This is a genomic window from Bacteroides fragilis NCTC 9343 (assembly GCF_000025985.1).
GTDB lineage: Bacteria > Bacteroidota > Bacteroidia > Bacteroidales > Bacteroidaceae > Bacteroides > Bacteroides fragilis.
This window is the reverse complement of the sequence record NC_003228.3, coordinates 346,030-403,700: the sequence shown is the minus strand read 5'-3', so window position 1 is coordinate 403,700 and position 57,671 is coordinate 346,030. Positions and strand designations below refer to the sequence as shown.

Genomic DNA, 57,671 nt, shown 5'->3' with positions numbered 1-57,671 from the left:
GACAGAAGGGCTCCCTTTTGTCCGGGAAATAAATCTAAATGCCACCCAAAATAACCTGACTGTTGAGTTTGCTTCTTCCAACTATGTGGATATACTGAATAATACTTGGTATGAGTATCAGTTAGAAGGTTTTGACAAGCAATGGTCACTCACCTCACAAACAAGCCTGAAATACACCAATCTGGATCCTGGAGACTACGTGTTACACGTACGGCAAAAAGGCAACTCCCTGAAAATGCGCAAAGCACAAGAGATCTTATTACAAATACATATCAATACCCCATGGTACCTTACTTGGTGGGCATGGCTCAGTTACATCACTATCAGCATTTCAGTGACCTATTTTATCTGGCGCGAAAAAAGTTCCAGAAGAACTTTGGCGATATTACGGCAAAGCCTCTCTTCTCTTACCTATCATCAGATTCTTTTTAATCCAGCTATTTAAATAGACCATGAGTCCATATTGATTAAATAGTCTTCTTTACGAGCATGAATTTACTTTCAGATGTTATTCCCCTTATCTGGTATCCGCCTTAGGTCATTTAAGATTTTCCTGTTTAGCTCCTTTGCGATATTCCATCGGAGTAACGTTATATTGATTTTTAAAACAACGGCTGAAATAGCGTGGAGAACCGAAACCTAATCTATCGGATATTTCTGCTACCTGTAAATAAGGTTCGTTCTTTAACATCAGCGATGCTATTTTCAACCGGTGATTTAGAATAAATTCATTGGGTGTCATCCCTGTCAATGCTTTAAATTTGGTGTGCAACAATGTTCGCCCCATTCCAAGTTCCTGACATAACATACCAATATCAAAATCCTCATTATCAATATGTTTATCTACCACCTTAATCACTCTATCCAAGAAACCTTTATCTATTGGATTAGCTGCCAACAGGTTGATTTCTAAAATCTGATCTTTGGCAAAACGGCTTTGCATCAACAAGCGGTTACGAATCAAATTATTGCAACGGGTTATTAAGATTTTTGCATTGAAAGGCTTGGTGATATAATCGTCTGCTCCACGGCGTAGCCCTTCTATATTTTGATCTACAGTGTCAAGTGCTGTCAACAACACAACCGGAATGTGACACAGGTTTATGTTATTCTTTATTTTCAGACACATCTCCGTTCCTGTCATTACCGGCATCATAACATCACTCACTATCAAATCGGGAACTTCTGCAAAAGCCTGTTTCAGTCCCTCCTCGCCATTAGCAGCCGTCACCACCTGATAAAGTGATGAAAATATTTCTTTGAGTACCTGCAAAAGCTCCACATTATCTTCTACCAATAATACTTTCCGTTTCCCTTCCCGTTCATCTATCAAGGGAGTTTCGAATGTAGAATCATCCTTTTTCATAAAATTCTCATCCGGTATGGTATTCTCTTGTACCATAGGTTCCTTTTCCGGAGATTCCAGAAAAACGACTTCAGTATCCTTTTCAAAACAATCACGGGTTTTAGGTAACTTCACAATAAAACAGCTTCCTTCATTTAACTCACTTTCTACCTCAATTGTACCATGATGTAGCTGAATGATACTTTTCGTTAATGCAAGTCCGATACCAGTGCCAACATGAATCGCTTTATTCCGATTGTCCGCCTGATAAAAACGATCAAATATCCGTTCCTGTTCTTCTTTACTAATGCCATTCCCGGAATCCTTAACTGCAATAACAACCTGATCCGGTGTGGTAGAGGTTAATATGCTTATTTCTCCTTTATCCGGAACATGTTTAAATGCGTTCGAAAGCAAATTAAACAAAACTTTTCGCATTTGCCAGTCATCTATCCAAATAGATATATCCTGCTCCAACAGCTTCAGATGGTAAGAAATGGACTTCTGAGAGGCATAAGCAGAAAAAGAAAGATAGACTTCTTCTAAAAATGTATTCAGACTTTGTTCCGATAGTTTTAATTGGATATAGTTCTGATCGAATTTCCGAAAGTCAAGCAATTCTGAAATTAGAAGTTTCATTTGTTGGGCATGCTTCCTTATCCTGAAAATACTATTATGCAAAGATGGAGGTATCGTATTCTTTTGTAACATAAGCTCTACCTGACTTATAATAAGAGTTAAAGGAGTGCGAAACTCATGGCTCACATTGGTAAAGAATCGTAGTTTAGCTTGGTTCATCTCTTCAATATGTTCCTTTTCAATACGTTCTTTCTCCAGCGACATCGCCAAAGTTCTTCTGGAACTTCTACTTAGTTAAGAACAATTAGTGCCTATATTGCGAACAAAAATAGCATAGAGGGGGCTCTTCCACGACATAGTTCAACCATGTTATTCATATTTTGTAAAGTTTAATAGTATACGGATAATGAAAAAGAACAAATTATGTCCAATATTTCTATCTAATTAAGTATCCTATCGCAAAATTTTGTACATAAAAGCCATATAGGAAATACGGATTAAGGCAGACTCCAAATTGACTATGAATAATTAGTGTCCTTATTGAGAATAAAAGTATCACATCGGATCAGATCAGTTACCGTAGTTTTGTGGTGTATTTAACACTTTTATTAACTCAATCTAAAGTATTATGAGAAAAAGCAAATTACATTTGCTACCCTTATCTTCTAAAAGGGTACTTGTAAGTACATCGTTAATAATGCTTTTAAGCGGTAGCGCTTGGGCTGTTTCTTCACAAGAGACAGTTGAAAACGGAGATGCGATCACAGCAGTCCCCCAACAGCGCAGAACGGTTAAAGGTATTGTAAAAGATGCAAATGGAGAACCGATTATCGGAGCCAACGTCATTGTGAAAGGTAATAAAACTATTGGCGTCATCACAAACCTGAACGGAGAATTTAGTCTCGAAGTACCGTCCAACGCAACACTGCAAATCTCTTACATCGGCTATCTTAATAAAGAGGTCAAAGTAAGTGGCAACCAGGTGTCTTTCAACATCCAATTGGAAGAAGACAGCAAAACACTCGATGAGGTAGTAGTAGTTGGATATGGCACACAGAAAAAGGCCAATTTAACAGGTGCCGTATCTTCTGTTGATTTTGAAGAACAAACTAAATCACGCCCCATTACGACAGTATCTTCGGCATTAGCCGGTCTAAGTCCAGGACTTCAAGCCAGTTCAGGCTCGGCAATGCCGGGAGAAGATAACACAACCTTACGGGTACGTGGTAACGGCACAATGAATAATGCCTCACCTTTGATTATCATAGATGGTATGGAAGGTTCATTGAATGCTATTAACCCTCAGGACATAGAAAATATCTCTATTCTAAAAGATGCAGCTTCCTGTGCTATTTATGGTGCCCGTGCTGCCAATGGAGTCATCTTAGTCACAACAAAAAGCGGTGATCGAGACAAAATACAGGTAAACTATAGTGGACGCATCTCTTTCAACAGCCCGACACGCATGATCGAAACGATGAGTAACTATGCGGATTATATGGAATTAATGAACGAATCTTGCGAAAATGTTGGCTCCGGTACTCTTTTTGACCAAAAGTATATCGATTTGTGGAGAGAGAAATCAAAAGATCCCAATGGAGTAAATGAAAACGGTGTTCCTAATTACATCGCATACCCAAATACCAACTGGCTGAAAGAATTATACTCAGGAGGTATGATACACGAACATAACCTTTCAGTCTCAGGAGGATCTAACAAAATTCGTTTCCTATTGTCAGCCCGCTATCAGGATAATGAAGGTATTGTAGACAATACAGCCAACAAGACCTATTCTGTACGTGCCAATATTGAAGCCAATCCAACTCAATGGTTGACTTTAGGTACGCGTACTTATGCTTCACAAATGGATCGTGAAGTGGGTGACTTTAGCAATGCCAATACTTTCCTCCGACAATCTACAGCCGGTACTTATCCCGAATGGAACGGAAGTTTCGGCTACCCGGAATGTCCGGACGAACGTGCAACAGCCAATAACCCACTATATAAACTGGCACGGAATGATGGCTTCAAACGCTACAACCGTTTCAACACGACCCTATTTAGCAAGGTCAAGTTCTTTAAAGATTTAAGCTGGGATTTCAATTTCAATTACAACCGTTACATCTACGAAACCCGCCAATGGGGAGTACCTGCTTATCAGACACGTTTCAGTGACGGGGTAATTGTCGATGGTATCACTCCTCCTTCTCAATTAAGTACAAGTTTCGGTTATGAGTCCAATTACTCTTATACATTGGAAAACCTGTTAAACTACCATCATACATTTGCTCAGAAACACGATGTATCCGCGCTGTTAGGCTATCAGGAATTCTATAAGAATTACTATACTGTAGATGCCGCAAAGAAAGGTTTGATCGACGAATCACTGAACCAGTTTGATGAAGCAACCGAAATGACAAGTACCAAAGGTGCAACCCAGGATTATGCCACACGTTCTGTATTTGGACGCGTGAACTATGCATATAATTCCCGGTATTTATTTGAGGCAAATTTCCGTTATGACGGCTCCTCACGTTTCCACAAAGATCATCGTTGGGGATTCTTCCCTTCCTTATCAGGTGCATGGCGCATCTCAGAAGAAAGCTTCATGGAAAATACCCGTATCTGGCTGGATAACCTGAAAGTCCGTGCATCCTGGGGTAAATTAGGTAACTCTGAAATTGGTAACTACGAATACATGTCGGTATACAGTACCACCAACGCAGTATTTGGAAATGCCTTAAATTCTGCATTGTATATGGGTGCCATCGCCAATAGCTTACTGAAATGGGAATCTACCACCTCTGTCAACTTTGGTATTGATGTTAATTTATTAAAGAACCGTCTGAGCATAAGTGCCGACCTGTATCAAAAGAAAACTGACGGTATCTTATACCGCCCGACTATTCCTTATGTATTCGGAACAATGACTGCCCCCCGTCAGAACCTCGCCAAAGTGAGCAATAAGGGAGTCGAGTTATCACTGGGATGGCGTGATAACATAGGAGGGGTAAGCTACTCCATTAACGGTAACTTCTCATACAACAAAAGCAATATCGATGCCTATAACGGCACTTATGAAAGAACATGGGTAGAAGATCCGAATAATAAACTGACCGGTGGTAAATGGGAAGATAATATCGGTAAAGTGTCCAGTGGTGGCACAACACCCATTGTTGAAGGCCGCATGATGAACGAATACTATTTACGGAACGTTTATCATGGCAATGGCTCTTACTACAATGCGGATGGCAGCGTAAACCCTCAAGGAGGACCTAAGACCGGTATGATCCGTACAGAAAAAGATATGGCATGGGTGAAAGATATGATCGCAGCCGGATATGAATTTCAACCGGGGAAAACGGTTGCTAAAAACAAGATCTGGTATGGTGATTACATCTATGCCGACTCCAATAATAATGGAGTATATGGCGATGATAATGACTATACTTTCCAAAAAACTTCCAATAAGCCTAAATACAATTTCGGTTTTCAGGCCTCTGCCGCATGGAAAGGATTCGACCTCTCTATGGTATGGGCAGGAGCTGCCGGATTCAGCATATATTGGGGGGCAACCACAGGATACAACGCCGCATCTACTGAATGGGGTAGTACTATCGCACAACGGGTTGCTGAAAATCATTATTTCTACAATCCCGAAAATCCGGATGATCCACGTACCAACATCAACGCAAAATATCCACGTATGGCTTATATAGACGGCTATGTACAAAATCGTCATGGCAATACAACCTTATGGCTGTACAAAGGTGATTACATTAAATTGAAGAACTTGTCTCTAGGCTATACTCTACCGAAAAACTGGGTTTCAAAAATTGCTATGCAAAATGCACGTGTTTATGTTTCAGCTGAAAATCTGCTGACAATTACCGGATTTGAAGGCCAAGACCCGGAATCTGCTACCGGTATGGGCTATTCTCCGTTTAGGACAATTGCAATAGGTGCCAATATAACATTCTAAATAAATCTTGAAATCTTATGAAACTATTAAATAAATTATTCATATTAACAGCCACAGCAATTGCTATAAGCAGTTGCCAAGGAGATTTACTGGACACAAAGCCATATGATAAAGCATCATCGGGCAGTATGTGGAGTAACGAAAACTTTTGTACTATGGGAGTAGCATCTATCTACGCTACCCTGCGCGAAGGTTATGTAGCAAAAGAGGCTTATCTAATGGAGGCATTCAGCGTGGGAGCAACCTGCCGTGACAACGATTATCCGCTACTGGCCGGTACAGCTTCCATCGGTTCCGGAATATTCTCAGACTATTGGAAACAACATTATGCAGGTATCTACCGTGCCAATGATGCCATTGTACATCTACCCGACGCACCGATAAGTGAAAGCGTAAAAGGTAAATTATTATCCGAAGCAAAAGTATTGCGTGCATTTTATTATTACAAACTGAATGCAGTTTTCAGGGGTGTTCCTTATTATAATACGCCTATGGAACTTGATCAGGCAGACAAACCACGTGAAAGCGAAGAGAATATATGGAATTTCTGCATACAAGATTTAACCGACGCAATAAATGATCCGAATTTTCCCGACCGTATCGCTACCGGTAAAGCAGAATGGGGTCATGTCACCAAATCAGTGGCTTATGCATTACGTGGCAAAATCTATCTATGGACCAAAGAATGGAGCAAAGCGGAAGCAGATTTCCGTAAAGTAGGTGAATTGGGACATTCATTATTTCAGGATGGTTACAAGCAACTCTTCAAAGAAGCTAATGAACAGAGTGATGAAGCTATCTTCTCTTTGCAGTGTATCGATAATAATGGTAGCACTTACGGAAATTCCATGAGCTTCCGTTATGGTGGTCGTACTACATTTGGTTCTTGCTGGAACACTATGTTAGCCAGTGTGGATTTTGTAGAAACCTACGAAAATATAGACGGCAGTAAATTTAACTGGGATGAATACATTCCTGGTTTCTCAAGCTTAGATATTAAGGATCGTGAAGTATTCTTCTTGCGTAATACCGATCCGGTAACAGTAAAAGCACAGTATCGCGAAATCGGCTTTGACGGCACGGAAGAGGCATTAGACGACATGGTAAAAAAAATAAAAGCCAAAGTAGACGGACGTCTGGAGAAGTTGAGTGACAAGGCAAAAGCATTATATCTCCCGGCAGGAAACGAGGCTCGTATCAAAGCTGCTTATGACAGCCGCGATCCTCGTTTAGCCCAAACTGTCATCACTCCATATGCTACATATGACGGTTCGGGAAACAGTGTAGACCACACCTTCACTTCACGCTGGCCCTACTATGGTGCTGACACCGATTATCCTTATGACTTACGTACTGACACTCAGAGCCATTTATACTATTTGTTCCGCAAATTTGTTGCTGAAGGTTCAAGTGAGATGACCAATCGTGAACAATCTCCGATTGACCTGCCAATTATCCGCTACGCAACTGTCGTCATAGGATTGGCAGAAGCATTGAATGAGCAGGGTAAAACCGATGAGGCCATCGAATGGCTGAATAAAGTACGCCAACGTGCCGGTGTTGCACTGTTGAACAGCAATACTGCCACTATGGTTCAGGGACAGGAAGATATGCGCGTTCGTATCCAGAATGAATTCCGCTGGGAAACAGCAGGTGAAGGAGTTGACTTTTACGAAGAACTCCGTTGGAAAACATGGAAAGAAAGTAAATTTAATAATGCTGATGGTACAGCCGGGATGAAAGATGTATGGGGGACTATCACCTATCCTTACACATGGGGAGGAGACCAATATTATGTATGGCCAATCCCAAAACATGAAACTGATATGAACAAATCCCTGACCCAGAATTCGGGCTGGAATTAAACAAATACGTTTAAGCTACTGATTCTTATAAACCAAAGGGCTGTGTCAAAAACTCTTTTCACCACAGATTACACGGATTATCACAGATTATCAACATGGATAATCAATGACTTAGAACTCATTTTGTGTTACTCAGTGTCCTCTGTGGTGAGTTTCGACACACGCCCTCTATTCCATCTGAAAAGAAAGTTCTAAACAGACTCTTTTATCATTTTTTCCTCTTTTGAAGGTTGATTCCCTCAAATATCCAACTAAAATAGAAAAATTATATAGCATTAAGAACCATTTAGTAAGATAAAATAGCAATAAATTGTGTTACTTTGCCTACGTTAAAATCTTAATTTTATTACGATGAAGAAATTATTAATATTCACTCTCTTGCTATGCTGTACTGTAAAAGCTCTCAGCTATACAGAACGGAACTATCTTCAAAAACAGGCCAACGTAAGCAGTTTGCAGGAAGTGCTTATATTAAATCAACAATGGGTCACTTATCCTGCTTATACCGACCGAACCGGATGGGACACTTTTTTAGGCTCTTTCAAGAATGAATGTATCCTTCGCGGAGAGAAGCAGTTGAATTATCAATGGCAGGTTGTGAAAGCTACTGATTATATGGAATTTGAACGCAGCGGCAACCGTAGCGTTATGGAAACTCCTTTCGCCAATAATAACAATGCCATAGCCGACCTGCTACTCGCTGAACTCGCAGAAGGGAAAGGACGATTTATCGATCAGCTGATCAACGGTGTATATCATTCCTGCGAGATGACTTCCTGGGCATTGGCCGCCCATTTGAATGCACAACAGTCTCACCGCTCATTACCCGATTTTAAAGAAAACATCATAGACCTGACAGCAGGTGACTTAGGCTCTTTACTCGCATGGACCTATTATTACATGCACAAAGAGTTTGACAAGCTCAATCCTGCTATATCCGAACGTTTACGGCATACGCTCCAACAGCGTATATTGGATCCTTACATGAATAACGATCACTTCTGGTGGATGGCAGTGAACTATAGACCGGGAATGTTGGTCAACAACTGGAATCCTTGGTGTAACAGCAACGCCTTAATGTGTTTTATGCTGCTTGAAAATGATAAAGAAATGTTAGCGAAGGCAATATACCGCAGTATGGTTTCGGTAGATAAATTCATCAACTATACCCATACCGACGGTGCATGTGAGGAAGGCCCCTCCTATTGGGGACATGCCGCCGGAAAAATGTTTGATTATCTGGAATTACTGTCAGCCGTTACCGGGGGAACTGTCTCCATCTTCGATAATCCCATGATAAAGAATATGGGCGAATATATATCACGTTCATACGTGGGCAAAGGATGGGTGGTTAATTTCGCTGATGCTTCGGCGAAAGGCAGTGGAGACGCTCCCTTGATATTCCGGTATGGCAAGGCTGTAAACAGTAACGAAATGAAAGGATTCGCTGCTATGATTAACACCAATAAACTCCCTTCCGGACGCGATATATACCGTACGCTTGCTGCTATAAAGATTGCGAACGAACTAAAAGAAACTCAAGCGGCACATCTGACTCCCCCATTCTCCTGGTATCCGGAAACCGAATTCTGCTATATAACTGACAATAAAGGAAACTTTCTGGCCGCTAAAGGAGGATATAACGACGAGAGCCATAATCATAATGACGCAGGTACCTTCTCTTTCTGGATAGACCAAACTCCTTTTCTTATTGATGCCGGAGTAGGGACCTATACACGCCAGACATTCAGCAAGGATCGCTACACCATTTGGACTATGCAGAGCAACTATCACAATCTCCCCCTGATTAATGGCGTCCCCCAGAGATACGGAGCAACATATAAAGCAACACAAGTACAAGCTGACAAGAGGAAAAACACATTCACAGCCAATATAGCAACAGCCTATCCGGCCGAAGCAGAAGTGGAATCATGGATACGTTCCTATTCACTTCAGAAAGGACAATTACGGATTTCAGATTCTTTCCGTCTGACAACAGCCAAACAGCCTAATCAAATCAATTTCATGACATGGGGGCAGGTGAATACGGAAATACCGGGAAAAATTCAATTGGAAGTAAAAGGAAAGAAAGCCGTCATAGAATATGATAAACAACTGTTCGATGTGAAAACAGAAATAATCCCATTAACAGATACCCGGCTATCCAATGTATGGGGTAAATCGATTTGTCGCATTACACTCACAGCAACAAACATCTATAAAACAGGAAATTATTCTTTTACCATAAAAAAACAATAAAACATGAACTTAAAACCCTTATTGGGAGCAGCCTGCGCAATGATATGTGTGGCTTGCTCAAACCACAAACCCACAGTACCGTCTTTTATAACAGAAAATGTAGAATTTGCCAAAGCACAACTCGGTTTGGCCATCGACACCATCGAAGCAAGCGGAAAATGTCTCAATCCTGTAACTCTCAATAGAGATGGATCTGTATATTACTGCGGATATGCCGATTGGCGCAGTGGATTTTTTCCCGGTAGCATCTGGTATCTGTACGAACTGACAGGTGACACCAGCTATCTTCCACTGGCCAGAAAATATACTGAAGCCATTCGCCCGGCCGAGCACCTGACCTGGCATCACGATATAGGATTCATCATTAATTGCAGTTTTGGTAACGGCCTAAGGCTCGCTCCCGATACAGCTGCATATAAAAACGTAATGATACAGGCAGCCAAATCACTCTGTACCCGTTTTCGCCCTAATGCCGGAGTCATTCAAAGCTGGGATGTAAAAGGCAATAGCTGGCAAAGTGAAAGAGGCTGGGAATGTCCGGTTATCATTGACAACATGATGAACCTGGAACTTCTGTTCGAAGCAACCAAACTGTCCGGTGATTCCACTTTCTATAAAGTAGCCGTAGCACACGCAGACCGTACTCTTTCCGAGCATTTCCGCCCTGATGGAAGTTGCTATCACGTAGTGGACTACAATATTTCGGACGGCTCCGTACGTCATAAACAGACAGCACAAGGATATGCTGATGAATCGGTTTGGTCACGCGGGCAGGCATGGGCTATCTATGGCTTCACTATTTGCTATCGTGAAACGAAAGACCGCAAATATCTGGACCAGGCACTGAAAACATTCAATAGGATGAAAAATGATCCGCACATGCCCGAAGATCTGATACCTTACTGGGACATGGATGCACCCAATATACCCAATGAACCCCGGGACGCTTCTTCTGCATCCTGCATCGCTTCTGCCCTGTATGAAATCAGCACATATGCAGTATCCGATGCCGCTTCTTACAAAGCATACGCAGACCGCATTATGCATAGTCTCGCCTCACCTGACTATCGGGCCGCATTGGGCACTAACGGCAATTTTATCCTGATGCATAGCGTAGGCAGTATTCCGCACAATAGTGAAATTGACGTACCTCTGAACTATGCAGACTACTACTTTCTGGAAGCCCTGAAGCGTAGAAAAGATTTAGATAAATAATTTTATAATAAAGAAGTATCATGAAAACACAACTGTTTAAATTTGCCTGTTTAATTATCTGCTTATTAACGATAGCTCCCAATTGCCATGCCGGCAGCAAGTGGAAAGCTAAACATGTAGTCTTAATTGGACTGGACGGCTGGGGTGCCTACAGTGTAGAGAAAGCTAATATTCCCCATATCAAACAATTAATGAATGATGGTTCTTACACACTGACCAAACGCTCTGTACTCCCTTCGTCCAGTGCAGTAAACTGGGCATCTATGTTCATGGGAGCAGGCCCGGAACTACACGGATACACAACCTGGAATTCAAGTACTCCGGATCTTCCTTCGAAAGAATTAAGTAAAAATGGCATTTTTCCAACTATATTCCAATTGCTCCGCGAAGCTGATCCGAAAGCTGAAATTGGCACCTTCTACGAATGGGTCGGCATCAAATATCTGGTGGATACGCTGGCAGTAAACAAATATAACCAAGGGATTAACTATGAAAAATATCCTACGGAACTATGCGAAAAAGCCGTGAAGTACATTAAAGAGAAAAAGCCGACTTTAACACTTATTGCCTGGGATAATCCGGATCATGTGGGACATAAGGAAGGTCATGATACACCAGCCTATTATCACAAACTCGAAGAAATAGACGGATACATCGGCAAAGTAATGAATGCGGTGAAAGAAGCCGGAATACTGGATGAAACGATTTTTATAATAACATCCGACCATGGCGGAATCAATAAAGGGCACGGAGGAAAGACAATGCAGGAGATGGAGACTCCGTTCATCATCTCGGGGAAAAATATCAAGAAAGGGCATGAAATTCAGGCCAGCATGATGCAGTTTGACGTAGCTGCTACCGTAGCTGCCATTTTCAAACTCAAGCAGCCACAAGTATGGATCGGAAGGCCCATAATGGAAGTATTTAAGTAAGAAAGAATGCTAACAAGTTAAAGACATAGGATGAAACGAACCAACAGAACATTATTCATTCATAATACAGCAAGAGGGAGAATAAAATTTCTTCTTCTTGCTCTATTTGCTTTTCAAGGCTTACAAGCACAAAAGCTATTCCCCGCTCCTTCTGCGATAGAGACACATAAAGGTACATTCTCTTATGACGAAGTTTCGGCTAAGTGTGTACGAACTACTATCTCTAAGTCTCTACCTGCTATCGGCATAGAATACTCGGATGAAGCATATCAACTGGAAATTACACCGGATTCTATCTTCATTGATGCCACTTCTGCGAAAGGAGCATTTTATGCCCGCCAAGCCATTAAACAACTGGCACGGCACGAACGGGGCAAAATCCGCTGTTGCCGGATTTACAGTTCGCCACGCTACGCATGGCGCGGATTTATGCTCGATGAAAGCCGCCACTTCTTCGGCAAAGAGAAAGTTAAACAATACCTCGACTTAATGGCTTTACTCCATCTCAATGTATTCCACTGGCATCTGACAGACGAACCGGGATGGCGAATTGAAATCAAAAAATACCCTAAGCTGACGGAAATAGGGGCCGTTGGCAATTGGCATGATGCCCAAGCAGCTCCGCAGTTCTATACACAGGACGATATACGAGAGATTGTGGCTTATGCGGCCGAACGCCAGATTATGGTGGTTCCTGAATTCGATATGCCCGGACATGCCACAGCGGTTTGCCGCGCTTATCCCGAAGTATCGGGCGGAGGAGAAGGACGCTGGAAGCATTTCACATTCCATCCTTGCAAAGAAGAAACTTATCGTTTTATCAGCGATGTACTCGATGAAATAGTAGCCCTCTTCCCGGCTCCCTATATCCATATTGGAGGTGATGAAGTGCACTACGGCAATCAGAACTGGTTCACAGATCCTGAAATCCAGAACTTCATAAAGGAAAAAGGGCTGATCAATGAAACCGGACTGGAGCATTACTTCATCCGCCGTGCTGCCGATCTGGTAGCGGCCAAAGGTAAAAAAATGATTGGTTGGGACGAAATAGTGGACGCTGGTATCTCCCCCTCCAAAGCGTTGGTTATGTGGTGGCGCCACGACCGTAAGTACCAGTTGCTGAAAGCGCTTGAGCAAGGCTATCAGGTAGTCCTGACTCCACGTCGCCCGCTGTATGGCGATTTCGTACAGGATGCCTCACATAAAGTGGGACGCTATTGGGATGGATTCAATCCGTTGCAAGACATATATGCCTTCCCCGAACCGATCAGTCATCTTTTTAAAGGATACGAAGATCAGATACTGGGTATGCAGTTCACACTTTGGACCGAACGGATTGCAGACGGAAAACGGTTGGACTTCATGACCTTCCCACGCCTGATAGCACTGGCAGAATCTGCGTGGACATCGCCCAAAGAGAAAGACTGGAGTCGTTTCTGCATGCGGTTACCGTCTTTCCTGGAATATCTGAAGGAGCAAGGCATCTATTATTTCGATGTGATTCACCCACAAGAAACTCCCGAACCAGGCGGACCGGAGAAAGCGGACGTATTACAAAACGGATAGAGAAATACCGATGATCTCAATAATAACATCATTAATCAATACATAATCAAGAACATATGAAACAGCAGAAATGTAACTATTTTCCCTCCTTGTGGTGGAGGGGTCGAGAAAAAGGTTTAAGTACTTTTCTTTTCCTACTTCTCTTTTCCATCTCGCTCCATGCCCAGCGTCAGGATATTCTACTCAACAATAACTGGAATTTCCGTTTTTCGCATCAGGTACAGGGAGACACCCGGCGGGTGGACTTGCCGCACACCTGGAATGCACAAGACGCACTTGCCGGCAAAATAGATTATAAACGAGGTATTGGCAACTACGAGAAAGCTTTGTACATCCGCCCCGAATGGAAAGGTAAACGTCTTTTTCTTCGTTTCGACGGAGTAAACAGTATAGCCGATGTATTTATTAATCGCAAGCATATAGGTGAGCACCGAGGCGGATACGGAGCCTTCATCTTCGAAATCACGGACTTGGTGAAATATGGAGAAAAGAACTCTGTCCTGGTACGCGCCAACAACGGTGAACAGTTAGACATCATGCCGCTGGTGGGTGACTTCAATTTTTATGGAGGAATCTATCGGGACGTACATCTGCTGATAACCGATGAGACTTGTATCTCACCTTTGGACTACGCTTCGCCGGGAGTTTATCTGGTACAGGAGGTCGTCAGCCCGCAGGAAGCGAAAGTATGCGCTAAAGTTAACCTATCCAACCGTGCAGCCGACGGAACTGCCGAACTTCAGGTCCTGGTAACGGATGGCACCAAGGTGATTTGCAAAGAGAGCCGCAACGTGTCATTGAAACAGGGGGCTGATATTCTGGAACAACTCCCTCTACTGATTCAGAAACCACGTCTCTGGAATGGTTGCGAAGATCCCTTTATGTATCAGGTCAGTATCAGTCTTCACAAAGACGGCAAACAAATCGACAGTGTAACGCAGCCATTAGGATTGCGCTATTATCATACCGATCCGGATAAAGGATTCTTTCTGAATGGCAAACACCTGCCGCTTCATGGAGTCTGTCGCCATCAGGACCGCGCAGAAGTAGGCAATGCACTCCGCCCGCAGCATCACGAAGAAGATGTGGCACTGATGCGCGAAATGGGAGTCAATGCCATCCGCCTGGCACACTACCCTCAAGCTACCTATATGTACGACCTGATGGATAAACACGGTATTGTAACCTGGGCCGAGATTCCGTTTGTAGGTCCCGGAGGATATGCAGATAAAGGTTTTGTAGACCAAGCTTCCTTCCGCGAAAATGGTAAACAACAATTGATCGAACTGATCCGGCAGCACTACAACCACCCTTCCATCTGCTTCTGGGGACTATTTAATGAGCTGAAAGAGGTGGGTGACAATCCCGTAGAATATGTAAAAGAACTGAATGCACTGGCAAAACAGGAAGACCCTACCCGCCCGACAACTTCGGCCAGTAACCAGGACGGCAATTTGAACTTCATTACCGAAAACATAGCCTGGAACCGTTACGACGGTTGGTATGGAAGTACTCCGAAAACACTGGCAACCTTTTTGGACCGTACACATAAAAAACACCCCGAACTACGCATCGGCATCAGTGAATATGGGGCAGGAGCCAGCATCTATCATCAGCAGGACTCACTCAAACAACCGTCGGCTTCAGGCTGGTGGCATCCCGAGAACTGGCAGACTTACTACCACATGGAGAATTGGAAAATCATTGCCGAACGTCCCTTCGTATGGGGTACTTTCGTTTGGAACATGTTCGATTTCGGGGCAGCTCATCGTACGGAAGGCGACCGTCCGGGTATCAACGATAAAGGACTTGTCACCTTCGACAGAAAAGTGAGAAAAGATGCTTTCTACTTCTACAAAGCTAACTGGAATAAACAGGAACCGATGATCTATCTGGCGGAAAAACGCTGTCGGCTCCGCTATCAGCCGGAACAGACCTTCATGGCTTTCACCACTGCCCCGGAAGCCGAACTATTTGTAAACGGTGTCAGTTGTGGTAAACAAAAGGCGGACACCTACTCAACCGTTGTGTGGAAAAATGTCAAACTCACCTCGGGAGAGAATATCATTCGTGTGACTACTCCCGGCAAGAAACCACTTACAGACGAAGTGACAGTAGAATATAAAGAAGACAGACCGCTCTAATGAAACGGATCATTTTATCGATTGTATGGGGACTGCTGACCGGATGGGCGGCAGTCCCTTGCCTTTGGGCACAGTCACGCACAGGAACTGCCGATCGGGAGATCTGGGTAAAAACTCTTGTACGCCTGGCCGATCCCGTACTCAGTAACCTGGCCAATGAAACACTGAAAAAGGAAATGCCTTACGAATCGCTTGCTCCCAACCGGCAACGTTTTTCTTATCTGGAGGCAGTGGGACGAACCGTATGCGGCATTGCTCCATGGCTGGAACTAGGAGAAGACGATACTCCCGAAGGACAATTACGCAAAAAATACATCGAACTGACGGTGAAAGGGATCAGCAATGCAGTGAATCCGTCCTCACCCGATTACCTGATCTTCGGAGAACCTTCACAACCCTTGGTAGATGCCGCATTTCTGGCAGAAGGATTATTGCGTGCACCTAAACAATTATGGGGCAACCTCTCACCCGCTGCCCGCAAGCAAGTGGTGACGGAGTTAAAACGAAGCCGTGTTATCAAGCCCAATGAAAGCAACTGGCTGCTGTTTGCCTCCATCGTGGAAGCAGCCCTGCAAGAATTCACCGGAGAATGTGATACAACGCGGCTCAATTATGGGGTACGCAAGTTCAGAGATCTTTGGTATAAAGGAGACGCCCAGTATGGAGACGGAGCAGAATTCCACCTCGATTATTACAATAGCTTCGTGATTCATCCTATGCTTACCGATGTATTAGTCGTCATGCAGAAGCACCGGATGCCGGAAAGTGAATTTCTGAATGTACAGCAAAAACGCCTAGGACGCTATGCCGAACAATTGGAGCGTTTCATTTCTCCGGAAGGAACATATCCGGTAATCGGACGTTCGATTGTCTATCGTACCGGAGTATTTCACGCATTGGGACAAGCAGCTTTACTGCATCTCCTTCCGCAACAAATTGTTCCCGCACAGGTACGCTGCGGCATGACGAAAGTTATAGAGAACCAATTCCGATCTGCTGCCAATTTCGACACAAAGGGTTGGTTGAAGATAGGTTTCTCCGGTAATCAGGTTCAAATGTCGGAGTCCTACATTAATACAGGAAGTACTTACTTGTGCCTGACCGGTTTCTTGCCATTGGGACTACCCGCCGACGATCCTTTCTGGAGTGCCCCTCCTGCCGAATGGACCAACCTGAAAGCCTGGTCGGGGAAAGAGATGCCGGCAGATCATTCTTTATAAACCGGCATTTGCTCTTTACGCTTACGGCATTCTTTTTGTAAGACACCGGCATTTAAATAAAGAAAAGGGTATGTCAGGACTCAAACTTAAAGAAGGAGAAATTGGAATCAGAAACGTCCACCCTTATCAACAACGAAAATAGCCCTATCATTACTCTAAAATAGAGTTCGATAGGGCTATTTATGTTTTGGGTTGTAATCTGTAGCTGTTTCAAGTGGTCATTTTAGTTCCGACACACTTTCTTCTTTACGGACTGCTGTTCACGGTTGGACGCAAATTCCTAATTAGCGCCACCACCTTGACCGCCTTGTCCGCCGCCACCTTTCACGTCATCATTATTGATACTGCGAGCGGCTTTCTTCACACTGGCCTTCAACTCACCGATACGGTAGCTAAGGCTGATACCAAAGCTACGGCTCTGATAACGGCTGCTGCTCTTCGACAAGAAGTTTTCACCCATAGTGGTATTATTATACGAACGATACTTCTCGAAGATATTGCTTACATAGGCACTCACTGTAAAGCGGTCTTTGATGAAAGAGCGGTTCACACCCAGACTATAGTAATAATATCCCGATCCCTTACCTTGCAGGCTGATGTAAGGAGTACTTCCTCCGGCATTCAGACTGGCACGTATCTTCAATGGGAAGGTGTGCTGGATACCACCGTATAAAGAGGCATTCCATCCATAGTTATGTAATCCCTGAGCCGGACTCTTAATATCAACGTAGCTGCCATCACCGTTCAGATAGATACGGGTGTTGGGAGAAGCGTTCCAGTTACCGTAAAGGCTCAGACCTGTATTACGGTTCTTACCGATATTTTCGTAAGTGCTATACAATGCACCTTCGGGAGCATGATGTCCTCCGGGGAACTCTTCACCACCCTTACCAATCAAACGGCTGACCCGTTCGATACCGTTGTTTCCGAATGAGTGGCGCAGAGAGATATTGACATTAAACTTCATGCTGAACATACTATAGCTCAGGTTGAACGAGTGGCTCTTTTCACTTTCCAGATTCGAATTACCCTGGCTGATAAACATCGGGTTGCGGTCGTCAAAATAAGGATTCAAGTTCCAGATACCCGGACGCCAGATACGCATGTTGTATCCACCGCGCAAGTTCTGTGTCTTACCGATCTTGATGCCCATGGTTACAGAAGGAACAAAGTCGTTATAACTGGTACTGAAATCCGCTTCAGGTCCGATAGCTCCTGCCAGATACTTCACATCCTGTGACGTATATTCATAACGTACTCCCGGCTTGAATGAGAATGTTTTATAACGAAGTGTGTATCCCAGATAAGCGGCAAGAATGTCATTCAGATGTTTATACTTGCTACTACGGTCGTTGTTGTATTCGTAGTTGTCACTGACGCCCTCGGCTTCGAACAGTTTGTTATCACTAAGGTTATTACGGATGATATATTTAGCTCCGGCTTCAATAGTATGCAATTTTCCGATTGGAGTAGTATAATCCACCTGGAATGTATGTTCGGTAGTATTGGTCTTGCCATCCGAATGAGAGTTATTCAGCAAGAATTTCTTAACGATATCCATTTCAAACGGATCTTTGATATCTTTATAGTCCGTATAATAGTCAGAGTTCTGCGGCTGTGTACTGATCTTGTACGAGAGAGTGATCATACGGTCCTTGTTCTTTTTAGAGGTACGCTGATAATCGACATTACCACGCATAGAATACCAGGAACCGTCTCCGTCGCTCAACGAGCGGTATTGATAAGCCAATCGGTCTCTCTGGGCATTCCACATTGTAGTCAACCCGTCGCTCTTATTATCATTGGCACCGCCGTACATACCGAATGACGCTGTCAGCAAACGTAATGTATCAATTTCGTAACTGGCCTCAAGATTGCCGTACTGGAAACTGCCGTTATAATCGGAAGAGCTTTTCGATTCCAGATACTTCTGATCTTCCGAATCATAATTTTCACGGTAACTGTCCGAATAGCTTTTAGGCGATGTATCGTAGTTATAATTATAATTTCCTGTAATAGTCAGTTTTCCGGATTTGATAGTAGCATATCCACCGGCACCGGCACCACGATTGCTACCACTGGCACGGAAAGTTGCAGTATAACCTTCGAATCCACCACCGACAGTCACAATATTCAGGATACCGCCCACACCTTCTGCATCATATTTAGCTCCCGGAGAAGTGATTACCTCAATATGTTTAATGGTATTGGCCGGCATACTCTTGAGCACGTCTTTCGGGTTATTGCTCATCATATTATTAGGCTTACCGTTTACATGGATTTTAAAACTGCTGCTGCCATTTACCTTGATGTTATCTTCGCCGTCCACTGTTACCAACGGTACTTTACGAAGCATTTCCATTACGGTATTGGTCTTCGAGTCAGGATCGTCTTCGATGTTATATTCAATTTTGTCTACATCCACCTTTACCAGTGGCTTCTGAGCAACGACTTCTATACCTTTCAGTTCGTTAGTAGCCTCGGCCATATTTAATTTTCCCAGATCGATCACCTTTTCACTCGCTTTGACAGTAAAGTCTTTCACGATCGTGACTTTACCTACAGATGATAAGGTAATAATATACTCTCCGGGAGCAACAGTCAGTTTCTCCTGGAATTTACCATTCAAATCGGTTACAGCCATTTTAAGAGCTTTTTGAGGAGCATTCTTTTTTGCGATCTTAATTGTAGCATAAGGTTCGCCTTCCTGAGTCAACGAATCAAGAAGCACGCCTTTCAATGTATAAGATGGAGCTGCCGTACGTTGTTGGGATTGCTGTGTTTTTTGCTGTTGGGCATACATCATGCCGGATGTCATGAACATCAACAGCAACAATAGTAGTAGTTTGTTTCTCATGTGAAGTTATGTTTTAGTTTATAGTCTATCTGACGTAAAATCATAGTATTTGTCACAGAATGGCAACGAAAATATCGACTTTATATTCGTTTACGAAACCCTCGGAGTTAAGAAAGGTGAAATAGAGTGATTTTTATTCTTTTTTATCAGAAGTCGTTCGATAACGCACATTAAATCAGATAAAAGAAAAAAAGTACGACAACATTTGCTGCGATTACACATCCGAATCCGCCCAATATCCACGAGCGCAATTTACTCTGCTTACCCGAGAAGAAAAGCGCATAACACATGTTGACCACAATGTTACTGATAATGGCCTGCATGGTACAAGCCATCACCACAGTAGCCGCTACACTTCCCGTGCCCTGCAATAAGTTCAGGATAAAAGGAGTAATATCACTAAAACCGGAAACGAACGACAGCAGGTTCAACCCTCCTGTCCCGGCATAAATCAAGGTATAGTGTGTCAGTACGGTAAATATAACAAATAACCCTGCAAAAATCAAAGCCACCTTGAACTCCAACGGATTACTGCTGTCATCTTCTTCTTCCACAAGGTCAGCGTCGGGTGTCCGCTTCCGACGAGTGTGGATAAACCAGGCTACACCGGCTGCAACGGCAGCCATAATCAATAGATAAGGATAGATAGAAGTAAAAATAGTGGAGCTGAAAATAAGAATTAGAATCATGAAGCGCAAAAACATCATGCTGACAGCCAAAAGCATGGCGGCAACATATTCGGATGCTTCCTGCGAGTGTGCATTACGGCTTTTACGGGCGAGTACCGAGATTGTAGCCGTACTACTGTAGAGCCCGCCGATAATGCCGGACACCAATACCCCCGATTCACGAAAGACATACCGCTTCAGCAAATAGGAAAGATATGAGATACCCGAAACCACTACTGTGGCCAGCCAGATGGTATAAGGCGTCAGGTTGATGTCAGGGATAATATTTTCATTAGGCAACATCGGAAGGATGATACCACTGATAGCCAAGAACTTAGCCAACGTAATCATTTCATCGTTTTTCATTCGCTGCGCGATCTCCGTAAAAGTATGCTTCAGTTCGGTAAGCAATAAAACAGTAACAATCACCATGACGTAAAACCATGAAGGCTGTGTAGACACAATCGGAGCAATGCAGTAGGTGATCAGTGCGATGATAATAGTCGTCACCCCGAATACATGGAATTGGGACTGCTTCACATAATAGTTGAGCCCTAAAAGAATGCCGAGTATCAAACCACCTCCCATGAAAAGGTGCATCTCTTCCGGATCGAGGATATACAAAAGATACCCCAGCATTCCGATAAACGTAAAGGTGCGGTCAGTACCGAAAAGAGTGGTTTCTCCTTCACGTTTCAAACTGATTTTACGTTGCGAAAGTCCTATTAAAAGTGAAAACAAGGTAACCAGGATAAAGGTCACCAGCTTTTCCGGCAGGTAGTTGTACAGTTGTTCCATATATCTTTATTCTTGAACTCTTAACTAAAGAAACAAATATACGGATTATTTGTTAGCTACAACCAGGTAGTATACGGTTTTTTCATCAACTGCGAATTATAGTAACGAATGTCACCCGTAACCTCTTCTCCGATAAAGCCGGGTTTTACAAACACTTCGTCTTCCGAACCCAATTCCACCTCAGCCACAACAAGTCCTTCATTCTCTCCATAGAACTCATCTACCTCGAAGATATGTTTCCCGCTACGCACCAGATAACGGGTCTTATCGATCACTCCCGGTTCGCAAAGCTTCATCAGTTCCTCAGCCTCCGCGAGAGACAGTTCCTTCTCCCACTCGTAACGGCTTATTCCCGAGGCATCCGAAGCTCCTTTAATAGTCAGATAGCCTTTTCCGTCACGTATGCGTACGCGGACCGTTCTTCCACGGGCACTACTGATATATCCCTGAACGATGCGGCTCTGATCAAAAGCCTGTGACTTATAATCTCCACTAACGAGAAATTTACGTTCTATTTCCTGTGACATATATTATTTAAAAATTCAATTGAATACGAAGCCCCAGAATACCATAAGCATTCCCTCCTTTACCCAACGATTCATCAACTTCCTCGGGTTTATAGGCAATCTCTCCGTTCGATTTATACCCTACCGCTGCCTGTCCGAAGGCATTGGCATATTTATCATTATCTACATATGAATAATTGAGCTGAAATTTAAGATTCCGGGTAGCATAATAATTCACTCCGAATGTCCATCCGTTGGACGATCCCCCCATCACTTCTGTTCCGTTCAGGTCGATACGGTCAAAACGGGCTGCCAATTCTATATCCCCCCAACTGCGTCCGAACGATGGCTGCGAGAAGGCTCCACGCGATTTACTATATCGTTGCTGCCCACCGAACAAAAGATAAGCCGCCTGCACATAGAAGCCGTTGAACTTCTCTGTTGCCAACCCTTCCATACGTACCGTATTGTTCATGATATACTCTCCCTGAAAGCGAAAACCTCTGTAAAATCCGGCCAGTTCAGCACCGGCCAACCAATCGTGACTGACAGAAGCAATCGGCGATGTATCCAGAAACTTGATTTTGTTAATATAAGAAAGTGATCTTGTACTATATCTCACAGTATTCGGCATCAGCGAACCGACTGTTGTCTTCGGAGTACGATAGGATGCGGCTATTCCCAAATGAAGACCTTTTACCTTATCTGCCGAAACCGGTTGCCAGACAGCACGGGCTGTAACCGATATTCCTTCATCCTCCCCCGCTTTATTATTACTTTCGGAATAGTCTTTCTCTTTGTTACCTTCTATTTTTTTAAAATGTACACCCGCTACTCCCAGAAACTGGTCATGTTCCCAGGTTCCCTGTACACCGATATGATATTCCGGAGCAAATGCAGATACCACGTTCGCCTTTTCCATGAACCACAAATCGCCCGAGGAGGTCATTGCAGCCATGCCAAAACTCTCTTTAAAATTACCTGCCCTAAAATAAAGCCCATTCGGGAAAGCATATTTAATGAAACAGTCCTTCAATGAAAAGCCACCGTCGGTAAGATCCATTTCTATCTTACCGGACAACCTTTTGCCAAAAGCAGCAGTAGCTCCCAAACGTACACGCCTGAATCCGACACCGTTGCCTATGGGCTGGTAGTCTTCTCCAAAGAACATAGCTCCGTCTGCCTGGATACGACCATTGAAAGTCAGTTTAAACTTATTGTCCTCCGAACTGAAGGTTAATGACTCTTTCTTCACCTCAGGAAGAAAAGATTTAGACTCCTGGGCAGAAACCATTCCCAGACAAGTAATTGAGAAGATAGAAAAAATAGTAATCAGTTGCTTGTTCATCCGTCTTTTTAGTGATTAGCGATTTATTAGCAGTGATTAGCAGCTAATAACCGGTGATCAGTACGATTCATCCACCCGGTACCAATCACTAATTGTCAGTCACTAATCACTCACTCTCAGCCCAAAAGAGAAAAACCGATAATCATAGCCAATGCCAGGATAACCAGCGAGACAAAAACTATCTTAACAACCTTTTTGGCTTGTTCTTCTTCTTTCTTGCTGTGTGTTACTTTTTTCTTATTCTTACTCATAATCGTTAGCTTTAAAGTTCAACGTTAACAAAGTAAGAACAAATCTTTTAACCTGCCAAAAATATAGAGAATAAAATGACGGACAAAGAAAGGAAATAAAAAAACATCCCCCGGAGCAGAAAAATCCGGAGGATGTTACAATTCTGTTATTTTTAAGCTTCTTCCGAAGAAAATTCCATCAGATAGGCTTTGATAAATCCTTCTATTTTTCCATCCATCACTCCGTTTACATCAGAGGTCTGGAAGTTAGTGCGATGGTCTTTTACACGACGGTCGTCAAAGACATAGCTTCGTATCTGTGACCCCCATTCGATTTTTTTCTTACCGGCTTCCACTTTAGCTTGTTCTGCCATGCGGTGCTGCAATTCTTTATCGTAAAGAATAGAACGCAACTGACGCATTGCATTTTCACGATTTTTGGGTTGGTCACGGGTTTCGGTATTCTCTATCAGGATTTCCTCTTCCTCACCGGTATAAGGATCCTTGTATTGATAGCGTAAACGAACGCCGGACTCTACCTTATTAACGTTCTGTCCACCGGCACCTCCCGAACGGAAAGTATCCCAAGAGATACAGGCCGGCAAAATATTTACCTCGATACTGTCATCCACCAATGGAGTGACAAACACGGAAGCAAAAGAAGTCATACGCTTACCCTGCGCATTATAAGGGGAAACACGAACCAAACGATGTACACCGTTCTCACCTTTCAAATACCCGTAGGCATAGTCACCTTCAATCTGTATGGTACAGGTTTTGATACCCGCTTCATCACCTTCCTGCAAGTTGGCCATGGTTGCTTTATAACCATTGGTCTCGGCATAACGGAGATACATACGCATCAGCATCGATGCCCAATCCTGACTCTCCGTACCACCGGCACCGGAGTTAATCTTCAGTACGCAACTCATTTGGTCGGCCTCATCACGAAGCATGTTCTGCAATTCCAGATTCTCGACATGCTCTAATGCCTTTGCATAGGCCTCGTCTACTTCTTGTTCGGTAACCAGTTCGTCTTTATAAAAATCGAAAGCCAGTTCCAGTTCGTCTGTCAGTGTCTTGACATCATTGTATCCCTCAATCCACTTTTGCAGTCCCTTCACCAGTTTCATTTGTGCTTCGGCCTTCTTCTGGTCATCCCAGAAACCCGGAGCCTGCGTTCTTAATTGTTCTTCTTCGACTTGAATTTTCTTCCCGTCGATGTCAAAGATACCTCCTCAGCGCATCAGTGCGCTCTTTCACGTCTTTAAGTTGTTCAATAGTAATCATACTTCTTTTTTATGGTTTTCATTAATTATGGGGAGCAAAGATATACAAAATTTTGTGTTCTTACTCCTCATACATTTTATCAATTACCTCTTTATAGTTGCGTGCCACTACCGGACGTTTCAACTTCAGGGTATTAGTCAGTTCCCCTTTTTCCATGCTGAACGGTTCGGGAAGCAACGTAAATCGTTTAATCTGTTCGTAATGGGCAAACTGCTGCTGCAACGTATCGATACGTGCGCGGAACAAAGCAGTAATTTTAGGATGCTCCAACAATTCGGCCATATCTTTGTATTCGATACCTTTCTCTTTGGCATACTGTTTCACAAAACCGTATACCGGTACAATCAGTGCAGATACAAACTTACGCTGATCGGCAATAATAGCTATCTGATCGATATAACGGTCGATAACCAATTTGGTTTCCAATGCCTGAGGAGCGATATATTTTCCGTTCGATGTCTTAAACAGGTCTTTGATACGCTCTGTCAGATACAACTGCCCATTTTTAAAATAGCCGGCATCACCGGTATGAAACCAACCTTCTTCATCGATGGCTGCAGCCGTCGCTTCCGCCTTTTTATAATACCCTTTCGTGATGGTCTTTCCACGAAGCAGAATCTCGTTATCTTCGCCGATCTTCACTTCTACCTCCGGCATCACCTGACCTACCGAACCAATATCATAGCCCGTCTTCGAGGTACACGAAACAGTTGCCGTAGATTCTGTCAAACCATATCCGACCAGCATATCGATACCCACCGAATGTACAAACTCGCAAATTTCATCGGGAACAGCAGCACCGGCTGTCGGGAAGAAGTTACCGTTCTCTATTCCGATGGTCTTTTTCAGCAGAGCATAGATAGTCTTCTCATAAAACTTATATTTCAGCTGAATCATTCGGGGAGGCGTCTTACCCACCCGCAAATAATCCAAATTATGGATACGGCCTACTTTAATAGCATCCAGCATCAGCATTTTTTTTATTCCGGTGGTCTCGGCTATTTTTTCCTGAACGCCGGCATACACCTTCTCCCAAAAACGAGGGACACTACACATCAATGTCGGACGGATTTCTTTAATGGTTGTCTGGATATCGGCCGGACGAAGATTGATGCAGACCTGTACGCCCTTATGCACACAGAGATAAGTCCATGCCTTCTCAAACACATGGGTCAGCGGCAGGAAGTTCATCGAAACATCCTTATCGGTCATATCTACCAAACGGATATCATGAATGCGGAATGCTTCCAAATAGCAAGAATGATGCAACATGACTCCTTTAGGTTCGCCCGTAGTACCGGACGTATACAGGATGTTTGCCAAATCCTCGGCACTGGCACGTGCCGTACGTTCTTCCACTACTTCATTGTGTGGCAAATCTTTTCCTTTAGCCAAGAACTCGTCATAGTAAATAGAACTCATATCACGCGGATCTTTCACTACCGCCGGATCAAAAATGATCAATTGTACAAGTGAAGGGCAGAAGCCGAACACACTGAAAGCAGCATCATACTGGAACTGCTCGCCTACAAATAAGAAACGTATCTGGGCATCATTGATGATATATTGAGCCTGTGCCGGAGAACTGGTTGCATAAAGCGGAATAGTTACTGCACGGTTGGCAAAAGCGGCAAAATCCGTAAACAGACATTCCGGCTTATTTTGAGAGAAAATACCGATATTTTCTTCTTCCTGTACTCCCAATTCCACCATAGCATTGGCGGCTTGCCTTACAGTTTGCGAAAATTCATTCCAAGAGATAGGTATCCACTGCGCCTTCTCATAGTCACGGTATTTCAGGGCTGTCTTGTCGCCATACTTTTCAGCCTGACGATGGACCAAGACAGATAAATGATGATAAGTCATATCCTTTGTTGTTAGTTATTCGTCTGCAAAGGTATCGTTTAATTTGGAATTATCAGGTGTGAATACTGAATTATTTTGCTCAACAGAGTCAGGCACTTAGCCATATAGCGCCTGATAAATAGTTGTCTGACAAACTGAAAGATTCAAGTATTATTTGTACATTTGCATCCATTCAAAGCAAAAAAGAAATGATAGACGAATCCATTACATCCGAAGCTGTCGGCTTGCTGAAATCTCTTATCAGCATCCCTTCGCTCAGCCGCGAAGAAGAAAAAGCAGCCGACTATCTGCAAAATTATATCGAGGCCGAAGGCATGACCACGGGCCGTAAAGGAAACAATATCTGGTGCCTGAGCCCTATGTTCGACCTGAAAAAGCCGACAATCCTGCTCAACTCCCATATTGACACTGTAAAGCCGGTCAACGGTTGGCGGAAAGATCCGTTCACTCCACGCGAAGAGAATGGAAAACTTTATGGATTGGGCAGCAATGATGCCGGTGCCAGTGTAGTAACACTCCTACAGGTGTTTCTGCAACTATGCCGCAAACAACAAAGTTATAACCTTATTTATCTGGCTTCCTGCGAAGAAGAGGTATCCGGAAAAGGCGGTATCGAAAGTGTATTACCGGGACTTCCCCCCATCAGTTTTGCCGTAGTAGGAGAACCCACCGAAATGCAACCTGCCATTGCCGAAAAAGGCCTGATGGTGCTCGATGTCACAGCTACCGGAAAAGCAGGACACGCCGCCCGCAATGAAGGTGACAATGCGATATATAAAGTACTGGACGATATTGCCTGGTTCCGCGACTACCGCTTTGCAAAAGAATCACCATTACTGGGACCTGTCAAAATGAGTGTTACGGTGATCAATGCCGGTACGCAGCACAATGTCATTCCCGACCGTTGCAGTTTTGTAGTAGATGTGCGTAGCAACGAACTGTACTCTAACGAAGAGTTGTTTACTGAAATACAAAAGCATATCTCTTGTAAAGCTGAAGCCCGTTCGTTCCGCCTCAACTCTTCACGTATCGAAGAAAGCCACCCGTTTGTACAGAAAGCAAAGAAACTGGGACGCGTGCCTTTCGGCTCTCCTACTCTCTCGGATCAAGCTTTAATGGTGTTCCCCTCAGTCAAGATAGGCCCCGGCCGTTCTTCACGTTCGCATACGGCCGATGAATATATCATGATTAAAGAAATAGAAGAGGCATTGGAATTGTATTTGAAGATACTGGACGGACTGGAAATCTGATTTTCCCCTCTCCCTGTCATTCGTATAGGATGAAGGTGTCATAACTCACCACAGATTACACAGATTTACACAAAACGATTTTAATCTACTGACAACCCATACTAATTATCTGTATAAATCAGTATAATCTGTGGTGAATACGAATTTTGACGCATCTTCATCCTATACAAACATATTTACTATTCGGGAATGACAAAAATGTGTTCGCCCCCCTTCACAGCTTTCGGCTTCTGCCCGGGCAAAACAACAGTAGCCATAGCCGTTGAAGGCAGAACCAGATGTAACCGGATCTTCCCTTCTTCCCGTCTCCAATCAACCCGGATAGTGCCATACATCGATTCATGGCTGGCTTCTACAAAATCAAGATCGGACAGGAAACACGGCTGAATTAATATTTTCTTAAAAGCCGGTGCATCCGGTGAAAGACGTATACCTGCCGGATACTTATACATCCAGGCACTGACAGCCCCCATTGAAGGATGATTCAGAGACGCATCTCCGATACGGCGGGTCACGTCCCAGGTTTCGTACAAAGAAGTCGCCCCGGTTTCTTTGATCCAATATCCCCATGAAGGTAATGTAGTTTTTGTCAACATCCTATAGGCCGTTTCCGCATAACCGGTCTCCGCCAAGACATCAGGTACCATTACGCTGCCGATAAACCCGAAATCAAGACTATAGTCATTGGCTGCTATGATCTTATGCAGATTCTCGGCAAGACGTTCCCTATATGCTTCGGGAACAATATGAAGATAAAGCGGCAAGGCATATGAAAGTTGCGTTTTATTCGCATAAGACACAGTCTGAGAGTCAAAAAAATGATCGTTAATCCGTTTCTTAAGCTCTTCGGCTTTTGCCAGATACTTTTGTCTGTCTTCTACACGTCCGGTAAGTTCAGCCATCTGTGCCATCATCAGGTTGTCCCAATACACAAAACCGGTAGCCATAAAATCGACCGGTGTTTCAGCCTTATAGAACAACCAGTCACCCAATCCATGATTAATCAATCCCCGTTCATCTTCCGTCGTTTCGATATACTTCAGATAACGTTCGGCAGCCGGATACACCTGACGCATGGTTTCGATATCACCGGTATAACGATAAAGATAAGAGGGCACAATGAAGATGGCCGCATCCCAAAGCGGCCCCGCCCAGTTGGAATCCCACCTCCGGGAAGTCGGGGCAATACCGGCTACATTGCCATTCGCCTCCTGCGTATCGATCATATCTTTCACCCACTTGGCATATACATTCCGGCTGTCATAATTGAACATACCCGCCTCCTGCACCATAAAGCCATCCGCCATCCATCCATTCTTTTCACGAGTGGGGCAATCGGTCGGTATCCCGAACAGATTACTCAGATATGAGTTTCGGCAAATATTGAAAATAGTATTGAGTAACTGATCGGAACATTTGAAACTCCCCACTTCAGCCACGTCACTATGCATCCTGAGGGTTTGAAGTTTCACGTCCGCAACAGTAAGGGGACGATCGGAGGTCAGTTCTATATAGCGGAATCCGTGATACGTGAATGGTGGAATAAAAGTTTCCACCCCCTCTCCTTTCAGGACATATTCATCCGTCTGGATAATTTCACGTTTGTTGCGAGGACGTAAGTGCATGTCAATATTACGCTGGTCGATATTCCCATCTTTCTGAAGCATCTCGGAATGCCTTAAACGAATCCGGGTTCCGCGTTCTCCTTTTATCTCCAAACGGGGAACTCCGGCTGTGTTGATACCCATATCGAACACGTAGCAAGTATCACTGATACAGTTGACAGACACTACAGAAAGAGTATCTGCTGTAGTAATGGAAGGCATCTTCTGTGCTTCGATCAGTGGGGCAGGTGCCGCAGTCAATTTAGCATGTTGCCAAGAGACATCATCAAAAAGTTCCGTATCCCACCCTTTCTGTTCCAGACGGGCATCATAGAAAGAGCCTACATAAAGATTATCAAACAGGAGCGGTCCTGTAGATGTCTTCCATGAAGTATCGGTCGTTATGATATCCTTGCTGCCATCAGTATAACAGAGATGTATCTCAGCAATCATTTGCGGGCGCTTTCGCCAGGGTGCCTCATGAAAGTGCCACACGGCAGGAGTTTGCTCATTGAACCAGCCATTGCCCAACTGAACCCCTATACAGTTTTTACCATGCCGGAGCAGTCCGGAAATATCATACGTGAGATAAAGCACCCGCTTACTATAATCCGTAAACCCCGGATCGAGTGCATGATCATTGACAGCCTTCCCGTTAAAGGACAGCCTGTAATACCCCAAACCGCTTATATAGCAACGGGCAGAAGCAACCTCTTTGGAAACATCGAACACTTTACGAAACATCGGAGAGGGTTCGTAGTCTTTATCATACCCATCGGTAATCCAAGAAGCTTCCCAATCCGTTGCCGAAAATTTTCCGGTTTCAAACCACATAGGTTCCGAAACGACCTTCTTATTATTCAGCCACACTTCTACCCTCCACCAGTATCGGGTGTGAGGACGCAACGTACTCCCGGCGTAAGAAACCAATTGCTCATCCGACTTCTGTTTGCCGGAATCCCAGATATCAGCCTCTCCTTGTCGCAACAGTTCCGGAGTAGAAGAGACCAAAATCCTATAGGCCGTTTGCCTACTGGGCACATCGGAAGTGTCCACTTTCCACATCAGACGCGGGCGCTGCACATCAAGTCCTAAAGGCGCTTCAATGTATTCACACTTCAACGAAGTGATTCTCTTCTTGGCAAAAAGATCTTGACGGAAAGAGAATAACAGGACGAGAAGCAGAATACCCGGTTTAAGATATCCTATTTTCATAAAAACAACTCACTTTTTAAGTACAACAATCGTATACGAATAACCGGGGAATGAATAGGTAAAATCAGATCCGGGAGCCTGCTTCCAGGTAGCTTTCGGCAGAATCCATGTAGGCGTATCCGGAAGGTTCTCATCATTCAACTCTCCACTCAGCGTATATATTTCCATATTCCCTTTCGGAATGAAACCGGACAGACTAACCTGAGTCTCCCGCACTTCAGAGGAAGTGTTGACTACATGAAGAATCACTTCATCGCGTGCCTCGTTCGTAGTGGCCGTCATATCCAGTTCTCCCACTGTCTCACTCCACAACCGCAGCGGATGGTGATGGGCCGAAGACATCTGCTGTGCATAGAAAGTCGGCATACCCCAAACCTGTCCCGAAGTGAAAAAAATTTGTCCCTGATCCCAGCCGTTGTCATTTTGCAAATAGGGTTGAAGAGCATTGGCCGCACAGGTGGTCAGAATAAAATCACCATGGCGACGAACCACATTCTGAACAGTAGCATGCACAATGGCGCGCTGAACGTTGTGCAGATTACCGTTTTCTTCGAAAATAGCACAACGCATACTTGTCTTCGGATTCCATTTCAGGAATTTAGCTTTCATATCCGTCAACTCCCGGTCTATATTTACGTGACTGCCAAGATCATCCGTCCAAGGATGGTAATCCCAATAGGCTGCTTTACCATCAAGTGCTTTAAATACTTTCTCCATATTAGGTGATTCGGGACGCCACCAGGCAGAATGAATAAACTGCACTTCCGGATCCTTGGCATGAACAGCCTCATAAATATCATTAAATCGATCGATATAATGCTGATAATCGGCTTCAATATCTCCCCAGATAACTTCTTCATTTCCAATTTCCAGATATTTTAACCCGTAAGGCTCAGGATGTCCGTTCTCTGCACGCTTCTTACCCCACTTCGTATCTACCGATCCGTTCAGGTATTCGATCATATCCGCCATATCCTGCGCCGACTCTTCTACATTCACTGCATAAGCAGGCATAAATCCGGCTTTCTCACAAAAATGAAGGAAATCCTCAATTCCGAAACCGTTGGTAGAATACGTATACCAATGACCTTTATAAGGAGGTCTTTCCGCACGGTCTCCAATCATCTTCTTAAAACGGTATTCAGGTGCATTGACCATGGTGCCGCCATAGCGGAGAAAGCGTAAACCCTGATCCACCATTGCCTGCCCGATGTCATTACGCAGCGGCAACCCGCAAAACTGACGGTCCGCGCCGTTCATAAGGGTGACCATGTCTACCTGAATGCGTCCTTTCTCTTCCAGATAAATAGCAAGGCGTGCATTTTCATCGGTTTTATCAGGAGTTAGCTCAAACGTATATTTCTTCCAGTCACCGGCATTGGCCCGAATGCACTGCACAGCATATTCTTTTTCACCATCCACACTCTGCAAGGCTACCCGGACTTCTGCTTTTCCCTTTAAATAAAGGCTGCCGGTCTTTTTCTCTCCCTGACGTACAGATATTCCCCAACGATTCAGGCTCCGGTTAGCAATACCCACTTTACCGGTTCCTACCAGATACTCTATCTCCTGCGCATACCGGCCATGAAAAGGTTTATCTGCAATTTGTTTGTAAACAGCAGCGGCAGTCAGGTCAGCAAAAGCATCCCACATCCCGCTGACTTGTGGAGTTGCTTTGGTCAACAGCTTGACAGGAGTATTGCTTCCGATAGTCAAACTACGATAAGATACATCGGCTCCCCAGTTTCGGAAAGCGACTTTCCCATTACGCAAACCGGTATCCCGATCTTCGAAACGCAACACCTCACAGTCATTCAGCAGAATCACCAGTTCATCTCCATCCAGTTTCACTTCCATACGGTTCCATTGCATCGGATCTACATCTACCGGAGTCGTTTTCAACTCTTGCCAGTTATGCAAGTGTTTCCCTAACAGCAAGCGCTTTCCATCAGCAAACAGACTGACCTCATATCCATCGAAGTTATCGGCTCCGCCTCCATATTCACCGACACGCAGTAAAAGTCCGGCATTGTTGGAGGATGAAGTACCGTTCGTAAATTTAAGATCGACCCCGACCGTTCCGTCGGAAAGCTGCGTGTCATCATATACCAATTTTGCTCCCGGATGTGCCTGTACGGAAAGTTGGCCATCTTGTAGTTTCCACACCCCTTCACAACGGGTAAACCCGATAAAATTATCCATGGAAACAGGTTCTTCAAAACTCTCGCCGAAAATTTTCTGGTCATAAAGACCACCGTAAATCTCATGATTTACGTCTTCCATACAAGCTCCGTACAAATAGGGAGTTATTTTATTTTCAACCTTACCGGCATCCACCCGGATAACGGCATCTTGTGCCGCCAATGATGAAGCAGACAATGCCAAGGCTAAAAGACAGTTTATTTTCATGTTGTAATTGTGTTTATGTTCGTTCATGTCATTTATTTGCGGGCATCCAAACGACATAGCCTTTATCCTGACGATTGCCCAGAGCATAATAAGGAATAGCCGAAACCGACACTTTCTTTCCTGTCTTATCCAGTGCCTGGCCTTTAATTACATTAACTCCATTCAGCAGTTCTTTTTCAAAAGTCATCGATAAAGGAGCGCGCGTATCGAGTCTCAGATCAGCCACCCCTTCATTGTCACATCCTTCCAGGCAATATACAAAAGGACCGGCAGCAATGGCCACCTTATTTTGCAGATCCGCTACAGCTTCATTGGCCGTTACCAACCGCGGCTGAACAGGTAATGTCAATTCTACTCTATCTCCCTTTTTCCACTTCCGCTGAATTTCGGCATATCCTTTAAATATTTTCATTGCGATAGATTTGCCGTTTACTTTCAGATTGACAGCAGACTTCACTTCCGAACGATACAAATCGTATGGATTCTCGACTCCCTGTGCCCATCCCGGGATCCGTACTTTTAATAAAAAAGTTTTTTCTTTCTCCGGTTCAACAGTCATGACAACAGAACCATCCCATGGATATCCGGTCTTTTGCGTCAACCGTATCCGACTCTGATCCGATAGGCTCAGTTCCGTTTCACTGCCGATAAAGAGGTTTACATAGATATCATCCCCCTTCTGTGAATAGATAAATCCGGGCATTGCGGACATCATTTTCAAGAACATGGGCGGACAGCAAGGACAATCATGCCATCCCCAACGGGCGTGCTTGGCGGAATTCAACGGATTCTGATAAGTATATTGTGTACCCGAAAGAGAAATGCCTGTCAGGACATTATTATATAAAGTACGTTCCAGCTCGTCCATATATTTAGCATCACCGGTCAGTTCATTCATTCTCTGGCTGAAAAAGCCGGCACCGACAGCAGCACAAGTTTCCAGATAAGCATCCGTAGGCAAGAAATAATCAGGCCCGAACTTTTCGTCAAAGTGAACAGCACCTACCCCACCGGTGATAAACATACGTTTACCAATCATATTATCCCATAAACGGCTGACGGCAGCTATATACTCCGGTGAACGATTTTCAAGTGCAGCAGCCGTTGCTCCGGTAGCAAACAAGGTGGCACGAACAGCATGCCCCTCGATTGTCTTCTGCTCGAAAAGCGGAATAGAATCCTGTGCATAGTCTCCCCATGACGGACGGGTATGATTGCCAAACTCAGGAGCCTCGTATTTCCGGTCGCGTATCCATTGTTCGGCAGCAGGGTTACCCCATGTCCCCCACAACGGGAATCCGCAATGTTTTCCTCTACCTTCGATCCAGAATTCAGCCAACCTGAGATATTCCCGCTCAACTACCGGAACATTGATCTGTTTCTTCAGTCCCGGATTGTCTCTATATAAGGTATACAGTTTCACCAAAGCCTCTTCCGGACCCGAATGTGCAGGAACCACATTCTTTTTAGGAAAAGTCCCCATATATTCAGCCATCAAATTGGCACAGCGAGTTGCCACTTCCAGTAATTTTGTTTTTCCGGTCGCATTATAATAGTGTACGCCCGCTTCCACCAACATACCGGCGTTGTATACATCGTGTTGCCAACGGAGCATTCCTCCCCGCTCTCCCCACTGATGGTCGGCTTCCATCAGTTGAGTGTAAGTATCGATATACCCGTTAGGTTCAGACGCCTGTGCCACAGCAATCCGATCGATATATCCGTCCACCCGTTTTTCCAAAGCCGCATCCGATTGCCTTGCCATCAGGTCTGCCACTCCACGGATAGTCTCGTAAACAAGCCCATCGAACCAGGGAGCTCCTGCATGCCGTCCGATATTGCGTTCACCTTTCGCCACACGATCGAAGTTTTCGAACGTATTACAGAATTCTCCCGGATGTTCCAGATGCTTTCCTTCAAACTTATCGAAAACATCGTTTACCGTCACTTTCTGCCAAAGATTCAATTTGGGTTTCCAGAATGTATCTTCTATTTTCACTTGGTTTACTTCCGGAAACCGAATACCGGAGCTCCCTTTATCAGACGGCCCTGCCGTCAAACTTCCGGTTGCAGTCATTGCAAGTAGTACCGGAAACATAAATCTGTACGTTCTCATTGTTTTATTTTTAGTTTGTTGTTTCTTCCGCTCCTTTTTTTGCCTGTGAATCTTTACAATCCGAGCAACAGTGCAAAGATAATGAAACCTATCGTAACTGATACGAACTGGTATGTATTTTTATTATGTTACAAAACATATACGATATCCGGACAGTAGCTGTACCCTTTTACGTTTTTTATCCTATCTTTGCAGCACCAAAAACAAAAGTATGAAAAGGAACGAATCAAAATACAAACAGGTAGTAAACCACGTAATAGACGGTATCAATAACGGTAGTTATAAGAAAGGTGACTGGATTCTCTCTATCAACGAATTCAGGAAAAACTATAATCTATCCAGAGATACGGTATTCGCCGGTTTAAGCGAACTGAAATCAAAAGGAATCATTGATTCGACTCCGGGTGTAGGTTATTATATAGCAACGACCCGCATCGCACAAAAGCTGAATATATTCCTTCTTTTCAACGAATTCAATGAATTCAAAGAAGATCTTTACAATTCATTTATTTCATCCATCAGGAAAACCGCCAATGTAGATCTATATTTTCATAATTACAACCGAAAGGTTTTTGAAACTCTGATCAACGAAGCCAATTATAAATACACAACCTATATTCTGATGCCCGGTAAATTCACTAATATAGCCCCACTATTGGAAAGCCTATCGGGTCGTGTCTTTTTACTCGACCATTTCCATCCCGAACTGGCCGGAAAATACTCTTCTGTCGCACAGAATTTTGAAAAAGACACCTACGAAGCCTTGGTATACGGACTTCCCCACCTAAAGAAATATGATCATATCATAATGGTTCAGAAAGAAGAAAAAGAACCGATCGAGCGCTATAACGGGCTTTGCGCATTCTGTGAAGAATACCATTTCACGCATGAATATACCGACTCCGTCCGGAACAGGGAAATCAGGCAAGGGGAAACCTTCATGGTCGTTAATGACCGGGATCTCGTCGACCTGCTTAAACAGGCCCAACTACAGAATTTCGCACCGGGAAAAGACTTCGGAATCATTTCTTACAATGACACCCCGCTTAAAGAAATATTGGCCGGAGGAATCACCACTTTGTCTACCGACTTCAAACAAATGGGACAAACAATGGCTTCACTCATTACACAAAAAGAAATAAAGACCATCGAGAATCCCTGGAAGTTGGATATCCGGAACTCACTTTAATGTCCGGATTTCATATACCAACCCTTTTTTTAATATTTGAAAGATCACACAGAGGCATACCAATACCCTGCATTAAACATCAATTATTCATATACTTCTGTGTGATCTGTGCCAATTTCTAACGTATTTCCAACTGAAATACATTGTTGAGACCGTATCGCTACTTCGCCGCAGCGATCATTTCCACAAAGTTACCATCCCGATCGAACCTGACCTGTGATCCGTCTCCCAATTTATAAATCCACCCCTCTATGCTATAAGAAGAGAAATACATATTGAGGTCATCCGGAAATTGATGTCGCATATATCTGTATGTTTTCTCGGAAATGCTCAATTCTATTTTTTCTTTTCCAAGAAAACCTCCCTGGGAATCAAACATCAGTCCGTCACCATTCGTCAACTCCACCAAAAATGAAGCTGCAACCGAACGATCGACTCTCGTAATTTCGGAGTTCGAATGTGCCGAAATATATTCGGTAATCTTTTCAGGAAGCGATGCTACCAGCTTTTCAGGAAATGCAAATCCGTTCCCATCTATATTCAACCATTCGCTGGCATCTTCGTTGACAAGCATATTAAATCCGTTCGGCAAACAGACCTTGAAATTCAAAACATCCGTATGAAGCGGATGACTGATGGAAATGGAACGCAGTTTGCCAAAGTACTCTTCAGCCAAAGCTTGTGCCTGCATCACAGGTACTACTATCGGTTTACTTTCCGGATCGATAGTCACATACACCGTCTTGCTGACCTGAATGGTATAACAGGTACCCTCCAAACGAATGTAAGTAACTTGTGCAGCCGGATAATCCCGATACAATTGTTCGGTTACTTTTGCAGGTAAAGTCTCCAGAATCGAAACCGGCAGCAACTCTGTACCTCCATTCACTTCTGTCCACTGACCACGATCATTCAGCACACATTTAAATCCATTCTCCAACCAGAATGAATAGCCGGCAGTAACATTCTCATTCGGAATGTGCTCCACCACCGCCTGGAAAACTCCATCAGGAAAATACGTTGCAACAAAATCACGTACAGGTTGCGGCACTCCGGATTCATCTTTTATATCCATTTCATAGCCGATACACGTTCCGTCATAATAGAACGCTATTTTCTTACCGCTACTTAACAACACACAATCCCCATAACAGGCATTCTCTATACCGATAAACGGATCATCGGGAAAAAGTTGCTGTACATATTCAATAATCTTTCCCCAAAGAGAGTCTAAGGACCCGGGTAACTTTTGATCCGGAATCATCAATCTTTTCCATCCTCCATTTTCACTAAATTCCACTTTAACTTCATTGGGAAAAACAACACGATAAAGCAACCGGGCATTTTCCTGATCGGTATTCGTTCTTTCTATTTTCTCCGGAGTTTGTCCCGGAAAGTAATTAGATAAAAAAGATTGTGCAGTGCCCGGCAGTTGATTCATTTCGATTGTACCGGAAGATTCATTCTCCTCCGAACAACTGCCCAGAAACGGAAGTAATCCGAATAAGAAACATAAGTAAAGGACAGGATAAAAAGATTTCATAGTTGCGTGGTTTTTATGTTTCAGACAAAGTTAACGGAAAGGTCTGAATATAAGCACATAGAGGCGTTAAACTTCTTTAAGGGGCAAGTCAAAACGAGCACAACGCTTACTCCAGCTCCCCTAAAGCCCCAACATAAAACACAAAGGACAGCTGTCAGGACCGACAACCTTTGTTTATATCTATATGCCTATTTATTAAATTTACCTCTCTTCCACATCAAAGGGGCGGATTTAAGATCGATAATTTTTAGGAATTGATAAAATTATGTAAGTTTGTAAACAGAATAATGAATTCCTCTCCAATGAAAAACATCATAAACAAAATCAGGCAGTTATACCCGGTTTCGGATGAAGCGCTCCAGGCATTACAGGCAAACATGCAGGTAAAGTATTATCCCAAAGATACTTATATAGTGCAATCGGGAATAACGGATCGCCTGGTTTATTTCATCGAAGAAGGTGTCACCCGTTCTGTATTTCATCACAACGGGCAAGATACCACCACCTGGTTCAGCCAAGAAGGTGACGTTACTTTCGGCATGGATTCGTTATATTATAAACAGCCGTCCATAGAGAGTATTGAAACCCTTTCGGATTGCAAAATCTACGTTCTCCATATAGACGAACTGAACGCCCTTTACGAAAAGTATATCGATATAGCCAACTGGGGAAGGATCTTGCATCAGGACGTCAACAAAGAACTCAGTCACATGTTTGTGGAAAGACTCCAGCTTTCTCCCAAGGAACGATACGAACAGTTCAACAGGCGCTACCCCGGACTGATCAATCGGGTAAAGCTGAAGTATGTCGCTGCATTTCTGGGTATTTCCATTTATACACTCAGCCGGGTACGCGCTAAAAAATAGCTCCCGGCCGGTCTTTTTTGCTTTTAAGCAAAAGAACTTCATTTTGCAAGCCGTATCTTTGCCATCTGAAAATATTAACTAACTAATAAAACACAGATGTCGAATATCTCTTCAACAGTTTTTGCAGATACCAAGCCGCATTATCATCTACTGGACGGGCTCCGGGGAGTAGCCGCTCTTATGGTTATATGGTATCATGTATTCGAAGGCTATGCTTTTGCCGGTGGTACCACTATCGATACCTTCAACCACGGATATTTAGCAGTAGATTTCTTCTTTATCCTTTCAGGTTTCGTTATCGGTTATGCTTATGATGATCGTTGGGGTAAGAATTTCACCATGAAAGATTTCATTAAACGCCGTTTGATACGTCTTCATCCGATGGTAATCATGGGTGCCATAGTGGGTGCTATCACATTCTATATCCAGGGTTCTGTACAATGGGACGGAACACATATCGGCATATCGATGGTGATGTTGTCTCTTCTTTGTACCATCTTTTTCATCCCTGCAATGCCGGGTGTAGGTTACGAGGTTCGCGGCAATGGCGAAATGTTCCCATTGAACGGCCCCTGCTGGTCATTATTCTTCGAGTACATAGGCAATATCCTTTACGCTTTGTTCATTCGTCGTCTGTCAAATAAAGCGTTGACCATAGTTGTAGTATTACTGGGAGTAGCATTGGCTTCATTTGCCATCTTCAATGTCTCGGGTTATGGAAACATAGGAGTCGGCTGGACACTGGACGGTGTAAACTTTATAGGCGGATTATTAAGAATGCTTTTCCCCTTCTCCATGGGTATGCTCTTATCGCGTAACTTCAAGCCCATGAAGTTGAGAGGTGCATTCTGGATATGTACCCTTGTAATGATCGCCTTGTTCGCAGTGCCTTATTTGGAAGGAACGGAATCAATCTGCACAAACGGCATTTATGAAGCATTCTGTATTATCATAGCTTTCCCCATCCTGCTTTGGATAGGAGCATCGGGAACCACCACGGATAAGAAGTCAACCCAAATATGTAAATTCCTGGGAGATATATCTTATCCGATCTATGTGATACATTATCCATTCATGTATTTGTTCTATGCATGGTTGATCAAAAATCAACTTTTCACATTAGGAGAGACCTGGCAAGTTGCCTTATGCGTTTACGCATGGAACATATTGTTTGCTTATCTATGCTTGAAGCTATACGATGAACCGGTACGAAAATATCTGGCTAAACGCTTCCTGAATAAGAAACAATAATATGTACTTGCTCTATATAAGTAGCGCCATAAACATAAACACATAGCTGAGATAGAAGAGTTGCAGTGAAATCACTTTAAGGTAGGCCTTAAGTGAATTCACTGCAACTCTCATTATGGAAGAATCCAATCTCGGAAAAGGCATTTGATGATTGCATAAATTGTTCAACCGGAACTTCCGAGAGTCCGAACAATACATTAGTCAGAATATTCTTCAGCAAGATTCAGCTAATACCTAAAGTTCAAACTTCAGCACATCACTCCCTCCTTCTTCCGTTATATTCAGTCCCAATACATATCTACCGGATGGAGCAACAGCAATTCTTTCCAATTTTACATCTGTCTGATAGATGGCAACCGGAGCACCTTGCCAGGTAAAGACCATAATCTTTGATTTACCCGAAGTACCCGGGAAACCGTTATAAAGGGCATAAAGATAATTGGGAGTACCACAAAGAGAAATGAAATATTTAGGTGCATTCGGAAAATCAAGAAACTCAGGGTCATACTCCGGGGATTTCAACTCTTTCCCTATCACTATTTCTTTCATCAGATTTCCTTTTAAATCATAAAAACAGAGAGAGTTCAGATTCAGCAATCCCATACAAGCTGCCTTTGCATCTTGATTTACCATTAAACAACTTTCGTATAGATAAGATAAATGTCCTTCCGGATATCCGGACCTAATATCACGATGATAATCCACAGTCTTAACACGGGCAGTATGCTTATCATAAATGAAAAACAAACCATGCTGCATATCTACATCAATGCCATATACACAAGAGTCTGTTTCATTATAATCCCTGACTACAGGCATCTCCGGCAATTGTTGTGCCTCAACGACAGAAACAGCGACAGGAGCGGGAGATGCTGCCGAATGAATCGCAACAATCTTTTTATTCCAACTATTCAACTCAATGAACGATAGCTTTCCTTTGCCCTCTCTGCCTATCGATTTCTCAAAAAAAGGAAAAAGAAAATCATCCGGGCCCTCTCCTTTCATCCCCAATCCGACAAGAGCAGGAGGAATTGTAGCAGTGAAGATCTTTAATAATGTATCATTACGTGTGTCCAAAAAAGCACAAAAAGAATCAGTTACACACAAATCATAGAAAATATTCAATCCTTCTTCTTCCGGCAAGTAGATTTCGTATTGAAGAGTATCCGTACACGTATCAGGAATATACACGGTTAACTTTTCCTGTTCCGATCCGCAAGAGATCATTACTATCGTTGCCAGACATATCAATAAGAGTTTAACCATAATCAAATCTTTTTCATAATAATCAGTTTTAGTTCATTAGTCTGACAAAGATAATAACTACAAACATATCCTTAAAAGAAAATAACAATAAATCCGGTACAACAAAGGATGCATTAGAAAGAAATAACTTCTGAAAAGATCACTTATATTTTTGACAGTTTGCTAAACAACCCTTCTCAGGTTTGATTATTTCAGCACATTAGTCGGGTTCGTACTAAAAATCGTCTCTATTTCATTTTTCCGTTTATCATATTGCAGGAATCCTGATGTTTTCACAACACAATGAACACCCAAAGGAGAAAGTAAGAGTACTCGTGTTTGTTTTTCGCAAAAATAAAGCGCTTTTGGAAAGTCAGAGAGTAGTCTTCTGTGCTTGTCAACCAGAAAAAGAAGGAGCAAAATAATCTCTCTATTATGGAACAATATATGTAATCGTGCAAAACATTAAGAGATTTTCAAAAAAGAAGTAAGCATTTTCAGAAATTGCTTACTTCTTTTAGAGTAGATACTTACTTCTTTTGTACCAGATGCCTACTCCTTTTCTAGGAAATGTCGGCTTCAGAGTCCAAAAAGCCCGGCTTTTCGTTGCATTCACCCCGACTATCACCCTCCTATCCTTCCGGTTGAACAGAAAGGAAGGAAGAGGAAGTTATCAAAAAAGGCATTTTAAATACTTTTTGAAAGCTGATACAGATAAATAGAATCATACTATCAAATCGCTTTCTCTGCCTTACTTTACCAGCTCTGCAGTAACATAATCTTTGCTATATGTACATGATAAACGATACGAAACTTTCCCTCTTTATCTTTAAACATAGTGTTATACCCTACACCCTGCAAAAGCGCCGGGATTCTGCAAGATAAGATTTTCATCGTATTTGGTCCATTTGCCGATTATATCGGTTGCCGTAGCACAGCCTACCCCATAGAACGGACTTTCAAAGCTATTGCCGGAATAAGCCATATAGTACAGCTCCTTATGTTTAAACACATATGGAGTCAAAGAATAATCAAAATCAAATGAGAGTGAATCAACCCGATACAGTCTAGGATTATCAAACTCTTTACATTTCACATGTAGGTCTCTAACTGGAATATTAGCTATCAACATAGCCATTTTAATTTTACTTTGCTTTTTAGAGCAATCTAACTCAGAAATCAAGAAGTTAAGACAGTCTCTACAAGAATAAACAGAAAATCTAACAATTAATAAACTATCTTCAAGAATCTCCCTTATTTTCATAGACGAGTTCTAAGAGTCAATGATTTTTTATCCAAATCAAACGATATACTTCTATTTTTGATTGAAGTTATCATCCATTTTAAGGTCATATATCTAATATTTTTTTATTAAACACACAAAGTGAAGGATTTTTCTCAAGATTACCCTTATCTTCAAAAGCTATAACAATATCATCTCCTAGAATCTTGAAGAAAGAGCATTCTTTTAGTTGCATTTCATCTGTCAAAATTGCAAATATTTCTGATTTCTTTGTTTTCTCACTATATCTACATAAGTAAACACGATCATACCACATAAATGTAAAATATATATAATATCCATCTATCTGATAGAATCTTGCGACAGAAGCGCAGCTTTGATTTTCCGGCTTATTTAAATACATTATTCGAGCATATATATCTTTAGCTCCCTCCTCTTCAGGTATCGCATAAGTACCAAAATCTATTTTATACTCAGGGACAAGAAAATTATCTGTTACGGTAAAAAGGGTATCCTTCAAGGGCTCCCAATACAACACTCTCCGACCTTCTTCTCCTACAAAAAAAGCATCAGGAAAATGGATACCATCATTCATGAAACGTCCTTTCACGATTTGCTGAGATGAAAAGTCTTTATTCCAGAAGCTTAGCACTGGCATTTTACGATAATCCCCCCCAAATCTATTTGTACTTAAGTAACGTTCCGTTCCAATCGGAATTATCATTGAAGGAGAAGGAGCATCTTCATCCAAAAGAACCTTTTGAACTCCCATAAACTTACCATTTATATCAAAACGTAGTATTTGCTGTTTATCTTGATCAAAAATACATACCTCCCCGTCCTCCATAAACATACATCCAAAACTTAAATACTCACCAGGCCCCTGCCCTTTACATGATATATTAAAAAGAAAATCACCCTTATCATTAAAAACATAAGCATTATCTCTTGACCATATAAAGTAACGGTCATCTTGCTTGAATAAAGCGCAAATATCATACAATAAAGAACTATCCACAGTTTCTAAATTTATTATTCTTGATGCAGATATTTTCACTGTATCGATATGTGATAAGTCTACTTCTATCCTTTGGGTAACATTTTTCTGTTCTCTTTGGCAAGAGAACAGAAAAAACAATAATCCCAAGGACAATATTACTATTTTCCTCATACACTTTAATATTTTTCACAAGTACAACGAATACCACAACAAGCATAATAACCAGTTTGACATGAAACATCGCATGCTGCACTAGCTCCCCCTCCTTTTATATCTATTCCACCACTTATAGAACAAGAGGTAGCCCCTCTACCACCATTATAGCAATAATTCGAGCCATCAGCTTCATAAACTGTAAAAGTCTCAATACCATTGTTATGCAAAGGGATAGGCGAATTCTTCTGCTGTGTCATTGCAACAAATACATTAGTAAATCCCAATACAGCAGCAATAAATACAAATTTTTTCATTTTGTTCTTTTTTAATTAGTTTGTATTTTTCCAAACCAATATATAAATAGTAGCAAAGTAGTATTTTTTTTAAATTTTCTGAATACAAAGATCAGTAAAACAAAAAGGGGAAAGGGATAATTACTGGTCAATAAACAGTAAAATACAGCCAAAATCAGAAAATTAGACCAATATTACCTGTAATGTAACAGCAGCAAAAATTATTTACCAAATTTTACTATTCCACAAAACATATCCATGTTATTTTTCTCTCAATCCTGACAGTATATTAAACAAAAATAGAAATACAAAAACAATATATATTCAATAGCTATTACAAACTAAAGACACCCCATATAGATATATCTGGGTGTAGCCCCAACAACAAAAGGGTGTAGCCTCACCATATAGATAGCTACACCCTTTTTATCGAACAACAGATTCTCCGGATTCATCCATCCGTTTTACGCCTATATCGATTTCTACCCCCCGGTTTATTCGACCAATTCCGCAGCAATATATTCCTTGTTGATCCGCATGCGGTCTATACCATCCACTTTTTCAAAATAGACCTTACCGATGTACATGCCCCGTGGATGAATATGCTCTTTATCTTTATGCGCATGATAAACAATGCGAAGTCTGCCCTTTTTATCCTTGAACATGGCACTATGCCCCACTCCCTGCAAATTCCCCGGTTTCTGCAAAATCGGATTTTCCTGGTATTTGGTCCATTCCCCCATGATATCCGTAGCGGTGGCACATCCGATCCCATAGAATGGGCTCTCAAAGCTGTTACCGGAATAAGTCATGTAATACAATCCGTTATGTTTAAGCACATAAGATCCTTCATTCACACGCGGCCACACTTCTTCCCATGCCTGCGAAACATGAATGCAAGGACGCATCGTCTCCGTTTTAATCGTCATATAATCGTCCTCCAATTCCGCTACCCATACGTTATTGCCATCATTGAAGCGAACGAAGAAAAGATAAGGTTTTCCATCTTCATCGATAAACAGGGAGCTATCGATCATCTTCTCGCCAGCAACCATCGGTTTCTTCTCGTTCTGCCTGAACGGACCTAACGGAGAATCGGCTATGGCCACACAGATGTGTTCGTCTGCCGTATAATACATATAAAACTTCCCGTCGATCTCGTAAATCTCCGGTGCCCAGAAGCGGCTATCCGCCCAAACATCATCTTTATGAAGTGCCAGCCCGTGCAGTTTCCACTTCCTGAGATCTTTTGATGTATACACTTCAATACCGTCGGCCGCATGCGTTCCGTAAGCATAATAAGTTCCATCGTGCAATAGAATAAAAGGATCGCCCAACGGAACCGACTTTGTCACGGTTTTTGTTTTTGACCTGTTTTTTGCTCCGGCAACTCCTGTATAAGAGCAAAACACAATCAGCAGCCCCAGCAGCCATACTCCGGTACTAATCTTTTTCTTTCCCATAATATAATCTTTTTTCAATATAATACAATCATTATTTCATCCGGTCTTTAGTAAACTGAAACCAATCCAGTTTCAATAGGTTCTCGGTACCGGTCTTACCTTTGAACAGCAGATACAATTTCTCCTGCCGCCCTCTCGCAATCCGTTCAAGAGACGTTGACTTGATTTCCCAGGATTGGTCGCCACCCGTATTGCCCACTTCGAGCACTCCGATAGGTTTTCCCTTCAAGGAACCCAGATAAACCTCTATCTTCCCGCCTTCGGTACCTGAAGCAACTTTAGCTGTAAACGTGCCTGCCCCTTTGCCTAAATCTACATTCCGGTAGAGCAAATAATCGTTATTATCGATCTGCCCCATGATAAATCCGTTCTCGGCCGCATTCTTTTCAAGAGCTATCCCATATAGGTTATGGAAGCTTTCCGCCTTAAAAATACGGTTCAGGTCATCCGACCGATCTTCTCCAAAAACTTTCAATTCAAAAATACTTAATGCATTTTCGGCATTCTTCTTGTCCAGCCCGTCTGCTCTCAGGGGGATGTCAACCCCTTCCAGAATGGTCAGACGGATAAACCTTGCTTTCACCGGAGAATTGCCCGGCTTCGTATCCGTCACCGGAGATTGTCCGACACCGTCCGTACTCCGGTCTGCAAACACTTTCCACAAATGACTGCCGGAGGCTGCATCCAGACTGCCGGCTTCTTTCTGTGACAAATATTCGAGTTTATACTTGTAAGTACGGCTTGTAAACTCAAAAATTGTCTCTATCTCATCCACTTTACACTCGCTGCCCAAATCTACAATCAGCCAAGGCTTATGTGCACCGACTCCGGGATCCCAATGGGTCCCGTAATTCTCGTCTACGGCAAAGTTACCGGCATAACAGAATGAAATGCCGTGTGTACGATAGCGGGGAGCAAATTCCGAATCATCATACACCCTCGCCGAAGAGGTCAAGGTCTGCTTTCCTAAAGCAAGATTCGTACGATGATCGCCCGGAACATCGGGAGCAACCGTTACCCCCTTGTGGGTTGGAGTAATGGGACGGATACTTCCATCCTCATTAAAGAAAACTTCGTCGATACAAGTCTGCCGTTTACTGTCTACAAAAGGATAATGTTGCCGATGATAAGCAATAAACGTACGCCCTCCGTAACAGAACATCGAATGATGTCCGGGACCCAAAATCCGATTGGCATCATCACGTTGCAATACAGGAACAGTCATAGACCGGTTGATCTCCCGGTAAGGCCCCGTGATCTTATCGGCTACGGCATATCGGACATTATAATTCTCACTACCGTTAAACGACCACATCAGGTAGTATAAATTATTTCTCTTAAAAATAAACGAAGCTTCAAAAGCATTTTTTATCTCTTCTATCTGCGTATAGTGGTAAGTGCCGATAAATGGATTGGAATCGCTTTTGGCGAATACCGGATCACTGTTGTCAATATAGATCTTTCCGGCCTCATCGAACTTCAACTTCATAATCTTAAAGTGCCAGGAGTCAGTTACAATATACATCGTCCGGTCATCATCCATAAAAAACTGTCCGTCATATCCCTTGAAAAGCATCTTACCGGGAGCTGCCCCATTGGCATCTTCCCACGGCCCCAAGAGGTCGTCCGCCATACCGACAAAGGTATTCGAAGCAATGCTATACATCAGATAATACTTCTTTGTATCCGGATTGTATTCGATACTGGGAGCCCATACACACAAGGTCCCGGCATAGTCCGTCCATGATTTTGGGAAGGCGATCACTTCATTCTTCCATTCCTTACAGTCCTTGGAGTACCACATCTGGGCTGGATACACATTTTCACCACCCGCTCCGTCATTGGTTCCGAAAGCATAAAAAGTCTTGGTCCGGTCATCATAATAGAAAGATGCGTCTGCCAGATAAGCAGGCACAGTCGGATTTCCCGTCTGCATCGAAAAGACATTCACATCTTCCGGTTCAGTCCCTATATCCTTGACGGTCAAAACAAAGTCTTTAGTCAAAGCCACGTCTCCCTTCCGGACCGTTGCTGTCAGGGTTGCCTTCTTGTTTCCGGTTCCCGCATCGGGGCGGTAAAGCTTTCCACTGTCACTGATGTACTGCCCCTGAGCCGAGCTCCACGAGATGGTAGTACCGCTCTTACCGGACGAAGGCAACACAAGGTCGGTGGTTACCGCCGACAAATCGCCCAACGAAAGTCCGTCCCTGTCTTCCTGCACCAACCGCCCGTCCGCTACCGATGCAAGTTCGTATACCTGCCGGTCTGTCAAGGCATAGTCATACAACCTGAAATCATCAATCCCGCCATTCAGATATGGATCGGGCCAGGTCGGCCGGCCAATGTAATTATCGGTCGTATTACCTAACAATGAAGGATTCACGGTGAAGTCCGTCTTTATTTCAGCTTTCACTCCGTCTACATAAAGAGTGCCGACACTCCCTTTCAGAGTGAAAGCAAGATGATGCCAGGCGTTAGCCGACAGTTTACCTTTCTGACGGGTATATGCAATGCGTTCTTCCTTGTCGGTATGATTTCCACTCTCCTGTGTCTTCGTCATAACCAGAGAAACGCCGTTCTCTTCATTCCCTCTTTGGGTTGTCAAAATCAGGTAACGGTCTGTTCCGCAAGCAAACGTGCACACCGTTTGGTTGTCAGACTGTTCATTCAGATAGACCCAGACAGACAAAGTGAAATCTTTCACATGTGCCAGGACTCCGTCCGGTAACTTGAAGTGTCCTTTGTTACTGAGTCTTGCCGCTCCCTGCTGCAGACCCGGCCCCCACTCCACCGTACCTCCGTTGATCCGGGCATCATATTTTGAGCCTCCTCTTCCACTGTTACGGGCTGTCTCTCCTCCCTGTTCATCGAAGTTGAATTGAAGGAAAGGAACTTGCTGCACCTGTCTTTCCGCCTGTTGTATCTGCTGCCCATACACAGGAACAGATAACAGGGTAAACGCCCCCAACAGGATCAATCCCGGAGAACAGGAAAAAGGGGATTTCCTTAAAGAATTTATAAACATAAGCCAATATCTGTTTTAAATATCACCAATATACCTATATGACACATTATTATCCAAGCGAAGCTTTACGCCTTGACAACGGCACCACCTGAAACCAGGTAAGCGAACGCCACAGCCACTCCATGGGACCATAGTAGAATCTCTTAATCCACCAATTGCTATAAGCAATCTGGATGACACAGAAAGCCGCTCCCAGCAAAAAGCTCTGCAAATAGTTGAACTCGACAGCAAAGTTCCCGCCAAAACCATAGAATAGGGAAACTCCGACTATCGACTGCGCCATATAGTTCGTCACACTCATTCGTCCCACCGGAGCAATACGGTCGAGCACTTTCTGCCCCTTATACCGATAATACAGCAAAGTGAAACCGCAGAAATAAACCATCATCTGTCCCAGATTGCCATACGTCTTGAAAAGAGTCTGTCCTACCCGCAACGCAAACCCGTCCACTCCCCATACCGGAAGCAGGAAGGCAACAGCATAAAATACTGCCCAGAAAGCCAGACAATAAGGTAAAAACAGACGACTGTACTTCACCATCTTTTCCTCACTTTTGTGAATACCCTGACGCCCGATCAGCATTCCGGCAATAAACAGTCCCAATAACTGGAGGTAACGGAAATTATTGAATACCCACAGGCATTTGGCCGACTGTCCGTCGAACGTATTGAAACTCAGTACATCCATCAGTGATCCATTGATAAAGACATCGGCCGCCCTTTCAAAAAGCCGGTCCATATAGGCTGCCGCAGCAGTCGGTTCGTTAGCCACATTGTCGCTGAGCAGAGATACAAAACTAATGACTGCCGGTATCTGCAGAAACAGCAAAACGCATAGCACCAGCAACCATCTGGTGGGAACTTTATAAAGAGGAATCAAGAAGACTCCTAATACGGCATAGACCATAAAAAACTCTCCCATATAGACCAATCCGTTGATATAGCCAAACAGGAACAATAAGGCAAGCCTCCAGAGGAAGCGTCCCCGGAAATCGACTCCTTTAGCTGCTTGAGACTCCATCTGCATGAAAAAGCTCAAACCGAACAAAAGGGAAAACATAGCGTATGATTTCCCGGAAAACAAAAAATAGAGTGAATCGTATACTGCCGTATCTATTGCCTGCCAGAAAGGAGACTCCACAACCGGAGCTAAAGTCAGGTCGAAACGCTCCATGCAATGCAAGAGCATGATGCCAATCAGTGCGAACCCCCGCAAGGCATCGATCGAATTAATACGCTTTTTAGGTGTGATCGTTTGTGTATGTGTCATGATATGAATTAAAAACAGGATATAAAAAGAGGCATAAGGATATAGAAGCAGATCTGCCAGACCCTATATTCCTTATGCCAATACAACTAAAAAAACGCTTGTGTTATTTTCCGTTATCTACCGAGAATTTGAAGATACAATGACTATTGTAGGTTTCACCCGGACGCAATACAGCCGAAGGCCATTCAGGTTTGTTCGGAGTATCGGGATACTTTTGAGTCTCCAGACAGACAGAAGCACGTTGATTGTAAGTAATACCTTTCTTTCCGGTCAGCGAACCGTCAAGGAAGTTTCCTGCATATACCTGAATACCGGGTTCGTCAGTGTATACATCGAGTACGATACCGGTTTTGGGTGATTCAAGAGTAGCGGCCTTACGGGTAATATCGCCTTTGGCATTCAACACCCAGTTATGGTCGTAACCATTACCGTTCTTCAACTGCACGAAATCGAAATCATTAATGCGTTTTCCAACCGGAGTCGGTGTGCGGAAGTCCATCGGAGTACCTTCCACTGTTACAATCTCGCCACTGGTCATAAAGGTACTGTCCACGGGAGTATAAGCATCGGCGTCGATAGTCAGCAGATGATCGGCATTGCTGCCTGCATCTCCGTCCAGATTGAAATAAGAGTGGTTGGTCATATTGACAATGGTCGGTTTATCCGTTTCTGCCTCATACTTGATATCGATGGCATTATCATCTGTCAGCTTCATAATAACCTTACAGGTGATATTACCGGGGAAACCTTCCTCGCCGTCTTTTGAAAGATAAGTCAACTCAAGTTCCTGCGGTCCCACCTGCTTGGCATCGTATACCTGATATTGGAATCCTTTCGGACCACCGTGCAGGCAATGTCCGTAGTTATTGCGCGGCAACTGGTATTCAACTCCATCTAAAGTAAATTTTCCCTGATTGATGCGATTGGCATAACGACCGATGCTGGCACCGAAGTCCGAAGGCTTGCTGATGTAATCCTGAATAGAGTCGAAGCCCAACACTACATCACGCATCACCCCTTCTTTATCGGGAACCATTACCGAAACAATACGTCCTCCAAAATTAGTGACGCAAACCTCCATGTTGTTCTGATTACGGAGTACATACAAATCGGTTTTCTTTCCGCCCACCTCAGTCTGGAAATTGCTCTTTACCAAACCGGAATCCGTAGTAGCCTTTTCTGTCTCTGCACAACCGGCTACAAAGAGGGCACCCAGTGCCCACATAGCTAATTTTCTCATTATTAAACTGTTTTGAGTTTTATTCACCACAGAGCGACACGGAGTCCCACTGAGTTTTTAGACAGATGAACAAAAGGACAAACTATTCTTTATTTGTTCATCTGTCTAAAAACTCAGTGGGACTCTGTGCTACTCTGTGGTGAATCTCATTCATTTCTGTTTCGTTATATTCTTACTGTATACTATTCAGCATATCCACTTTACCTTCATTCACCAGTTTCAGGATCAACTCACCGAACAAAGTATTCTGCCATGCAAACCAGGCACGGGTAAATTTCTCAGGATTGTCTTTATGGAAAGACTCGTGCATGAAGCCTGTACCTGCATCCGTATTCATCAGCATCTCGATGCACGACTTGATCTCCGCATCATCCTTGCTGGTGAAAGCTTTCATCATGATACTCATGGGCCATACCATATCGTATCCGATGTGTGGTCCGCCAATGCCCTCGCCTGCCTTACCTTTGAAGAAGTAAGGATTGTCGAGGCTCCATACAAAACGGCGGGTATTCTGATAAATCGGATCATCAATCGACACATCACCCAGATAAGGCATTGCCAGCAGGCTCGGAACGTTGGCATCGTCCATCAGCATGTGGTTACCAAAACCGTCCACCTCGAAAGCATAAATCTTTCCGTATTTGGGATGATTGTAAACGGCATATTTCTTCAGGGCTGTTTCCACCTCGTTTGCCAAAGCCTTGCATTCATTGGCCAAAGCCGTCTTTTTATTCACGGTTGTTAGTATCTCGGCTGCCTTGCGGAGTGAAGATACGGCAAAGAAGTTGGACGGAACCAGATACTGCAATGTCGTGGCATCGTCCGAAGGACGGAAAGTGGAAACAATCAGTCCGACAGGTTTCACCGGATTACCCAGTCCGTCGTTGGTCACTGTATCGAGAGCACGCTCTGTCTTACGTTGGAACTTATACGGACCCACACCGTCTTTGCGCTGTTGTTCCTTAAAAGTACGCAATATGTTGGTGATTGCCTGTATCCATTCTTCATCGAAGATACTGGCATCCCCTGTTGTCTTCCAGTACTGATAAGCCAGGCGCAACGGATAGCAAAGCGAGTCGATCTCCCATTTGCGTTCATGCAACTCAGGTTTCATATCCGTCAGGTCGCTCATCCATTCACCCCCTTTAGGACCATCATTGAACGCATTGGCATACGGATCGATATTGATACATTTAAACTGGCGGTTGATAACTCCGGCAAGCATCGTTTTCAGTTCCGGATCGGAATTGGCCAGTTGTACATAAGGCCATACCTGGGCCCCCGAGTCACGGAGCCACATGGCATGAATATCTCCTGTATATACAAAAGTATCGGGTTTGCCGTCTTTGCCTTTGCGGAAGTGTACGGTGGTATCCAGTGTATTGGGGAAACAATTGGTAAACATCCAGGCCAGCTTTGAGTTACGCAACAGTTTCTGTACACGTATGATTTCGTTTTCTACAGCCTGCGAACGGAACAGACGCTTAGCGGGTTCCGGACGGTTGTCTTTCTGAATAGCATCTGCCACACAAGTATAATGCGACAACATACCTTCAGCCTTCAGTGCTGAAGGCGCACAGAGCAGTGCCGCAGTAACGACACATGCTCCGATCATTTTCTTTGAATTTTTTCCTGGCATAATCTTGATTGGTTTTTATTAAGTAATCTGTTTCTGTCCAGCCTCAACGTACCTCTTTAGAGAACGAATACGGGAAATCCGACTCGCGTACTCCACGCTGTTTGTTCGGAGTAGACGACATTTTCATCGTAATCTTCGCTCCGTTCATCAGTTCTTTATGTGTCAGGTAGTTGCGAGTCAATGTTTTACCGTTTACGGTCATTGACGCAATGTAACGGTTTTCATCGCTATTGCCCGGTGCGCTGATCTGCACGGTCTTGCCATTCTCCAGATGCAGCTTCATCTGTTTGAAGTACGGCGTACCCATCACGTACTGATCCGTTCCGGGGCAAACGGGATAGAATCCCATAGCAGAAAATACATACCATGCCGAAGTCTGTCCGTTATCTTCGTCACCGCAATAACCGTCGGCATTGGGTGTATAGAGTTTATCCATCACTTCACGAATCCAATGCTGTGCTTTCCACGGTTGTCCCGAGTAATTGTACAGATACAGCATGTGCTGGATGGGTTGGTTACCGTGTGCATACTGTCCCATATTCATAATCTGCATTTCACGGATTTCGTGAATCACACCGCCGTAATAGCTGTCATCAAATACAGGAGGCAGGATAAAGACAGAATCCATCATCTGATTGAACCCTTGCTGTCCGCCCATCAGGTCGATCAGTCCCTGAGGATCATGGAATACAGACCAGGTATAGTGCCAACTGTTTCCTTCGGTGAAGGCATCGCCCCACTTCAGCGGATTGAACGGTGACTGAAATTGTCCGTCCTTATTCTTGCCACGCATCAGCTTATGCTCTTTATCGTACAGGTTCTTGTAGTTCATGGCACGCTGTGCATAAACGGCTATCTCCTCTTCGGGCTTGTTCAAGGCTTTACCCAACTGATAGATGCACCAGTCATCATAAGCATATTCCAGCGTACGGGCGGCATTTTCATTGATGCCTACATTATAAGGTACGTAGCCCAGTTGATTGTAATATTCATAACCGAGACGTCCGGTAGACGAAACCTGCGGATGAACAGCATTTGCACCGTGTTTCACAGCTTCCCAAAGAGTTTCTATATCGTAACCTTTCAATCCTTTCAGATAGGCATCAGCCACTACTGAAGCGGAATTGTTACCTACCATACAGCCCCTGTGCCCGGGACTTGCCCATTCGGGAAGGAATCCGCTTTCCTTGTAAGTATTTGCCAGTCCCTCCTGCATCTTTTCGTTCATCGAAGGATACATCAGGTTGAGGAACGGGAACAGGCAGCGGAATGTATCCCAGAAACCGGTATCGGTAAACATATATCCCGGCAGCACTTTACCGTTGTAGGGACTGTAATGTACCGGTTTCCCTTTGGCATCCAGTTCGTAGAAGCTTCTCGGGAAAAGTACCGAACGATAAAGGCAAGAGTAGAATGTACGGAGATGATCGGTATTATCGTCTTCCACCTCAATACGTCCCAGAACCTTGTTCCATTCCTGGCGTCCTTTGGCTGCAACAGCTTCCAGATTGTCTTTACCCAGCTCTTTCAAGTTCTGTTCTGCTTGCTCGGGGCTGATAAAAGAAGAAGCCACTCGTACGTTGACCGTCTCTCCGCGACGTGTAGAGAACCCGATGATACCACCTGCATGTTTATCTTTCGATTCCAGCTCACCCGGACGGATGTTGCCGTTGGTAACTGCTGCGGTAAAAGTGAACGGCTTATCGAACACCAGTACAAAATAATTCTTAAAGTTCTCCGGCACTCCTCCACTGTTCTTGGTTGTGTAGCCGATGATCTTGTTCTCTTCCGGAATCACTTTCACATACGAACCGTTGTCGAAAGCATCTACCACTACATAAGAGTCTTTACTCTCAGGAAAAGTGAAACGAAACATCGCCGCACGGCTGGTCGGAGCAATTTCGGTCGTGACATCATGATCGGCCAGATATACTTTATAATAATACGGTTTGGCAACCTCAGCTTTATGCGAGAACCAGCTCGCACGCTGATCCTGATCGAACACGACCTTTCCCGTAACAGGCATAATGGCAAACTGCCCGTAGTCATTAATCCACGGGCTGGGCTGGTGAGTCTGCTTAAATCCCCTGATTTTATCGGCATCATAGGTATAAGCCCATCCATCCCCCATCTTTCCGGTTTGTGCCACCCAGAAGTTCATTCCCCAAGGCATGGCAATAGCCGGATATGTATTTCCGGTAGATAAAGCATGCTTTGACTGGGTACCGACCAGTGGACTTACATAATCCACCGGTTCTGTCGTGCTCTTTGCAAAAGTGCAGAAAGCAGTACCCAATACGCCAACAAGTAATAGCGCTAATTTCTTCATGATATTAATAGTTTTAAATTCACCACAGATTACACGGACTAACACAGTTTTTTTAATCTTCAGTATCAATGGGAAAATAATTAACCTGTGAAAATCCGTGTAACCTGTGGACAGAATCTTATTTTTTCAACTTCTTCTCAAGCATCTTGATATAGTATCCGCCTACTACCGAACGAGCTTGGAAACCTCTCTGGTTCGGACGATCGGTAAATACCCAGTCAGACATCGGCACGCGATCGGTCGTCTCGTTCATGAACAGATAAACCGGATCGATAAACTTCTCGAATGTAGCTTTGTCCGGTGCCAGTGTAGCAGTCCACATAATCCAGTCGGTCTTGGTATAAGTTTCACGGTTATCCAGCGGCAATCCATATTGATTCTGTTTGCCAAGATAGTAAGCTATCTCTTTCTGTGCAACTGTTTCAGGGAATATCTGCAGATTCATCAGTTTATCCCATACCAGATTGTATTTCTGGCTCCATGTTCCGGGCTTGTCAAAAGTCAGGCGGTAGTGATCGCCGTCGTCTGCCATCTTCACCCATTCGGCAGCCATTTCTTTGGCTTTCTGTGTATATTTCTCAGCCACTTCTTTCTTGTCCAGCTTATCGGCCAGATAGCCATAAGACGCTACACCCAGGATGGCTTTGATAGACAGGTTGGCGTTGTGTGCAAAGTGTCCGGCAAAGTCGTCTGTACAAAGTTGATTTTCCGGATCGAGTCCATATTGAGCCAGATAATCGGTCCAGGTTGTCAATACATCCCAGTGTTTCTGCGCATAGTCGGCATTTCCTTCGACAATGGCGATGGCTGCACTCAAGATCAGCATATTTCCCGATTCCTCGATCGGCATATCTCCACCGTATGTCTGGCCGTTAGCCAACGGATAAGTACCTACATCATGTGCAGCGAACGGCTTATTCCATTTTCCGCTTTCGCTATAATAGAAGATGTGGTTCATCAGACCTTTTGCCAATTCCGGATTGTATACCAGGAACAAAGGAGCAGAAGGATAAGTGATATCCACCGTACCGATCGAACCGTTGCTGAAGTTCTCTTTTGAGAGGAACAGCAGGTCTTTATTGGGGGCTTCCACCAATTTGTGGGCAGCGATTGCCTGGCGATAAGCCAATGCACAGAGTTCGGCATACTTACGTCCGCCTACTTCAGTAGCTTCTTTCATCAGGTTAGCATCGAATGCAGCACATTTATCCATCACTGCATCATATTCCTTATCAGCTTTCGCAAACTGTGACTGAATGGTTTCGTTTCCATTGCGGTTCCAGTACGGACGAAGATTTTCACCGAAATACTGAATAGAGTACAAGTCATCGTAACCCAGCAGCAAGTGTCCTTCCGCTTTCTTCGTTTCACCCAGTGAGCGAACCAGTGCCAGCTTGTCACTTCCATCGGTCTTGGATGATGTCAATTTTCCGTCGATGAAACTCTTTCTTAGGGTCTTTCCCTCTCCGGTAGCGCATGAACTGTTCTCCTTATCGGCAGCCATGTAGAAGTATCCCCAGTCAATGCGGACATCATCTCCCTTTTTACCCAATATTTCCTGGTTGCGGCTTCCCGTCTTGAGGTATAGCAAATTACCTTCTGTAAAGCTTTCGGCTACAGCTTCCTGATGAGGCTGGTCGAGTGCCCACTGCGGTCCTGCTTCGAAATACAGTTCTACGTTATGTTTATTTCCGTCATTCGAAGCCACTTCATAGGTAAGATAGCTCACCGGACGAGTCATCAAATCGAGATTATCCATAAAGAGAGGTGAAGTGAACGCAAGTTTCAAGTCCACCGGTCCGCAAGTAAATTCGTAGTTGGTCTGCATAGCCTGCACGTCTACCGATTTCTGTACTGCTGTCTGAGTAAAGTTCTGTGTATTGTCCTTCTCTACCAACAGACCGCAATCGATCAGACCGTTGGCAACACGGTTATTACAGTAAATTGCAATCAGGTTCTCTCCCTGTTTCAGTGCGGCCACAGCCTCTTCCGGCAGTTTGGCAAGCATATGTTTTTTAGCCGAGTTACCGGTATCCACCACCTTCACGCCATTCACATAGATGATGGCGTCATCGTCGTGAGAATATTCCAGATATACATTTTTACCTTGCAGGTTGTCTTTAATATCCGCTTTACGGCGTATCCAGATATACTCTTCTCCCCACTGGGTCTTGGCTGTACTTTCATTCTCCATAGTACCGAAAGCACCTTCTCCTTCTTTCCATGCCGCATCATTAAAGTCGGCATTCTGCCAGCCGTCAGCCGGTTTCTTTGTTGTATACTTAGCTGTCCATCTGCCTTGTTCCGAGGTCTTAACCAGCGGAAGCAGCTCAAGTTCTTCCGTTCCCATGAAACGGTAAATCTGTCCGTCTACCTTGGCAACACCCAAGAACGGGAAGTCCTTACCGGTCCAGTGTTTCACCGGTCCGTCATACAGATTATCCGTAAACGACCAGGCACTGGTGTAAGGGTCAATCATCACCAACGGATAGGCCGGTGCACGCATCTCACTTTTTTCACTCTTGACGTCCTGCGGTGCCCCACAACTGCTCAGCATGGCAGCTGCACCCAAGAACAGAGTCGATAGTTTAAGCTTCATAACTTCAGATTCTTTTTTTATAGTTTTTACCATTCAATATCTACTTGCACGCCGGC

At 43.7% G+C, this 57,671-nt stretch carries 36 protein-coding genes and 1 pseudogene (2 of these 37 only partly in view); 13 read left to right on the top strand and 24 right to left on the bottom strand.

Features of this window, described 5'->3' with window-relative positions; translation table 11 throughout:
- Window positions 1–445 carry the end of a ligand-binding sensor domain-containing protein gene (locus tag BF9343_RS01560; RefSeq protein WP_010991999.1) on the top strand. Its footprint begins 1,994 nt before the window's first position, so 445 of the gene's 2,439 nt are visible here — the last part of the coding sequence; its start codon lies off the left edge, out of view; the stop codon is at window positions 443–445.
- Window positions 446–538: 93 nt separating this feature from the next.
- Here the strand turns inward: BF9343_RS01560 and BF9343_RS01555 are convergent, their stop codons facing one another.
- A complete protein-coding gene (locus BF9343_RS01555) occupies window positions 539–2,188 on the bottom strand; it encodes a hybrid sensor histidine kinase/response regulator transcription factor (RefSeq protein WP_010991998.1) in 1,650 nt (549 codons plus the stop codon).
- Window positions 2,189–2,552: 364 nt separating this feature from the next.
- On the opposite strand from BF9343_RS01555, the gene BF9343_RS01550 reads away from it, so the two are divergent.
- From BF9343_RS01550 to BF9343_RS01515, 8 genes are all read left to right on the top strand, one after another.
- Window positions 2,553–5,906 (top strand): SusC/RagA family TonB-linked outer membrane protein, encoded by a 3,354-nt coding sequence (locus BF9343_RS01550; RefSeq protein ID WP_010991997.1) that lies wholly within the window; start codon window positions 2,553–2,555, stop codon window positions 5,904–5,906.
- A gap of 17 nt (window positions 5,907–5,923) precedes the next feature.
- Window positions 5,924–7,771, top strand: a complete 1,848-nt coding sequence (locus tag BF9343_RS01545) for a RagB/SusD family nutrient uptake outer membrane protein (protein WP_010991996.1) — start codon at window positions 5,924–5,926, stop codon at window positions 7,769–7,771.
- Between the two features lie 351 nt (window positions 7,772–8,122).
- Window positions 8,123–10,030: a heparinase II/III family protein gene (locus BF9343_RS01540; protein ID WP_010991995.1), complete on the top strand. Its 1,908-nt coding sequence runs from the start codon at window positions 8,123–8,125 to the stop codon at window positions 10,028–10,030.
- A 3-nt stretch (window positions 10,031–10,033) separates the two neighbouring features.
- Window positions 10,034–11,245, top strand: coding sequence for a glycoside hydrolase family 88 protein (locus BF9343_RS01535; protein WP_010991994.1), 1,212 nt, complete (start codon window positions 10,034–10,036; stop codon window positions 11,243–11,245).
- A 20-nt stretch (window positions 11,246–11,265) separates the two neighbouring features.
- Window positions 11,266–12,177 (top strand): alkaline phosphatase, encoded by a 912-nt coding sequence (locus BF9343_RS01530; RefSeq protein WP_010991993.1) that lies wholly within the window; start codon window positions 11,266–11,268, stop codon window positions 12,175–12,177.
- Between the two features lie 30 nt (window positions 12,178–12,207).
- A complete protein-coding gene (locus BF9343_RS01525) occupies window positions 12,208–13,743 on the top strand; it encodes a beta-N-acetylhexosaminidase (protein WP_010991992.1) in 1,536 nt (511 codons plus the stop codon).
- Between the two features lie 149 nt (window positions 13,744–13,892).
- Window positions 13,893–15,887: a beta-glucuronidase LacZ4 gene (gene lacZ4, locus BF9343_RS01520; protein WP_374938965.1), complete on the top strand. Its 1,995-nt coding sequence runs from the start codon at window positions 13,893–13,895 to the stop codon at window positions 15,885–15,887.
- Window positions 15,887–17,107, top strand: coding sequence for a DUF2264 domain-containing protein (locus tag BF9343_RS01515; RefSeq protein WP_010991990.1), 1,221 nt, complete (start codon window positions 15,887–15,889; stop codon window positions 17,105–17,107). Before lacZ4 ends, BF9343_RS01515 begins: the two co-directional genes overlap by 1 nt.
- A gap of 280 nt (window positions 17,108–17,387) precedes the next feature.
- Here the strand turns inward: BF9343_RS01515 and BF9343_RS01510 are convergent, their stop codons facing one another.
- The 7 genes from BF9343_RS01510 to BF9343_RS01480 all read right to left on the bottom strand — a co-directional run bounded on the left by BF9343_RS01510 (window position 17,388) and on the right by BF9343_RS01480 (window position 26,670).
- Complete coding sequence (locus BF9343_RS01510; protein ID WP_005784143.1) at window positions 17,388–19,964, bottom strand: outer membrane beta-barrel family protein; 2,577 nt, start codon at window positions 19,962–19,964, stop codon at window positions 17,388–17,390.
- 170 nt (window positions 19,965–20,134) lie between these two features.
- The gene (locus BF9343_RS01505) at window positions 20,135–21,430 is read right to left on the bottom strand and encodes an MgtC/SapB family protein (RefSeq protein WP_005784141.1); all 1,296 of its coding nucleotides are present in this window, start codon (window positions 21,428–21,430) and stop codon (window positions 20,135–20,137) included.
- Window positions 21,431–21,486: 56 nt separating this feature from the next.
- A complete protein-coding gene (locus BF9343_RS01500; protein WP_005784138.1) occupies window positions 21,487–21,957 on the bottom strand; it encodes a CYTH domain-containing protein in 471 nt (156 codons plus the stop codon).
- Window positions 21,958–21,964: 7 nt separating this feature from the next.
- Entirely contained in the window at window positions 21,965–23,284 is a 1,320-nt protein-coding gene (locus tag BF9343_RS01495) for an OprO/OprP family phosphate-selective porin (protein WP_010991989.1), read from the bottom strand.
- Window positions 23,285–23,400: 116 nt separating this feature from the next.
- Window positions 23,401–23,535 (bottom strand): hypothetical protein, encoded by a 135-nt coding sequence (locus tag BF9343_RS24090; RefSeq protein WP_005784133.1) that lies wholly within the window; start codon window positions 23,533–23,535, stop codon window positions 23,401–23,403.
- A gap of 152 nt (window positions 23,536–23,687) precedes the next feature.
- A protein-coding gene (gene prfB, locus BF9343_RS01485; RefSeq protein ID WP_108912216.1) for a peptide chain release factor 2 occupies window positions 23,688–24,804 on the bottom strand; the annotation gives its coding sequence in 2 pieces (ribosomal slippage) (window positions 23,688–24,740 and window positions 24,742–24,804; 1,116 coding nt in all).
- Between the two features lie 60 nt (window positions 24,805–24,864).
- Window positions 24,865–26,670 (bottom strand): AMP-dependent synthetase/ligase, encoded by a 1,806-nt coding sequence (locus tag BF9343_RS01480; RefSeq protein WP_005784128.1) that lies wholly within the window; start codon window positions 26,668–26,670, stop codon window positions 24,865–24,867.
- Window positions 26,671–26,858: 188 nt separating this feature from the next.
- On the opposite strand from BF9343_RS01480, the gene BF9343_RS01475 reads away from it, so the two are divergent.
- Complete coding sequence (locus BF9343_RS01475) at window positions 26,859–27,920, top strand: M20 family metallo-hydrolase (RefSeq protein WP_005813720.1); 1,062 nt, start codon at window positions 26,859–26,861, stop codon at window positions 27,918–27,920.
- Between the two features lie 179 nt (window positions 27,921–28,099).
- On the opposite strand, the gene BF9343_RS01470 is transcribed toward BF9343_RS01475, so the two are convergent.
- From BF9343_RS01470 to BF9343_RS01460, 3 genes are read right to left on the bottom strand one after another with little or no spacing between them, the layout of a single operon-like run.
- Window positions 28,100–30,739 carry a glycoside hydrolase family 78 protein gene (locus tag BF9343_RS01470; RefSeq protein WP_010991988.1) on the bottom strand — a complete coding sequence of 880 codons (2,640 nt, stop codon included), beginning with the start codon at window positions 30,737–30,739 and terminating at the stop codon, window positions 28,100–28,102.
- Window positions 30,740–30,748: 9 nt separating this feature from the next.
- On the bottom strand, window positions 30,749–33,148 hold the full coding sequence (locus BF9343_RS01465) for a family 16 glycoside hydrolase (RefSeq protein WP_041926294.1): 2,400 nt from the start codon (window positions 33,146–33,148) through the stop codon (window positions 30,749–30,751).
- A gap of 28 nt (window positions 33,149–33,176) precedes the next feature.
- Window positions 33,177–35,264, bottom strand: coding sequence for a glycoside hydrolase family 127 protein (locus BF9343_RS01460; RefSeq protein ID WP_010991986.1), 2,088 nt, complete (start codon window positions 35,262–35,264; stop codon window positions 33,177–33,179).
- Between the two features lie 211 nt (window positions 35,265–35,475).
- Between BF9343_RS01460 and BF9343_RS01455 the strand changes: the two genes are divergently transcribed.
- Window positions 35,476–36,453, top strand: a complete 978-nt coding sequence (locus BF9343_RS01455; RefSeq protein ID WP_008658101.1) for a GntR family transcriptional regulator — start codon at window positions 35,476–35,478, stop codon at window positions 36,451–36,453.
- 160 nt (window positions 36,454–36,613) lie between these two features.
- Here BF9343_RS01455 and BF9343_RS01450 read toward each other — a convergent pair whose 3' ends face one another.
- Window positions 36,614–37,996 (bottom strand): PepSY-like domain-containing protein, encoded by a 1,383-nt coding sequence (locus tag BF9343_RS01450; protein ID WP_010991985.1) that lies wholly within the window; start codon window positions 37,994–37,996, stop codon window positions 36,614–36,616.
- Window positions 37,997–38,298: 302 nt separating this feature from the next.
- On the opposite strand from BF9343_RS01450, the gene BF9343_RS01440 reads away from it, so the two are divergent.
- Window positions 38,299–38,862 (top strand): Crp/Fnr family transcriptional regulator, encoded by a 564-nt coding sequence (locus tag BF9343_RS01440; RefSeq protein WP_005784111.1) that lies wholly within the window; start codon window positions 38,299–38,301, stop codon window positions 38,860–38,862.
- Between the two features lie 96 nt (window positions 38,863–38,958).
- The gene (locus BF9343_RS01435; protein ID WP_010991984.1) at window positions 38,959–40,113 is read left to right on the top strand and encodes an acyltransferase family protein; all 1,155 of its coding nucleotides are present in this window, start codon (window positions 38,959–38,961) and stop codon (window positions 40,111–40,113) included.
- A gap of 234 nt (window positions 40,114–40,347) precedes the next feature.
- On the opposite strand, the gene BF9343_RS01430 is transcribed toward BF9343_RS01435, so the two are convergent.
- The 12 genes and pseudogenes from BF9343_RS01430 to BF9343_RS01375 all read right to left on the bottom strand — a co-directional run.
- The gene (locus BF9343_RS01430; protein ID WP_008658099.1) at window positions 40,348–41,379 is read right to left on the bottom strand and encodes a hypothetical protein; all 1,032 of its coding nucleotides are present in this window, start codon (window positions 41,377–41,379) and stop codon (window positions 40,348–40,350) included.
- Window positions 41,380–42,147: 768 nt separating this feature from the next.
- Window positions 42,148–42,373 (bottom strand): annotated as a pseudogene (locus BF9343_RS23550) (family 43 glycosylhydrolase); the annotation flags it as partial.
- Window positions 42,374–42,707: 334 nt separating this feature from the next.
- Window positions 42,708–43,772 carry a 6-bladed beta-propeller gene (locus BF9343_RS01420; protein ID WP_010991982.1) on the bottom strand — a complete coding sequence of 355 codons (1,065 nt, stop codon included), beginning with the start codon at window positions 43,770–43,772 and terminating at the stop codon, window positions 42,708–42,710.
- Window positions 43,773–43,777: 5 nt separating this feature from the next.
- A complete protein-coding gene (locus BF9343_RS01415; RefSeq protein ID WP_005784099.1) occupies window positions 43,778–44,071 on the bottom strand; it encodes a hypothetical protein in 294 nt (97 codons plus the stop codon).
- A 473-nt stretch (window positions 44,072–44,544) separates the two neighbouring features.
- Window positions 44,545–45,513, bottom strand: a complete 969-nt coding sequence (locus BF9343_RS01410) for a glycoside hydrolase family 43 protein (RefSeq protein WP_010991981.1) — start codon at window positions 45,511–45,513, stop codon at window positions 44,545–44,547.
- 31 nt (window positions 45,514–45,544) lie between these two features.
- On the bottom strand, window positions 45,545–48,538 hold the full coding sequence (locus tag BF9343_RS01405) for a family 43 glycosylhydrolase (protein ID WP_010991980.1): 2,994 nt from the start codon (window positions 48,536–48,538) through the stop codon (window positions 45,545–45,547).
- 49 nt (window positions 48,539–48,587) lie between these two features.
- On the bottom strand, window positions 48,588–49,808 hold the full coding sequence (locus tag BF9343_RS01400; protein ID WP_005801706.1) for a DUF418 domain-containing protein: 1,221 nt from the start codon (window positions 49,806–49,808) through the stop codon (window positions 48,588–48,590).
- A 103-nt stretch (window positions 49,809–49,911) separates the two neighbouring features.
- A complete protein-coding gene (locus BF9343_RS01395; RefSeq protein ID WP_008769237.1) occupies window positions 49,912–51,048 on the bottom strand; it encodes an aldose epimerase family protein in 1,137 nt (378 codons plus the stop codon).
- Between the two features lie 172 nt (window positions 51,049–51,220).
- The gene (locus BF9343_RS01390; protein WP_005784087.1) at window positions 51,221–52,687 is read right to left on the bottom strand and encodes a glycoside hydrolase family 125 protein; all 1,467 of its coding nucleotides are present in this window, start codon (window positions 52,685–52,687) and stop codon (window positions 51,221–51,223) included.
- Window positions 52,688–52,730: 43 nt separating this feature from the next.
- Window positions 52,731–55,016, bottom strand: coding sequence for a GH92 family glycosyl hydrolase (locus BF9343_RS01385; RefSeq protein WP_010991979.1), 2,286 nt, complete (start codon window positions 55,014–55,016; stop codon window positions 52,731–52,733).
- 118 nt (window positions 55,017–55,134) lie between these two features.
- Window positions 55,135–57,615, bottom strand: a complete 2,481-nt coding sequence (locus tag BF9343_RS01380) for a glutaminase domain-containing protein (RefSeq protein WP_041926161.1) — start codon at window positions 57,613–57,615, stop codon at window positions 55,135–55,137.
- Between the two features lie 26 nt (window positions 57,616–57,641).
- Window positions 57,642–57,671: the 3' portion of a hypothetical protein gene (locus BF9343_RS01375; protein ID WP_010991977.1), read on the bottom strand. The gene runs 2,133 nt beyond the window's last position; the window shows 30 of its 2,163 coding nt (coding positions 2,134–2,163); its start codon lies off the right edge, out of view; the stop codon is at window positions 57,642–57,644.

Excerpts from the sequence above, each read along its gene's own strand:
- BF9343_RS01435 (WP_010991984.1), top strand. The coding sequence starts at position 38,959 with ATGTCGAATATCTCTTCAACAGTTTTTGCAGATACCAAGCCGCATTAT.
- BF9343_RS01555 (WP_010991998.1), bottom strand. The coding sequence starts at position 2,188 with ATGTCGCTGGAGAAAGAACGTATTGAAAAGGAACATATTGAAGAGATG.
- BF9343_RS01380 (WP_041926161.1), bottom strand. The coding sequence starts at position 57,615 with ATGAAGCTTAAACTATCGACTCTGTTCTTGGGTGCAGCTGCCATGCTG.
- BF9343_RS01535 (WP_010991994.1), top strand. The coding sequence starts at position 10,034 with ATGAACTTAAAACCCTTATTGGGAGCAGCCTGCGCAATGATATGTGTG.
- BF9343_RS01440 (WP_005784111.1), top strand. The coding sequence starts at position 38,299 with ATGAAAAACATCATAAACAAAATCAGGCAGTTATACCCGGTTTCGGAT.
- BF9343_RS01510 (WP_005784143.1), bottom strand. The coding sequence starts at position 19,964 with ATGAGAAACAAACTACTACTATTGTTGCTGTTGATGTTCATGACATCC.
- BF9343_RS01475 (WP_005813720.1), top strand. The coding sequence starts at position 26,859 with ATGATAGACGAATCCATTACATCCGAAGCTGTCGGCTTGCTGAAATCT.
- BF9343_RS01525 (WP_010991992.1), top strand. The coding sequence starts at position 12,208 with ATGAAACGAACCAACAGAACATTATTCATTCATAATACAGCAAGAGGG.
- BF9343_RS01415 (WP_005784099.1), bottom strand. The coding sequence starts at position 44,071 with ATGAAAAAATTTGTATTTATTGCTGCTGTATTGGGATTTACTAATGTA.
- BF9343_RS01460 (WP_010991986.1), bottom strand. The coding sequence starts at position 35,264 with ATGAGAACGTACAGATTTATGTTTCCGGTACTACTTGCAATGACTGCA.
- BF9343_RS01515 (WP_010991990.1), top strand. The coding sequence starts at position 15,887 with ATGAAACGGATCATTTTATCGATTGTATGGGGACTGCTGACCGGATGG.
- BF9343_RS01420 (WP_010991982.1), bottom strand. The coding sequence starts at position 43,772 with ATGAGGAAAATAGTAATATTGTCCTTGGGATTATTGTTTTTTCTGTTC.
- BF9343_RS01395 (WP_008769237.1), bottom strand. The coding sequence starts at position 51,048 with ATGAGAAAATTAGCTATGTGGGCACTGGGTGCCCTCTTTGTAGCCGGT.
- BF9343_RS01405 (WP_010991980.1), bottom strand. The coding sequence starts at position 48,538 with ATGTTTATAAATTCTTTAAGGAAATCCCCTTTTTCCTGTTCTCCGGGA.
- BF9343_RS01500 (WP_005784138.1), bottom strand. The coding sequence starts at position 21,957 with ATGTCACAGGAAATAGAACGTAAATTTCTCGTTAGTGGAGATTATAAG.
- BF9343_RS01550 (WP_010991997.1), top strand. The coding sequence starts at position 2,553 with ATGAGAAAAAGCAAATTACATTTGCTACCCTTATCTTCTAAAAGGGTA.
- BF9343_RS24090 (WP_005784133.1), bottom strand. The coding sequence starts at position 23,535 with ATGAGTAAGAATAAGAAAAAAGTAACACACAGCAAGAAAGAAGAAGAA.
- BF9343_RS01385 (WP_010991979.1), bottom strand. The coding sequence starts at position 55,016 with ATGAAGAAATTAGCGCTATTACTTGTTGGCGTATTGGGTACTGCTTTC.
- BF9343_RS01530 (WP_010991993.1), top strand. The coding sequence starts at position 11,266 with ATGAAAACACAACTGTTTAAATTTGCCTGTTTAATTATCTGCTTATTA.
- BF9343_RS01540 (WP_010991995.1), top strand. The coding sequence starts at position 8,123 with ATGAAGAAATTATTAATATTCACTCTCTTGCTATGCTGTACTGTAAAA.
- BF9343_RS01465 (WP_041926294.1), bottom strand. The coding sequence starts at position 33,148 with ATGAAAATAAACTGTCTTTTAGCCTTGGCATTGTCTGCTTCATCATTG.
- BF9343_RS01545 (WP_010991996.1), top strand. The coding sequence starts at position 5,924 with ATGAAACTATTAAATAAATTATTCATATTAACAGCCACAGCAATTGCT.
- BF9343_RS01390 (WP_005784087.1), bottom strand. The coding sequence starts at position 52,687 with ATGCCAGGAAAAAATTCAAAGAAAATGATCGGAGCATGTGTCGTTACT.
- BF9343_RS01470 (WP_010991988.1), bottom strand. The coding sequence starts at position 30,739 with ATGAAAATAGGATATCTTAAACCGGGTATTCTGCTTCTCGTCCTGTTA.
- BF9343_RS01455 (WP_008658101.1), top strand. The coding sequence starts at position 35,476 with ATGAAAAGGAACGAATCAAAATACAAACAGGTAGTAAACCACGTAATA.
- BF9343_RS01400 (WP_005801706.1), bottom strand. The coding sequence starts at position 49,808 with ATGACACATACACAAACGATCACACCTAAAAAGCGTATTAATTCGATC.
- BF9343_RS01480 (WP_005784128.1), bottom strand. The coding sequence starts at position 26,670 with ATGACTTATCATCATTTATCTGTCTTGGTCCATCGTCAGGCTGAAAAG.
- BF9343_RS01505 (WP_005784141.1), bottom strand. The coding sequence starts at position 21,430 with ATGGAACAACTGTACAACTACCTGCCGGAAAAGCTGGTGACCTTTATC.
- BF9343_RS01450 (WP_010991985.1), bottom strand. The coding sequence starts at position 37,996 with ATGAAATCTTTTTATCCTGTCCTTTACTTATGTTTCTTATTCGGATTA.
- BF9343_RS01430 (WP_008658099.1), bottom strand. The coding sequence starts at position 41,379 with ATGGTTAAACTCTTATTGATATGTCTGGCAACGATAGTAATGATCTCT.
- BF9343_RS01410 (WP_010991981.1), bottom strand. The coding sequence starts at position 45,513 with ATGGGAAAGAAAAAGATTAGTACCGGAGTATGGCTGCTGGGGCTGCTG.
- BF9343_RS01495 (WP_010991989.1), bottom strand. The coding sequence starts at position 23,284 with ATGAACAAGCAACTGATTACTATTTTTTCTATCTTCTCAATTACTTGT.